This is a genomic window from Mesorhizobium sp. M0410 (assembly GCF_040321435.1).
GTDB lineage: Bacteria > Pseudomonadota > Alphaproteobacteria > Rhizobiales > Rhizobiaceae > Mesorhizobium.
The window spans coordinates 225,186-278,824 of the sequence record NZ_JAMYRN010000004.1; the positions used below are offsets into that span (position 1 = coordinate 225,186).

The 53,639-nt window shown below is 62.6% G+C and carries 63 protein-coding genes (2 of these 63 cut by a window edge); 31 read left to right on the forward strand and 32 right to left on the reverse strand.

Annotated features, from left to right (window positions below; translation table 11 throughout):
• Both NKI63_RS07125 and NKI63_RS07130 read left to right on the forward strand, forming a co-directional pair.
• Nucleotides 1-1,082 carry the 3' portion of a cysteine desulfurase gene (locus tag NKI63_RS07125; RefSeq protein WP_352506443.1) on the forward strand. 160 nt of this gene lie to the left of the window's left edge, so 1,082 of the gene's 1,242 nt are visible here — the last part of the coding sequence; its start codon lies off the left edge, out of view; the stop codon is at nt 1,080-1,082.
• Nucleotides 1,083-1,087: 5 nt separating this feature from the next.
• Nucleotides 1,088-1,483, forward strand: a complete 396-nt coding sequence (locus NKI63_RS07130) for an SUF system Fe-S cluster assembly protein (protein WP_352458424.1) — start codon at nt 1,088-1,090, stop codon at nt 1,481-1,483.
• Here the strand turns inward: NKI63_RS07130 and NKI63_RS07135 are convergent.
• Nucleotides 1,407-2,018 (reverse strand): STM3941 family protein, encoded by a 612-nt coding sequence (locus NKI63_RS07135; RefSeq protein WP_352506442.1) that lies wholly within the window; start codon nt 2,016-2,018, stop codon nt 1,407-1,409. The genes NKI63_RS07130 and NKI63_RS07135 overlap by 77 nt on opposite strands.
• 132 nt (nt 2,019-2,150) lie before the next feature.
• On the opposite strand from NKI63_RS07135, the gene sufA reads away from it, so the two are divergent.
• Nucleotides 2,151-2,531, forward strand: a complete 381-nt coding sequence (gene sufA, locus NKI63_RS07140) for a Fe-S cluster assembly scaffold SufA (protein WP_006206001.1) — start codon at nt 2,151-2,153, stop codon at nt 2,529-2,531.
• Nucleotides 2,532-2,566: 35 nt separating this feature from the next.
• Here the strand turns inward: sufA and NKI63_RS07145 are convergent, their stop codons facing one another.
• On the reverse strand, nt 2,567-3,064 hold the full coding sequence (locus NKI63_RS07145; protein WP_352506441.1) for a GFA family protein: 498 nt from the start codon (nt 3,062-3,064) through the stop codon (nt 2,567-2,569).
• A 91-nt stretch (nt 3,065-3,155) separates the two neighbouring features.
• Here NKI63_RS07145 and NKI63_RS07150 point away from each other — a divergent pair, with 91 nt between their 5' ends.
• Nucleotides 3,156-3,479 (forward strand): TfoX/Sxy family protein, encoded by a 324-nt coding sequence (locus tag NKI63_RS07150; protein ID WP_352506440.1) that lies wholly within the window; start codon nt 3,156-3,158, stop codon nt 3,477-3,479.
• A gap of 34 nt (nt 3,480-3,513) precedes the next feature.
• Here the strand turns inward: NKI63_RS07150 and NKI63_RS07155 are convergent, their stop codons facing one another.
• Nucleotides 3,514-4,446 carry a PfkB family carbohydrate kinase gene (locus NKI63_RS07155; protein ID WP_352506439.1) on the reverse strand — a complete coding sequence of 311 codons (933 nt, stop codon included), beginning with the start codon at nt 4,444-4,446 and terminating at the stop codon, nt 3,514-3,516.
• Nucleotides 4,447-4,723: 277 nt separating this feature from the next.
• On the opposite strand from NKI63_RS07155, the gene recA reads away from it, so the two are divergent.
• The 3 genes from recA (at nt 4,724) to NKI63_RS07170 (ending at nt 9,586) form a co-directional block, all read left to right on the forward strand.
• A complete protein-coding gene (recA, locus tag NKI63_RS07160; RefSeq protein WP_023674696.1) occupies nt 4,724-5,821 on the forward strand; it encodes a recombinase RecA in 1,098 nt (365 codons plus the stop codon).
• Between the two features lie 260 nt (nt 5,822-6,081).
• Nucleotides 6,082-8,748 carry an alanine--tRNA ligase gene (alaS, locus tag NKI63_RS07165; RefSeq protein ID WP_352506438.1) on the forward strand — a complete coding sequence of 889 codons (2,667 nt, stop codon included), beginning with the start codon at nt 6,082-6,084 and terminating at the stop codon, nt 8,746-8,748.
• A gap of 58 nt (nt 8,749-8,806) precedes the next feature.
• On the forward strand, nt 8,807-9,586 hold the full coding sequence (locus NKI63_RS07170; protein ID WP_352506568.1) for a PhzF family phenazine biosynthesis protein: 780 nt from the start codon (nt 8,807-8,809) through the stop codon (nt 9,584-9,586).
• A 128-nt stretch (nt 9,587-9,714) separates the two neighbouring features.
• Here the strand turns inward: NKI63_RS07170 and NKI63_RS07175 are convergent, their stop codons facing one another.
• From NKI63_RS07175 to NKI63_RS07185, 3 genes are read right to left on the reverse strand one after another with little or no spacing between them, the layout of a single operon-like run.
• The gene (locus NKI63_RS07175) at nt 9,715-10,296 is read right to left on the reverse strand and encodes a demethoxyubiquinone hydroxylase family protein (RefSeq protein ID WP_352506437.1); all 582 of its coding nucleotides are present in this window, start codon (nt 10,294-10,296) and stop codon (nt 9,715-9,717) included.
• Between the two features lie 15 nt (nt 10,297-10,311).
• Complete coding sequence (locus NKI63_RS07180) at nt 10,312-10,932, reverse strand: glutathione S-transferase family protein (protein WP_352506436.1); 621 nt, start codon at nt 10,930-10,932, stop codon at nt 10,312-10,314.
• 9 nt (nt 10,933-10,941) lie between these two features.
• Nucleotides 10,942-12,153, reverse strand: coding sequence for an NADP-dependent isocitrate dehydrogenase (locus NKI63_RS07185; RefSeq protein ID WP_352506435.1), 1,212 nt, complete (start codon nt 12,151-12,153; stop codon nt 10,942-10,944).
• Nucleotides 12,154-12,359: 206 nt separating this feature from the next.
• Here NKI63_RS07185 and NKI63_RS07190 point away from each other — a divergent pair, with 206 nt between their 5' ends.
• The 4 genes from NKI63_RS07190 (at nt 12,360) to NKI63_RS07205 (ending at nt 15,186) form a co-directional block, all read left to right on the forward strand.
• A complete protein-coding gene (locus tag NKI63_RS07190) occupies nt 12,360-13,226 on the forward strand; it encodes an RNA methyltransferase (RefSeq protein WP_352690855.1) in 867 nt (288 codons plus the stop codon).
• A gap of 78 nt (nt 13,227-13,304) precedes the next feature.
• Nucleotides 13,305-13,949 (forward strand): DUF805 domain-containing protein, encoded by a 645-nt coding sequence (locus NKI63_RS07195; protein ID WP_352506433.1) that lies wholly within the window; start codon nt 13,305-13,307, stop codon nt 13,947-13,949.
• Nucleotides 13,950-14,108: 159 nt separating this feature from the next.
• On the forward strand, nt 14,109-14,921 hold the full coding sequence (gene murI / locus NKI63_RS07200; RefSeq protein WP_352477507.1) for a glutamate racemase: 813 nt from the start codon (nt 14,109-14,111) through the stop codon (nt 14,919-14,921).
• A 76-nt stretch (nt 14,922-14,997) separates the two neighbouring features.
• Nucleotides 14,998-15,186 (forward strand): DUF3008 family protein, encoded by a 189-nt coding sequence (locus tag NKI63_RS07205; protein WP_023674705.1) that lies wholly within the window; start codon nt 14,998-15,000, stop codon nt 15,184-15,186.
• Nucleotides 15,187-15,276: 90 nt separating this feature from the next.
• Here NKI63_RS07205 and NKI63_RS07210 read toward each other — a convergent pair whose 3' ends face one another.
• A complete protein-coding gene (locus NKI63_RS07210) occupies nt 15,277-15,489 on the reverse strand; it encodes a hypothetical protein (RefSeq protein WP_023674706.1) in 213 nt (70 codons plus the stop codon).
• Nucleotides 15,490-15,869: 380 nt separating this feature from the next.
• Here NKI63_RS07210 and rpsD point away from each other — a divergent pair, with 380 nt between their 5' ends.
• From rpsD to NKI63_RS07230, 4 genes are all read left to right on the forward strand, one after another.
• Nucleotides 15,870-16,487, forward strand: coding sequence for a 30S ribosomal protein S4 (rpsD, locus tag NKI63_RS07215; protein ID WP_352506432.1), 618 nt, complete (start codon nt 15,870-15,872; stop codon nt 16,485-16,487).
• A gap of 158 nt (nt 16,488-16,645) precedes the next feature.
• Nucleotides 16,646-17,527, forward strand: coding sequence for a tRNA 2-thiocytidine(32) synthetase TtcA (gene ttcA / locus NKI63_RS07220; protein ID WP_352506567.1), 882 nt, complete (start codon nt 16,646-16,648; stop codon nt 17,525-17,527).
• A complete protein-coding gene (locus NKI63_RS07225) occupies nt 17,517-18,344 on the forward strand; it encodes an inositol monophosphatase family protein (RefSeq protein ID WP_352506431.1) in 828 nt (275 codons plus the stop codon). The genes ttcA and NKI63_RS07225 overlap by 11 nt, the downstream gene beginning before the upstream one ends.
• 49 nt (nt 18,345-18,393) lie before the next feature.
• The gene (locus NKI63_RS07230; protein WP_254817643.1) at nt 18,394-18,801 is read left to right on the forward strand and encodes a UCP034077 family protein; all 408 of its coding nucleotides are present in this window, start codon (nt 18,394-18,396) and stop codon (nt 18,799-18,801) included.
• 18 nt (nt 18,802-18,819) lie between these two features.
• On the opposite strand, the gene NKI63_RS07235 is transcribed toward NKI63_RS07230, so the two are convergent.
• On the reverse strand, nt 18,820-20,019 hold the full coding sequence (locus NKI63_RS07235) for a multidrug effflux MFS transporter (RefSeq protein ID WP_502900465.1): 1,200 nt from the start codon (nt 20,017-20,019) through the stop codon (nt 18,820-18,822).
• 207 nt (nt 20,020-20,226) lie between these two features.
• Nucleotides 20,227-20,562, reverse strand: a complete 336-nt coding sequence (gene grxD / locus NKI63_RS07240) for a Grx4 family monothiol glutaredoxin (protein WP_023674712.1) — start codon at nt 20,560-20,562, stop codon at nt 20,227-20,229.
• Between the two features lie 162 nt (nt 20,563-20,724).
• Here grxD and NKI63_RS07245 point away from each other — a divergent pair, with 162 nt between their 5' ends.
• The gene (locus NKI63_RS07245) at nt 20,725-21,531 is read left to right on the forward strand and encodes a phosphodiester glycosidase family protein (RefSeq protein WP_352820858.1); all 807 of its coding nucleotides are present in this window, start codon (nt 20,725-20,727) and stop codon (nt 21,529-21,531) included.
• 12 nt (nt 21,532-21,543) lie between these two features.
• Here the strand turns inward: NKI63_RS07245 and NKI63_RS07250 are convergent, their stop codons facing one another.
• The 3 genes from NKI63_RS07250 to NKI63_RS07260 form a co-directional block, all read right to left on the reverse strand.
• Nucleotides 21,544-21,777, reverse strand: coding sequence for a BolA/IbaG family iron-sulfur metabolism protein (locus NKI63_RS07250; RefSeq protein ID WP_023674714.1), 234 nt, complete (start codon nt 21,775-21,777; stop codon nt 21,544-21,546).
• Nucleotides 21,778-21,863: 86 nt separating this feature from the next.
• On the reverse strand, nt 21,864-24,101 hold the full coding sequence (gene purL / locus NKI63_RS07255; protein ID WP_352820861.1) for a phosphoribosylformylglycinamidine synthase subunit PurL: 2,238 nt from the start codon (nt 24,099-24,101) through the stop codon (nt 21,864-21,866).
• 148 nt (nt 24,102-24,249) lie between these two features.
• A complete protein-coding gene (locus NKI63_RS07260) occupies nt 24,250-25,662 on the reverse strand; it encodes an aminotransferase-like domain-containing protein (RefSeq protein ID WP_352820863.1) in 1,413 nt (470 codons plus the stop codon).
• A 92-nt stretch (nt 25,663-25,754) separates the two neighbouring features.
• Here NKI63_RS07260 and NKI63_RS07265 point away from each other — a divergent pair, with 92 nt between their 5' ends.
• Nucleotides 25,755-26,000, forward strand: coding sequence for a DUF1127 domain-containing protein (locus tag NKI63_RS07265; protein ID WP_352738039.1), 246 nt, complete (start codon nt 25,755-25,757; stop codon nt 25,998-26,000).
• 14 nt (nt 26,001-26,014) lie between these two features.
• On the opposite strand, the gene NKI63_RS07270 is transcribed toward NKI63_RS07265, so the two are convergent.
• From NKI63_RS07270 to purC, 6 genes are read right to left on the reverse strand one after another with little or no spacing between them, the layout of a single operon-like run.
• On the reverse strand, nt 26,015-26,656 hold the full coding sequence (locus tag NKI63_RS07270) for a Pr6Pr family membrane protein (RefSeq protein ID WP_352820866.1): 642 nt from the start codon (nt 26,654-26,656) through the stop codon (nt 26,015-26,017).
• Between the two features lie 4 nt (nt 26,657-26,660).
• Entirely contained in the window at nt 26,661-27,071 is a 411-nt protein-coding gene (locus tag NKI63_RS07275) for a hypothetical protein (protein ID WP_352820868.1), read from the reverse strand.
• 2 nt (nt 27,072-27,073) lie between these two features.
• Entirely contained in the window at nt 27,074-27,739 is a 666-nt protein-coding gene (locus tag NKI63_RS07280; protein WP_352477367.1) for a glutathione S-transferase family protein, read from the reverse strand.
• Between the two features lie 31 nt (nt 27,740-27,770).
• On the reverse strand, nt 27,771-28,439 hold the full coding sequence (gene purQ, locus NKI63_RS07285; RefSeq protein WP_352820871.1) for a phosphoribosylformylglycinamidine synthase subunit PurQ: 669 nt from the start codon (nt 28,437-28,439) through the stop codon (nt 27,771-27,773).
• 1 nt (nt 28,440) lies between these two features.
• Nucleotides 28,441-28,683, reverse strand: coding sequence for a phosphoribosylformylglycinamidine synthase subunit PurS (purS, locus tag NKI63_RS07290; RefSeq protein ID WP_254817733.1), 243 nt, complete (start codon nt 28,681-28,683; stop codon nt 28,441-28,443).
• Between the two features lie 40 nt (nt 28,684-28,723).
• Nucleotides 28,724-29,518 (reverse strand): phosphoribosylaminoimidazolesuccinocarboxamide synthase, encoded by a 795-nt coding sequence (gene purC / locus NKI63_RS07295; protein WP_023674725.1) that lies wholly within the window; start codon nt 29,516-29,518, stop codon nt 28,724-28,726.
• 270 nt (nt 29,519-29,788) lie between these two features.
• Here purC and NKI63_RS07300 point away from each other — a divergent pair, with 270 nt between their 5' ends.
• Together NKI63_RS07300 and NKI63_RS07305 are read left to right on the forward strand one after the other, a co-directional pair.
• Nucleotides 29,789-30,109 (forward strand): DUF1476 domain-containing protein, encoded by a 321-nt coding sequence (locus NKI63_RS07300; protein ID WP_254817651.1) that lies wholly within the window; start codon nt 29,789-29,791, stop codon nt 30,107-30,109.
• A gap of 118 nt (nt 30,110-30,227) precedes the next feature.
• On the forward strand, nt 30,228-31,001 hold the full coding sequence (locus NKI63_RS07305; protein WP_352506422.1) for an HpcH/HpaI aldolase family protein: 774 nt from the start codon (nt 30,228-30,230) through the stop codon (nt 30,999-31,001).
• On the opposite strand, the gene NKI63_RS07310 is transcribed toward NKI63_RS07305, so the two are convergent.
• Complete coding sequence (locus NKI63_RS07310) at nt 30,998-31,546, reverse strand: RBBP9/YdeN family alpha/beta hydrolase (protein ID WP_352820979.1); 549 nt, start codon at nt 31,544-31,546, stop codon at nt 30,998-31,000. The genes NKI63_RS07305 and NKI63_RS07310 overlap by 4 nt on opposite strands.
• 271 nt (nt 31,547-31,817) lie before the next feature.
• Between NKI63_RS07310 and NKI63_RS07315 the strand changes: the two genes are divergently transcribed.
• Entirely contained in the window at nt 31,818-32,630 is an 813-nt protein-coding gene (locus tag NKI63_RS07315; RefSeq protein ID WP_352820874.1) for a VOC family protein, read from the forward strand.
• Nucleotides 32,631-32,635: 5 nt separating this feature from the next.
• Here the strand turns inward: NKI63_RS07315 and NKI63_RS07320 are convergent, their stop codons facing one another.
• Genes NKI63_RS07320 through NKI63_RS07335 form a run of 4 tightly spaced genes read right to left on the reverse strand, consistent with a single transcriptional unit; the run spans nt 32,636 to nt 35,812 of the window.
• A complete protein-coding gene (locus tag NKI63_RS07320) occupies nt 32,636-33,208 on the reverse strand; it encodes an RBBP9/YdeN family alpha/beta hydrolase (RefSeq protein WP_352820877.1) in 573 nt (190 codons plus the stop codon).
• Nucleotides 33,208-34,515, reverse strand: coding sequence for an adenylosuccinate lyase (gene purB, locus NKI63_RS07325; protein ID WP_352820880.1), 1,308 nt, complete (start codon nt 34,513-34,515; stop codon nt 33,208-33,210). Before purB ends, NKI63_RS07320 begins: the two co-directional genes overlap by 1 nt.
• A gap of 59 nt (nt 34,516-34,574) precedes the next feature.
• Nucleotides 34,575-35,075, reverse strand: coding sequence for a hypothetical protein (locus NKI63_RS07330; protein WP_352820883.1), 501 nt, complete (start codon nt 35,073-35,075; stop codon nt 34,575-34,577).
• Between the two features lie 11 nt (nt 35,076-35,086).
• Complete coding sequence (locus NKI63_RS07335) at nt 35,087-35,812, reverse strand: DUF2259 domain-containing protein (protein WP_352820886.1); 726 nt, start codon at nt 35,810-35,812, stop codon at nt 35,087-35,089.
• A 244-nt stretch (nt 35,813-36,056) separates the two neighbouring features.
• Between NKI63_RS07335 and NKI63_RS07340 the strand changes: the two genes are divergently transcribed.
• Entirely contained in the window at nt 36,057-36,311 is a 255-nt protein-coding gene (locus tag NKI63_RS07340) for a DUF2171 domain-containing protein (RefSeq protein WP_254817658.1), read from the forward strand.
• Between the two features lie 45 nt (nt 36,312-36,356).
• Here NKI63_RS07340 and NKI63_RS07345 read toward each other — a convergent pair whose 3' ends face one another.
• Nucleotides 36,357-37,376 carry a P1 family peptidase gene (locus NKI63_RS07345; RefSeq protein ID WP_254817735.1) on the reverse strand — a complete coding sequence of 340 codons (1,020 nt, stop codon included), beginning with the start codon at nt 37,374-37,376 and terminating at the stop codon, nt 36,357-36,359.
• A 14-nt stretch (nt 37,377-37,390) separates the two neighbouring features.
• Nucleotides 37,391-38,464 (reverse strand): branched-chain amino acid ABC transporter substrate-binding protein, encoded by a 1,074-nt coding sequence (locus NKI63_RS07350; RefSeq protein WP_352477374.1) that lies wholly within the window; start codon nt 38,462-38,464, stop codon nt 37,391-37,393.
• Between the two features lie 180 nt (nt 38,465-38,644).
• On the opposite strand from NKI63_RS07350, the gene NKI63_RS07355 reads away from it, so the two are divergent.
• From NKI63_RS07355 to NKI63_RS07375, 5 genes are all read left to right on the forward strand, one after another.
• Nucleotides 38,645-39,139 (forward strand): flavin reductase, encoded by a 495-nt coding sequence (locus tag NKI63_RS07355; RefSeq protein WP_352506415.1) that lies wholly within the window; start codon nt 38,645-38,647, stop codon nt 39,137-39,139.
• A gap of 224 nt (nt 39,140-39,363) precedes the next feature.
• Nucleotides 39,364-39,702, forward strand: a complete 339-nt coding sequence (locus NKI63_RS07360) for an XdhC family protein (RefSeq protein WP_352506414.1) — start codon at nt 39,364-39,366, stop codon at nt 39,700-39,702.
• A gap of 6 nt (nt 39,703-39,708) precedes the next feature.
• Nucleotides 39,709-40,413: an XdhC family protein gene (locus tag NKI63_RS07365; RefSeq protein ID WP_352506413.1), complete on the forward strand. Its 705-nt coding sequence runs from the start codon at nt 39,709-39,711 to the stop codon at nt 40,411-40,413.
• Nucleotides 40,410-42,020, forward strand: a complete 1,611-nt coding sequence (locus tag NKI63_RS07370) for an NTP transferase domain-containing protein (protein WP_352506412.1) — start codon at nt 40,410-40,412, stop codon at nt 42,018-42,020. The genes NKI63_RS07365 and NKI63_RS07370 overlap by 4 nt, the downstream gene beginning before the upstream one ends.
• 92 nt (nt 42,021-42,112) lie before the next feature.
• A complete protein-coding gene (locus NKI63_RS07375; RefSeq protein WP_352506411.1) occupies nt 42,113-42,970 on the forward strand; it encodes an alpha/beta hydrolase family protein in 858 nt (285 codons plus the stop codon).
• Here NKI63_RS07375 and NKI63_RS07380 read toward each other — a convergent pair.
• Nucleotides 42,967-44,004 (reverse strand): DUF1176 domain-containing protein, encoded by a 1,038-nt coding sequence (locus NKI63_RS07380; protein WP_352506410.1) that lies wholly within the window; start codon nt 44,002-44,004, stop codon nt 42,967-42,969. The two genes, NKI63_RS07375 and NKI63_RS07380, sit on opposite strands and share 4 nt — an antisense overlap.
• Before the next feature lie 123 nt (nt 44,005-44,127).
• Between NKI63_RS07380 and NKI63_RS07385 the strand changes: the two genes are divergently transcribed.
• Nucleotides 44,128-44,634, forward strand: a complete 507-nt coding sequence (locus NKI63_RS07385) for a DUF1993 domain-containing protein (RefSeq protein WP_254817666.1) — start codon at nt 44,128-44,130, stop codon at nt 44,632-44,634.
• Nucleotides 44,635-44,684: 50 nt separating this feature from the next.
• Here NKI63_RS07385 and NKI63_RS07390 read toward each other — a convergent pair whose 3' ends face one another.
• Nucleotides 44,685-44,849, reverse strand: coding sequence for a hypothetical protein (locus NKI63_RS07390; protein WP_352506409.1), 165 nt, complete (start codon nt 44,847-44,849; stop codon nt 44,685-44,687).
• Nucleotides 44,850-45,178: 329 nt separating this feature from the next.
• Here NKI63_RS07390 and NKI63_RS07395 point away from each other — a divergent pair, with 329 nt between their 5' ends.
• Together NKI63_RS07395 and NKI63_RS07400 are read left to right on the forward strand one after the other, a co-directional pair.
• Complete coding sequence (locus NKI63_RS07395; protein ID WP_352820891.1) at nt 45,179-46,204, forward strand: aldo/keto reductase; 1,026 nt, start codon at nt 45,179-45,181, stop codon at nt 46,202-46,204.
• A 47-nt stretch (nt 46,205-46,251) separates the two neighbouring features.
• A complete protein-coding gene (locus NKI63_RS07400) occupies nt 46,252-47,517 on the forward strand; it encodes a cysteine desulfurase-like protein (RefSeq protein WP_352820893.1) in 1,266 nt (421 codons plus the stop codon).
• Between the two features lie 18 nt (nt 47,518-47,535).
• On the opposite strand, the gene NKI63_RS07405 is transcribed toward NKI63_RS07400, so the two are convergent.
• Genes NKI63_RS07405 through NKI63_RS07425 form a run of 5 tightly spaced genes read right to left on the reverse strand, consistent with a single transcriptional unit; the run spans nt 47,536 to nt 53,035 of the window.
• Complete coding sequence (locus NKI63_RS07405; RefSeq protein WP_352506406.1) at nt 47,536-48,567, reverse strand: histone deacetylase family protein; 1,032 nt, start codon at nt 48,565-48,567, stop codon at nt 47,536-47,538.
• Complete coding sequence (locus NKI63_RS07410) at nt 48,564-49,076, reverse strand: GNAT family N-acetyltransferase (protein WP_352506405.1); 513 nt, start codon at nt 49,074-49,076, stop codon at nt 48,564-48,566. Before NKI63_RS07410 ends, NKI63_RS07405 begins: the two co-directional genes overlap by 4 nt.
• Before the next feature lie 9 nt (nt 49,077-49,085).
• Nucleotides 49,086-50,015 (reverse strand): 3,5-dioxohexanoate:acetyl-CoA acetone transferase, encoded by a 930-nt coding sequence (gene kce, locus NKI63_RS07415; protein ID WP_352804862.1) that lies wholly within the window; start codon nt 50,013-50,015, stop codon nt 49,086-49,088.
• Between the two features lie 10 nt (nt 50,016-50,025).
• Entirely contained in the window at nt 50,026-51,393 is a 1,368-nt protein-coding gene (locus tag NKI63_RS07420) for an aminotransferase family protein (RefSeq protein ID WP_352820896.1), read from the reverse strand.
• Between the two features lies 1 nt (nt 51,394).
• A complete protein-coding gene (locus NKI63_RS07425) occupies nt 51,395-53,035 on the reverse strand; it encodes a N,N-dimethylformamidase beta subunit family domain-containing protein (protein ID WP_352777972.1) in 1,641 nt (546 codons plus the stop codon).
• 156 nt (nt 53,036-53,191) lie between these two features.
• Here NKI63_RS07425 and NKI63_RS07430 point away from each other — a divergent pair, with 156 nt between their 5' ends.
• Both NKI63_RS07430 and NKI63_RS07435 read left to right on the forward strand, forming a co-directional pair.
• Nucleotides 53,192-53,440, forward strand: a complete 249-nt coding sequence (locus NKI63_RS07430) for a ParB N-terminal domain-containing protein (protein WP_023674751.1) — start codon at nt 53,192-53,194, stop codon at nt 53,438-53,440.
• Nucleotides 53,441-53,560: 120 nt separating this feature from the next.
• Nucleotides 53,561-53,639, forward strand: the 5' end (the start) of a protein-coding gene (locus tag NKI63_RS07435; RefSeq protein WP_352477390.1) for an SRPBCC family protein. 407 nt of this gene lie beyond the right edge of the window; the window shows 79 of its 486 coding nt (coding positions 1-79); its start codon is at nt 53,561-53,563; its stop codon lies beyond the right edge, outside the window.

A 53,639-nucleotide genomic window follows, 5' to 3' on the forward strand; every position in this document is an offset into this window, starting at 1 on the left:
ATTCCCAGGAATATGCCAACGTCCACCGCGGCCTGCATTTCCTGTCCAATGCTGCGACCGACGCCTATGAGAAGGCGCGCGAGACGGTGCGCCGTTTCCTCAACGCACCGAGCACCGACAACATCGTCTTCACCTCGAACACCACGGCGGCGATCAACACGGTTGCCTATGGTTTCGGCATGCCCAATATCGGCGAAGGCGACGAGATCGTGCTCTCGATCATGGAGCACCATTCCAACATCGTGCCGTGGCATTTCATCCGCGAACGGCAGGGCGCGAAACTGGTCTGGGTGCCGGTCGACGATCTCGGCGTCTTCCACATCGAGGAATTCGAGAAGCGGCTGACCGACCGCACAAAACTGGTTGCTATCACACATATGTCGAACGCGCTGGGCACGGTGACGCCGATCAAGGAGATCGTGCGCATCGCCCATGCCCGCGGCATTCCGGTGCTGGTCGACGGCAGCCAAAGCGCCGTGCACATGCCGATCGACGTGCAGGACCTCGACTGCGACTTTTTCGTCTTCACCGGCCACAAGGTTTATGGCCCGTCGGGCATCGGCGTGCTCTACGGCAAGAAGGATATTCTGGAGCGCATGCGCCCGTTCATGGGCGGCGGCGAGATGATCGAGGAGGTGACGCAAGACATCGTCACCTACAACGACCCGCCGCACCGTTTCGAGGCCGGCACGCCGCCGATCGTGCAGGCGATCGGGCTTGGTGCTGCGCTGGAATACATGGAAAAGATCGGCCGTGAGCGCATCGCAGCGCACGAGGCCGATTTGAAGGACTATGCGCATCAGCGGCTGCGCGCCATCAACTCGCTGCGCATCTTCGGCGATGCGCCCGGCAAGGGCGCCATCATCTCGTTCGAGCTGCAGGGCATTCACGCCCATGACGTGTCGATGGTTATCGACCGGCAGGGCGTGGCGGTCCGCGCCGGCACGCATTGCGCCCAACCGCTGTTGAAACGCTTCGGCGTAACATCCACATGCAGGGCATCGTTCGGCATGTATAATACCAGGGCCGAAGTCGACGCTTTGGCCGATGCGCTGGAAAAGGCGCGAAAGTTCTTCGGGTGACGATCATGGATGATGCCAGCCACACCGCCGAAAGCACGGCACTGGATATGACCACCAATGCGGCGGTTTCCGGGTCAACGATTCCTGCCGACGAACTGGCGCGGCTGACCGACGACATCGTCTCGGCGCTGAAGACGGTCTATGACCCCGAAATCCCGGCCGACATCTACGAACTTGGCCTTGTCTACAAGATCGACATCGAGGACGACCGCTCGGTCAAGATCGACATGACGCTGACCGCACCCGGCTGCCCGGTGGCCGGCGAAATGCCGGGTTGGGTGGAAAATGCCGTCGGCGCCGTCGAAGGCGTTTCCGGTGTCGAGGTCAACATGACCTTCGACCCGCCCTGGTCGCCCGACCGCATGTCGGAAGAGGCACAGGTGGCGGTGGGCTGGTATTGAGATCAGTCGACCTTGCACCGTATGCTTTGGCATAAGCCGTGATCGCTGAGAACAGCTCGTCAAACTTGACGTCGTGGTCTCCCGTGCCAATACACATCGCGTCTAAACCCATCGCTCTATTGGGTCCCCGACTCCAGCGCGCCATTTTGGTCAAAGATGGGCTCTGCCAGACGCTCTCTAGGACTTCTACCAAAAGGAACTTTTGTCGCCGGTAACTCCGCTCAGAAATGTGCTTCACGACACTCCATGGAATGAACTCTGCTGACAGGCGGACGTCCCAAAAGCCCTTAGGCGACAAAACTAGCGTCGGCCGTTTCAAATCGAAAAGACGCACCACAGCGATCACAAAAGTGCCGGTGAACAATATAGCCGTTATCCAACCGAGAAATTGCTTGAAGCTACCTGGAGCGATATTCGGCACTAGGCGCCATCCAAGCGCAATGCCTAAAGTTGTCATCGCTACCGATATAACAGCCAGCAGGCCGAGCCGAGCAGGAGATGACCGAAATTCAACTGTTTGATTGGTGTCAAGCATTTAGCCTCTCGCCATACTTCGATTGTCGCCAACTGAAATTACATCCAAATTGGTTGCAGTAAGCAGAAAACTTCACCATCTTAGGTAAGAATGATCCGCAGGCCTTGAACCCGCGTGAAAGTGGAGAACGATATGGGACGCTTCGCCGTCATCACCATGACCGAAAAGGCCGCCGACCGGGTCCGCGAGATCGTCGCGACCCGCGAGAACGCGCATGGCATCCGCCTGGGCATCAAGAAGGGTGGCTGCGCCGGCATGGAATATACCGTCGATCTGGTGACCGAACCCAACACCAAGGACGACCACATCGAGCGCGACGGCGCCCACGTCTATGTCGCGCCGGAGGCAGCGCTTTTCCTGTTCGGCACCGAGATGGATTTCGAGCAGACGACGCTGCGCACCGGCTTCACCTTCCGCAACCCGAACCAGAGCTCGGCCTGCGGCTGCGGCGAATCGGTCGAACTGAAGCCGGCCGATTTGAAGGCCTTGGCTGAAGCGCGCGCTTCCGCCTGATCTTTCCTTCTCCTCCGTTCACGGGGAGAAGGGACCTAATCCACCCACATTCCTGTTCGTTTGTGCCAGTCGGCAATTGATTCTTCCGGGTAGACGTCGAAGACCTTGTCCCTTTTGCCGATCTCCGGCTCGACCCAGTTCGCCTTGTATTTCAGCATAAGATGCACCTTCTCCGGCGGCTTTGGCAGGTCTGTGTCGATCGCCGAGGCGAAGGGATGCACCAGCTCCGGCCAGGTTGGGTCGTAGAGCCAGAGCGCCGTCCCGCATTTCGTGCAGAAGTTCCGCTCGCCCGTCGAGGTTTCGCGGTGCGGGTGCTCGTCGTCCTCGATCTCGGCGCGATAGACACCGAGATGGCGCTTGCCATGGATTTTCAGCGTCTCGTAATCGGCGCCGAGATTGATGGCGAAACCGCCGCCGCCCTGCTGCTTGCGGCAGATCGAGCAATAGCACAGCATGAACGGCACGGGCGTGTGGCTTTCCACCTCGAAACGCACGGCATTGCACCGGCAAGATCCTTTGAGCAGAAGCGGCATGAAAAACTCCGACGAAATTTGATTCTGAACTTGTCAGGATGGTGCCGGTTACGTCGATGACAAGGGGAAATCCGGGTGACATGATCGCCGCATGGACAACGAGCGCATAGAAGAGCTTTTCGAAGGCCTCGGCCCGGTCAGCATCCGCAGGATGTTCGGCGGCAAGGGCATCTATTTCGACGGCGTCATCGTCGCCATCGTCGTCCGTGGCGAACTGATGCTGAAGGCGGACGCCGAAAGCGCGCCGGATTTCGAAGCGGCCGGGTGCCGGCAATGGACCTACACCGACTCGCGCCACGGCAAGCTCGTGTCTATGCCCTATTGGAGCGTTCCCGACAGCGCTTTCGACGATCCAGACGAGATGGCGATCTGGGCGCGGCGTGCCTACGAGGCAGGACGGCGCGCCGGCAAATAGGCTGCGTCATGCTTCGGCAATTCCGGGCCGCATTTCACGCCAGTTCCCGCGCCTCGGGCACGAGCGCCAGCGCCTCGGCAAAGCTGGCGCTGGTGAAGGCGGCGCGCTCGACGGCGAGCGCCGCGGCGGCAATGCCTTCGCGCAGTGCCGCGCGCAGCGTCAGGCCGCGCAGCAGGGCAGCGATCGTGGCGCCTGCCAATGCGTCGCCGGCGCCGGCAACGTCGGTCCGTTTTTGTAGCGGCCGTGGCGAGATCGAGAACGCGCCGGTTTGGTCGAAACCGAGCACCGGACCGTCGCCGTCGGTGACCACGCCGCTTTTCAGGCCGGCGCGTCTCAGGCCGTCGATGACGCCTTGATCGTCAGCATCGATGTCAACGCCGGCGATCACGCCGGCCTCGTGCCGGTTCATGAAGGCCAGCGCTAGAAGTCCGAGCACCGGCGTCAGCCGCGCCGCTCTGTTGGGCGAGACGGCAAGCGCAAACACCGCCTTGCCGGCGGCGAGTGCCGCCATCCGCTCCAGCGCGGTCGACGGCAGGTTGGCGTCGCACAGGATCGCATCGGCCGAACCGATAGCTTCGCGCACCTTGGCGCGGCGAATTTGCTTGGGAAGCGCCAGCTCGTAGAGCACCATGTCGGCAAGGCCGGCGATCAGTCCGCCATCGCTATCGATCAGCATCGTATGGCTTGGCGTTGCCCGGTCGAGGAACACCGCCGACAGGTCGGCAATGCCGGCCTCGGTGACGGCGCGCAAGACCGTGTCGCCAAGGGCATCGCCGCCGCGCACCGAAAGCAGCGAGGCCGAGGCGCCGCGTCGCACCGCCCAGCGCAAGGCGTTGAAGACGGCGCCGCCAACATGCTCGCGCATCGTGCCGGGGTTCAAGGCGGCTGGCACGAAGGCGCCGGCAACCCGGCCGCGCCGCTCGATATAGGCGCCGCCCACGGCCAGGATCGTCGGGGAGTTCATCATGCCGGCAAAATGCCCTTTGCTGTTGCGCGGGAGGAGACTAGGTCGCTGGGCGGAACCCTGCAATCGCGGGTGCGATTCGGTTGGTGACGGCAGCGGCGCCGCATGCGAGGCGGGAGGCATTGGGAAGCAAATTTACGAAACAAAAATAGAACAAATATGGATATCCGTTATTTTTCAAATCCTTGCCGCTCATTGACAAATGAGAACAAACGAGGTACATTCTTTTAAGGATTGCGGGATTGTCCGGCCTCCATTGACGACCACGGGGTGATGTATCATGGCTCAGAATTCTTTGCGGCTTGTAGAGGACAAAGCGGTGGACAAATCAAAGGCTCTGGATGCGGCGCTGTCGCAAATCGAGCGTGCCTTCGGCAAAGGCTCGATCATGCGGCTCGGCGCAAACGAGCAGGTCGTCGAGATCGAAACAGTGCCGACCGGCTCGCTTGGGCTGGACATCGCGCTTGGCGTCGGTGGCCTGCCGCGCGGCCGCATCGTCGAGATCTACGGGCCGGAAAGCTCGGGCAAGACGACGCTGGCGCTGCACACGGTGGCCGAAGCCCAGAAGAAGGGCGGCATCTGCGCCTTCGTCGATGCCGAGCACGCGCTCGACCCGGTCTATGCCCGCAAGCTCGGCGTCGATCTCGAAAACCTATTGATCTCGCAGCCCGATACCGGCGAGCAGGCGCTGGAGATCTGCGACACGCTGGTGCGCTCCGGCGCCATCGACGTGCTGGTGGTCGATTCGGTGGCGGCGCTGACGCCGCGGGCGGAAATCGAAGGCGAGATGGGCGATTCGCTGCCCGGCCTGCAGGCGCGCCTGATGAGCCAGGCACTGCGCAAGCTCACCGCCTCGATCTCGCGCTCCAACACCATGGTCATCTTCATCAACCAGATCCGCATGAAGATCGGCGTCATGTTCGGGTCGCCCGAGACGACGACCGGCGGCAATGCGCTGAAATTCTATGCTTCGGTCCGCCTCGACATCCGCCGCATCGGCTCGGTCAAGGATCGCGACGAGGTCGTCGGCAACCAGACCCGCGTCAAGGTGGTCAAGAACAAGCTGGCGCCGCCCTTCAAGGTGGTCGAGTTCGACATCATGTATGGCGAGGGCGTCTCCAAGACCGGCGAGCTGGTCGATCTCGGCGTCAAGGCCGGCGTGGTCGAAAAGTCGGGCGCCTGGTTCTCCTACAATTCGCAGCGTCTTGGCCAGGGCCGCGAAAACGCAAAACTGTTCCTGCGCGATAATCCCGACACGGCGCGCGAGATCGAGCTGGCGCTGCGACAGAATGCCGGGCTGATCGCCGAGAAATTCCTTGAAAACGGCGGCTCCGAAAGCAGCGACGACGGTTTCGAGGACGACGCTGGGGTGATGTAGGGCAGGCGACGCCTCGCGGAGCCTCAGCCGGGTTTCGATTTGATGTTTTGATTTTGAGTTTGCGTAATCGATGCGTTTCGAACCGCCGGCCCCGTGCCGGCGGTTTGCGTTTGACGGCGGGGCAGAAGCCATTTCAAAGCGCTGGTGAAAGCGGGGATTTGAGCCCGTTTGGTGTTTCTGGACAGGCTGCGGTGCGACCGCTAAAAGGCCATGTCTATTTTCCGCCGGCAGCCGGCGGTTCTCTCGAAAAGGCAGTATTCATGAGTGGCGTCAACGAGATCCGGTCGGCATTTCTCGACTATTTTCGCAAGGAAGGTCACGAGGTCGTCGCGTCAAGCCCGCTGGTGCCGCGCAACGACCCGACGCTTATGTTCACCAATGCCGGCATGGTGCAGTTCAAGAACGTTTTCACCGGTCTGGAGAAGCGGCCCTATTCGCGCGCCACGACTGCCCAGAAGAGTGTTCGCGCCGGCGGCAAGCACAACGACCTCGACAATGTCGGCTACACTGCGCGCCACCTGACCTTCTTCGAGATGCTCGGCAATTTCTCCTTCGGCGACTATTTCAAGGAGCGCGCCATAGAGCTTGCCTGGAACCTGATCACCAGGGAGTTCGGGCTGAAGAAGGACAAGCTGCTGGTCACCGTCTACCACACCGACGACGAGGCGGCCTCGTACTGGAAGAAGATCGCCGGCCTTTCGGACGATCGCATCATCCGCATCGCGACTTCGGACAACTTCTGGGCAATGGGTGACACCGGGCCTTGCGGGCCGTGTTCGGAGATATTCATCGACCGTGGCGAGCATATCTGGGGCGGTCCCCCCGGCAGCCCCGAGGAGGATGGCGACCGGTTCCTCGAATTCTGGAACCTGGTGTTCATGCAGTATGAACAGGTGACGAAGGAAGAGCGCGTCGACCTGCCGCGTCCGTCGATCGACACGGGCATGGGCCTCGAGCGCATGGCCTCCATCCTGCAAGGGGTTGAAAGCGTCTTCGAAACCGACCTGTTCCGCCACCTGATCGACGCTGCATCGTCGGCGCTCGGCAAAGGTCCGGATGCGGACACCGTCGCATCGTTCCGGGTCATCGCCGACCATTTGCGTTCGTCCTGCTTCCTGGTCGCCGACGGCGTGCTGCCGTCCAACGAAGGACGCGGCTACGTGCTTCGTCGCATCATGCGCCGCGCCATGCGCCACGCGCAGTTGCTCGGCGCCCGCGATCCGCTGATGTGGCGCCTGGTGCCGGCGCTGGTCCGCGAGATGGGGCAAGCCTACCCGGAACTGGTGCGCGGCGAACAGATGATCACCGAGACGCTGAAGCTTGAGGAAACTCGTTTCCGCAAGACGCTGGTGCGCGGCTTGGGCTTGCTTTCGGAGGCGACGGAAAAGCTGGCCTCCGGCGACATGCTGGATGGCGAGACAGCGTTCAAGCTCTACGATACCTATGGCTTTCCGCTCGATCTGACGCAGGACGCGCTGCGCCGGCGCAACATCTCGGTCAACCTTGCCGGCTTCACCGAGGCAATGGAGCGGCAGAAGGCGGAGGCACGCAAAAGCTGGGCTGGTTCCGGCGAGGCCGCAACCGAGACGGTATGGTTCGCGGTGCGTGAGGAGACCGGCGCCACCGAATTCCTGGGTTATGAGACCGAGCAGGCGGAAGGCCTTATCGAGGCGCTGGTCAAGGACGGCAAGACCGTCGACAGTGCCGGCAAAGGCGACGCCGTTGCCGTGGTTGTCAACCAGACGCCGTTCTATGGCGAGTCCGGTGGCCAGATGGGCGATGCCGGCGTCATTTCGGGCGACGGGTTCTCGATCGAGATATCCGATACCCAGAAGAAGGCCGATGGGCTTTTCGTCCATCTCGGCAGGGTGGCCAATGGCACTGTCAAGACTGGCGCGACCGTCGAGCTGAAGGTGGACCACGCGCGGCGCTCCAGGCTGCGCGCGAACCATTCCGCCACACATCTGATCCATGAGGCGCTGCGCGAGGTGCTGGGTACCCATGTGGCGCAGAAGGGCTCGCTGGTCGCGCCCGAGCGTCTGCGCTTCGACATTTCGCACAACAAGCCGATCTCGCCGGACGAGATCGAAGAGGTCGAGCGCATGGCCAACGAGATCGTCGTTCAGAACGGCCCGGTGATCACACGACTGATGTCTGTCGACGACGCCATCGCCGAGGGCGCCATGGCGCTGTTTGGCGAGAAGTATGGCGATGAAGTGCGCGTCGTTTCGATGGGCACGGGCTTGCATGGCGCCAAGGCCAACCGGCCTTATTCGGTCGAGCTATGCGGCGGCACGCATGTCAGGGCGACCGGCGATATCGGCCTGGTGCGCATCGTGTCCGACAGCGCGGTCGCTGCCGGCGTGCGCCGCATCGAGGCGTTGACCGGCGAGGCCGCCAGAAAGCATCTCGACGAACAGGACAAACGGCTGAAGGCGGCCGCCGCCGCGCTGAGGATTTCGGCGGCCGATGTGCCGGCCCGCGTCGAGGCGCTGCTCGACGAGCGCAAGAAGCTCGAAAAGGAGCTGACAGAGGCGCGCAAGAAGCTGGCGCTGGGCGATCGCTCGCCAGCTGGTGTGCCTGCGGAAAACGAAACCATTGCCGGTGTCGGTTTTCTCGGCAAGGCGGTATCGGGCGTCTCGCCAAAGGATCTGAAACCACTGGCCGATGCCGGCAAGAAGTCCCTCGGCTCCGGCGTGGTCGTCTTTGTCGGCGCCGGCGAGGACAACAAGGCGAGCGTCGTCGTCGCCGTTACCGATGATCTGACCGGCCGCTTCAGCGCCATCGATCTGGTGCGCGTCGCGTCCGCGGCATTGGGCGGGCAGGGCGGCGGCGGGCGACCCGATATGGCCCAGGCCGGCGGCCCGGACGCCTCGAAGGCCGAAGACGCGATCGCTGCGGTGAAGGCGGCGCTGGAAGCTGCGTGAATCTGCACCAGTAAGGCCAGGCCGAAGTGGCAGCGGGGATGATGTGGCAACGTTGACCATGTATCAAGTCGACGCTTTTGCCGAACGGGCTTTCCAAGGCAACCCCGCTGCCGTTCTCATTTTGGAGGACTGGCTATCGGACGACGTGATGCAGGCCATCGCAAACGAGAACAATCTTGCTGAAACCGCGTTTGCGCGGCCGAGTGGCGAGGGTTGGGATTTGCGCTGGTTCACGCCGGTTCATGAAGTCGACTTCTGTGGCCATGCTACACTTGCGGCCGCCCATGTGCTGACTACGGAATACGATGGTCAGGGCGAAATGGCCTTCGCCACCCGGGTGGGCGAGCTGCGGGTTTCCCGGCGGGAAGGCGCCTATCAGCTCGATCTGCCGTGTTTTCCGCCGCGGCCCGTCGAGGACGAACTGACCTCGGCGCTGCAAGCGATATTGCCTCAGCGGCCGGTTGCGAGCTTCCGCAATTTCGAGAACCTGTTTGTCGAGCTTGCCGACGAGACAACCGTGCGATCTTTCGTTCCCGATCTGCTCAGGATCGGACGTTTTCATCCTCTCGGCCTGGTCATTACCGCGCCTGGGCAAGCCCATGATTTCGTCTCGCGTTATTTCGTACCCGGAGCTGGCATTCCCGAGGACCCGGTGACTGGCTCCATTCATGCGACATTGGTGCCGTACTGGGCTGAAAAGCTCGGCAAGACGCATGTATCGGCATTCCAATGCTCGCAGCGCGGCGGGCATTTGCTATGCGAACTGGCCGGAGATCGCGTGCTGATCACAGGCCGTGCGAAGACCTTCATGAAGGCGGAAATCTACCTTCCCGATTGAGCGGCTCGCCAATTCGGTGGCTGCTTCGCCTCAGCCAAGATCACGGTATGGCGCTTGGGCCGTGGCGGTGGCCAGATGGCGCAGGCCAGTGGCCTGGAAGAAGCGCCGCTGGAACGGCATAGCGCTCATCAGGGATGCCTTGATGCCTTCAGGGCACGCGTCATTCGCGTCGAGTCGCCCCAGGTCGACAGCCAAATCAGGCAGTCGGTGGTAACGGAGATCGCTGCGCGCAGGCAGTTCAGCAACGGTCCAGGCGACCTCAACTGCTCTTCGGCGTGACGGAGATGGGCAAGCTCTTCTTCGCGGATGGACAGGATGATGCCGTGCAACTCGTGATCGCGTCCGGTTAGAAAGAACAGCTGATCATCGAGATGTCGGTGCACCGCCGCTTCGACCGCTGCGGTGCAGGCCCAGACGCCTTGCGGGCCGAGCAGGGCAGTGAGGAAGCCTAGCAGCCAGCCGCCCCAACTCCAGAATTGCATCACGCGGCACGGTCGGGAATGTCGCAGCGGCATGGCTGCATGGAAAGCCGCGCAATGGCTGCGCTCGTGCCCAAGCATCTGCGACAAAGACGGCACGCAGTCCGGCCAGAAACGCTTCGCGACAAGAATCTGTGCAGAGTAGATTCTGATCGCGCCGTATTCGCCGGCGTGGTTGACTCTGACTATTCTGGCCACCGTCAGTACGTCCTGGTGGGAGAGTTCAGTCATGAATGCGCCCGAGAGTTAAGTCAGCCTGCCGGCAACGCTCGCACGCGCAGCAATGCGGGTCCACCAATCCCGAAGCTCGGCAGACTCGGCCAGCAGGGCTTGCCCCTCGGCGACCTTGACGAAATAGCTGATGATTGGCGCAGCGTGCAGGTCGGCCAGCGTCAGGTCCGTCCCCAACAGCCAAGGCCCTCCGGCTTTCAGCGACGACAGCGCCTGCAATGCCGTTCTCGCCTGCCGCAACCCGTTGGCGATCACGGCTTCGTCGGGTGGCGTTTTCTCCAGCCGCTCGACCGCGACATCCCAGACCATGGCCCTGTAGGCGTAGGCGTCGAGCAGGCCGGTGATCTGGTTCATGCGTGCTCGAGGCCGGGCTCCGACCGGCTGCAGCGCCGGGCCGTCAAAGGCTTCGTCGACATAACGCGCAATCGCGCCGGTCTCGTAGAGGCAAAAGCCGTCATGTTCGAAGGCCGGGATGCGGCCAAACGGCTGGTGCTCGAAGTACCAGCCGGGAATGCCGTCCGCGGCAAAGACGTCGACGGGCACCAGCTCGTAGCCGACGCCCTTTTCCTCGAGCACCAGCCGCACGATGCGCACATAGACGCTGTAGTCCGCGCCGTAGACGACGGGCTTGCCCATGTCGCGGGCTCAGGCCATCGCCTTCTGCAAATTCTCGTCGATCTTGTCGAGGAAGCCGGTGGTCGAAAGCCATGGCTGGTCGGGGCCGATCAGCAGCGACAGATCCTTTGTCATGAAGCCGGACTCGACCGTCTGGATGCAGACCTTTTCCAGGGTCTCGGCAAAGCGCTTCAGTTCGGCATTGTCGTCGAGCTTGGCGCGGTGCGTGAGGCCGCGCGTCCAGGCGAAGATCGAGGCGATCGAATTGGTCGAGGTCTCCTCGCCCTTCTGGTGCTGGCGATAGTGGCGGGTAACGGTGCCGTGCGCGGCTTCCGCCTCGACGGTCTTGCCGTCCGGCGTCATCAGCACCGAGGTCATCAGGCCGAGCGAGCCGAAGCCTTGCGCCACCGTGTCGGACTGAACGTCGCCGTCATAGTTCTTGCAGGCCCAGACATAGCCGCCCGACCATTTCAGGCTGGAGGCCACCATGTCGTCGATCAGCCGGTGCTCGTACCAGAGCTTCTTCGCCTTGAATTCGGCTTCGAACTCCGCCTCGTAGACCTCCTGGAAGATGTCCTTGAAGCGGCCGTCATAAGCCTTGAGGATTGTGTTCTTGGTCGAGAGGTAGACGGGGTAATTACGCAGCAGGCCATAGTTCAGCGAGGCGCGGGCGAATTCGCGGATAGATTCGTCGAGATTGTACATGGCCATGGCGACGCCGGGGCCGGGTGCGTCGAACACATCGTGCTCGATCACCTGGCCGTCCTCGCCGACGAATTTGATCGTCAGCTTGCCCTTGCCGGGAAAGCGGAAGTCGGTGGCGCGGTACTGGTCGCCAAAGGCGTGGCGGCCGACGATGATCGGCTTGGTCCAGCCGGGCACCAGCCGCGGCACGTTCTTCATGATGATCGGCTCGCGGAAGATGGTGCCGCCGAGGATGTTGCGGATGGTGCCGTTCGGCGACTTCCACATCTTCTTCAGCTTGAATTCCTCGACGCGCTGCTCGTCGGGCGTGATCGTCGCGCATTTCACGCCGACGCCGTATTTCTTGATGGCGTTGGCCGAATCGATGGTCACCTGGTCGTTGGTGGCGTCGCGGTGCTCGATGCCGAGGTCGTAATATTCGAGCTTGAGGTCGAGATAAGGGTGGATCAGCTTGTCCTTGATGAACTGCCAGATGATGCGGGTCATCTCGTCGCCGTCGAGTTCGACGACCGGGTTCGCCACCTTGATCTTCGCCATGAAAAGAATGCCTCGCTTTTGGGGAACGGAACGGCCTTGCCCGCACGGCTGCCGGCCCTGGGATGCGGCCCGTATATCAAAGGCTTTTTGGCCGCGCAAACGGCGAACCGCGCCGTAGTGCCGGCATTCTTTGCCAAAGCTTCATTTTCGCCGCCAAATGTGGCAGGGGACTGCGAAATGCCGCAAACAGCAGTTCACTGACAACCATGGCCGCTACCCAGGATCCCGACACCCCTCTTGCCTCCGGAACGCCTGCGTCCGGACCGGCGATCATCCTGGTCGAGCCGCAGCTCGGCGAGAATATCGGCATGGTTGCGCGCGCCATGGCCAATTTCGGGCTTGCCGAGCTGCGGCTCGTCAATCCGCGCGACGGCTGGCCGAGCGACAAGGCGCGTGCCGCCGCAAGTCGCGCCGACCACCTCATCGATGCCGTCACGGTGTTCGACGACCTGGCCTCGGCGGTCGGCGATTTGAACTTCGTCTTCGCCACCACGGCGCGCGCGCGCGACAATTTCAAGCCGGTGCGCGGTCCGGTCGAGGCGGGCAGGGCGCTGCGGGCGCGGCAGCGGGCCGGCCAGCGCACCGGCATCCTGTTCGGCCGCGAGCGCTTCGGCCTCTATAATGACGAGGTCGGCCTTGCCGACGAGATCGTCACCTTCCCCGTCGATCCAGCCTTCTCCTCGCTCAACATCGCCCAGGCGGCCCTGCTGATGTCCTATGAATGGATGAAGTCCGGCCTGGAAAACGAGACCATGACCAACTTTTCCGGCCCTGAAATGCCGCCGGCTGCCAAGGAAGAATTGCACGGCCTGTTTGCGTATCTGGAAGGTGCACTGGAGGCGCGCGGCTATTTCCGCCCGGCAGCGAAGAAGCCGAAGATGGTCGACAATTTGCGCGCAGTGCTGACCCGCCCCGGCTTTGCCGAGCCGGAGCTCAAGGTGCTGCGCGGAATAATATCATCGCTGGACAGGTTCTCGCCGGCCATGCCGCGCGGCGACGGATCGCCCGGCGACGATCCAAGGCGGCTCCCGGCGGCCGCGGCACGCGCTGCGAGGGCGAAAGACAAAGACTAGGCGCGCAAATGCAGCTGTCTTACCAGTAACCGAATTTTATTTGGTTTGATCCATGGTTTTCGAAACGATGGATCTCGAATGTTTAGCTCAAATATCGGTCGTCTTCGCTTTTTCTTCTATTCCGTGACTCTGCTGGTTGCGGAAATCGCGACCTTTGTGCTGTGTGTCGTGCTGACCATCGGCATCGAGGGCTTGGCCAATTCGAAACCAGGTCCTTCCAGGGAAGGGCTGGCCGCGGCCGTTCTCGTCGCCTCGCTGGTGATCGTTCTGTTCCGCGCGAATTTCGCCTGGCGTCGAAGCCGCGACGCGCAAGGGTCCGGTTGGATCCTTTGGTCGTATATCGTGTTCTCGACGCTGTTCGCGATCCTGCAGGCCGGCACTGTTCTTGTCGTAAAATTCGACGGCGAAGATTCGCATTCCGGTCTTAACCTGCTGGGATTAGCTCTTGTCGGGCTGTGGGCCGTCATCTTGGCGGCCAGGCCGGCGGGCGGTCGCTCTTCCGATATAGCGTCATCCCTGAGTTTCGACGATTTCGACCCGCCCGGGCCGCTACGCGGCACCGCGGCGCTCCATTCAGCGTCAGCCGCCGGCGTGACGGCCCAGGCTCCGCCCTACGCCATGCGCGCCGCACCGGTGCCGTCGAACCATCGCGCATCTCAACCTGCATCTCCGGCAATCGGCCGGCCGCGGGCCGGCGGCTTCGGCAAGCGGGGCCTTGTGTGACCCGTCTCGCCGCATCAAGGCCATGATGGTTCCACATAGAAGCGGCCGGGACAAAGCATCATTGGCCGAAGCAAAATGCATAGGCCGGCCTTCTCTCGTGATCTCGTTTTGTAATTCCCCAGCCCTTAGTGATTCCCAGCCCTTAGTGACTCAATGACCATGACCGATCCGTCGAGCGCCCGTCCGATCCTGATGTTCGATTCCGGCATTGGCGGCCTCACCGTGCTGCGTGAGGCGCGCGTCCTGATGCCTGACCGCCGCTTCATCTATGTCGCCGACGACGCGGCGTTCCCCTTCGGCGCCTGGGAGGAAACGGCGCTGAGAACACATATTCTGGAGTTGTTCGCTAGGCTGCTCGAACGGTTTTCGCCGGCCATTTCGGTCATCGCCTGCAACACCGCCTCGACACTGGTCATCGATGCGTTGCGCGAGCGGTTTCCCGGCCACCCTTTCGTCGGCACCGTGCCGGCCATCAAGCCGGCGGCGGAACGCACGCGCTCAGGCCTGGTTTCGGTGCTGGCGACGCCCGGCACCGTCAAGCGCCAGTACACGCGCGACCTGATCAGCAAGTGGGCGCAGAAATGCCACGTCCGCCTGGTCGGCAGCGACAGGCTGGCTGGATTGGCCGAAGCCTATATGCGCGATGGTTTTGTCGACGAGGACGCCGTGCGCGCCGAGATCGCGCCGTGCTTCGTTGAGCATGACGGGCTGCGCACCGACATCGTCGTGCTTGCCTGCACCCATTATCCTTTTTTGGCCAACCGCATGCGCAAGACAGCACCTTGGCCGGTCGACTGGCTCGACCCGGCCGAGGCGATCGCACGCCGCGCGCTGTCGCTGCTTGCCGATACCGAGGCCGCTTATCGCAGAGAGGCACTGCCGGAAGGGGCCGACCTTGCGTTCTTCACCTCGAACAGCGCCGATTTTCCGACGCGCCGGCTGATGCAGGGATTTGGCCTGGCGATATCCTGACCGCAAGCAATTTTCGCTTTGGGAACATCACACCAGACAATGCGTTTTCCTCTCATCGGAAACGGGAGAAACCATCATGCCAGCCACCTCAAAAGCCCAGCAGAAAGCGGCCGGCGCGGCATTGTCAGCCAAGCGCGGCGAGACCAAGAAGGGCGCGCTCAAAGGTGCGTCGAAGGGAATGTATAAATCCATGAGCGAAAAACAGCTCGAGGAATTCGCCGAGACCAAGCGCAAAGGCCTGCCGGAAAAGAAGTCGAAACACTGATCGACTGACCATTCTGGCGGCGGATGCCGGTCAATAAAAGGCCCGCGGCTGAGCCGCGGGCCATGAAGTCTCAACGGGCGAGGGCGAAAATTACCAGTTCCAGCCCCACCCGCAGCGCCGCACTTTGTAGCGGATGACCTTGCGATGACCGTGACGCCACACCACCTTTTTCTTGACCACGATGCGGCAGACCTGGTGATGCCTGTGCCCATGCCAATGCCGGGCCTGCGCTGGCTCGGGCGCGACCGCCATCGTGCCGGCCATCACCGCGGCTCCTACCAACGTAAGGAAGAACTTCTTCATGCGAATTCCTGCTCCTCTGACTTCAGTCCCTTCCTGATGCCGCTGGCGCAACCTCCCGCCACATCCGGCACGTTCTACAACCGTAACACTATCCGGTTCGGCGACTCGCGCCAGCCAGAAGCTTGACAGCGGTTAAATCTCCGTTTAACCAGCCCACCAACACCGGGCCGCAATGCCCGGTGGTTTTCTTTATGTGTGCAAGACGTTTGGGCAGCCGGTTTTACTTTCCCTATGTCTTGTTTGAAATGACGTGTCCCGTGGGTTTTCCGTCGCGTTGCGTGGAAAACCCTGTCAGGTCTCGAAAACGGAGGCCAGAGGAGGGCGCGTTTCCTTCACCCGGACCATAAGGTTCCGGGTGTGTTGTTTTGAAAGGGAATGCGATGAGCAAGCGCGAATCCGCGAAGTACAAGATCGACCGCCGTCTTGGCGAAAACATCTGGGGCCGCCCGAAGTCCCCGGTCAACAAGCGTGAATACGGCCCCGGCCAGCATGGCCAGCGCCGCAAGGGCAAGCTTTCCGATTTCGGCCTGCAGCTGCGCGCCAAGCAGAAGCTGAAGGGCCACTATGGCGACGTTTCGGAGAAGCAGTTCCGCAAGGTCTATGAAGAGGCGGACCGCCGCAAGGGCGACACCTCGGAGAACCTGATCGGCTTGCTCGAATCGCGCCTCGACGCCGTCGTCTACCGCTCCAAATTCGTGCCGACCATCTTTGCGGCGCGCCAGTTCGTCAATCACGGCCACATCAACGTCAATGGCAAGCGCGTCAACATCGGCTCGTACCGTTGCAAGCCGGGCGATGTCATCGAAGTGCGCGAGAAGTCGAAGCAGCTGGTCATCGTGCTGGAATCGGTGGGCCTGGCCGAGCGCGACGTGCCCGATTACATCGAGGCCGACCACAACAAGATGACCGCGACTTTCACGCGCATCCCCGGCTTGGCGGACGTTCCGTTTGCCGTGCAGATGGAACCGAATCTGGTCGTCGAATTCTATTCGCGCTGATCGGCGCGTTCGTCACGACAAAACCGAAGGCCGCCCCTCCAGGCGGCCTTTTCTTTCTTCGTCCTTTTCAGGGACGTGAGTCGGAAATCGATTTCGATTTTCGATCCGATGCGCTACTGCGGGCGGCAACAGGACTTTAGGGCCGACGCGCCGTGAACATGCAGCCAGACGCCAAAACGCTTGACCCGATCGCCGAGGCCGAAGGCGGCTTTCATCCGCTGTTTGCCGATGTGCCGTCCTCCGTCGAGTTCAACAAGCTGCGCAAGCGGCTGTTGCGGCTTGCCCGCCAGGCGATCGACGATTTCGCCATGGTGAGACCCGGCGACCGTTGGCTGATCGCTCTGTCGGGCGGCAAGGATTCCTACGGCTTGCTTGCCGTGCTGCTTGATCTCAAATGGCGCGGGCTGCTGCCGGTCGAGCTGTTGGCCTGCAATCTCGACCAGGGCCAGCCGAACTTTCCCAAGCACATATTGCCCGATTATCTCGACAGCTATGCCATTCCGCATCGCATCGAATATCAGGACACCTATTCGGTGGTCACCGACAAGCTGGCCGAGGGCAGCACTTATTGCTCGCTGTGCTCGCGGCTGCGGCGCGGCCATCTCTATCGCATTGCCCGCGAGGAGGGCTGCTCGGCGCTGGTGCTCGGCCACCACCGCGAGGACATACTGGAAACCTTCTTCATGAACCTGTTCCATGGCGGGCGCCTGGCCGCCATGCCGCCGAAGCTGCTCAATGACGAAGGCGATGTCATGGTGCTGCGGCCGCTCGCCTATTGTGCGGAAGCCGATCTCGAGAAATTCGCCGGCGCCATGAAATTCCCGATCATTCCGTGCGATCTGTGCGGTAGCCAGGAAGGTCTGCAGCGCAACGCCATGAAGGCGATGCTCGACGACATCGAGAAGCGCATGCCCGGCCGCAAGGACACGATGATCCGCGCCATGACCAATGTGCGGCGTTCGCATCTGCTCGACAGGAAACTGTTCGATTTCGCCGCCCTCAACGAAACCCTCACCACTAGGCGTCCCGATGACATTTGAAGATAGCGCGATCGACTGGCTTGCCGACCTTCTGTCGGAAGCCGCCGTCGCCGAGATCATGCCGCGCTTTCGCCGTTTGAGCGAGGGCGACGTCCGTCGCAAGACCTCGGCCGCCGATCTCGTCACCGAGGCCGACGTCAATGCCGAACGGCTCATCACCGCCAGCCTGCGCCAGCGTTATCCCCACGCAATGATCGTCGGCGAGGAGGCCTGCTCCGACGACCCGACGCTGCTCGACGGTCTCGGCGATGCCGAACTCGCCTTCGTCATCGACCCGGTCGACGGCACTTTCAACTTCGCCTCCGGCGTGCCGCTGTTCGGCGTCATGCTTGGCGTCGTGGTCAAGGGCAAGACGGTCGCCGGCATCATTCACGACCCCGTCGGCAAGGATTGGCTGATCGGCGTTAGTGGCGCCGGCAGCCATATCCGCCATGCCCATGGCAATCTGGAAAAGGTCCATGTCGCCAAACCGGCGCCGATGTCGGAAATGACCGGTGCGGTCTCATGGCACTATGTGCCCGAGCCGGACCGCTCACGTTTGGCGCGCAACCAGACTAAGTCGCTATCGCAGTTCAATTATCGCTGCGCCGCCCACGAATACCGCCTGCTGGCCAGCGGCCACGGCCATTTCGTCGTCTACAACAAGCTGATGCCTTGGGACCACTTGGCCGGCGTGCTGATCCATGCGGAGGCCGGCGGCCATGCCGCGCGCTTCGACGGCAGCGCCTATCTGCCGTCGCATGTCGGGGGTGGCTTGCTGGTCGCGCCGGACCGTGAGAGCTGGCGGGAGCTGCGCCGCGAGCTCTGGGCGGAATAGCTCTTCGCTGCCAAAGGTGTCCAATCTTGTGCGAAACCGGAGATCTCGAATGAAACCTCGGTCCGCAATTGTTGCAACGGCCTTTGCCCTTGCCTTGGTTGCCGGTGTCAATGAAGCAAGAGCTGGGGAACGCGCATGTCGCAGTCCCGACTCCGTCGACACCATAGACGAGATGTTCTCCGCAATCTTCGCCTGTTGGAAGCCGCCGCCCGGAACCGCGGGCATGACCCTGACGCTGCAGTTCTCAATTCGCCGAAACGGCACGCTTATTGGCAAGCCGCGCGCCACTTTCTCCCATCTAGGGGACGATGGTCCGCTCAACCGGGCCTTTGTGGCTTCCGTCCTCGAGGCGCTCGACAAGGCTCTTCCACTGCCCGTTTCCGACAGTATGGGTGGAGCAATCGCAGGACGTACGCTGTTCCCTCGCTTCACCGCGGTCAGTGAGGGTGCATCATAGGCGCACGCGCAATGTGTATTAAACCGGCGGGTTATGCGGCTGGAATAGTCTGCCGCGCTCGGCCAGCAGGATCATCAGCAGCGCCGCCACCGACACGCTGCAGAACCCGGCGGCCAGCGGCGTCACCGTGCCGTTGAAGGCTTGGCCGATTAGCGTGCCGAGAATGCCGCCAAGAAATGTCTGCATGAACCCAAGGATCGACGACGCAGTGCCGGCCAGGTGCCCCAGCGGCTCCATAGCGAGCGCGTTGAAGTTCGCGCCGAGCGCGCCGAACGGGACCATGGCGCAGGCAAAGAAGGCAATGAAGAGCCATAGCGGCATCTTCATTTCCATGGAAACGACCAGCCAGGCAAGGCTGATTGCCAGAAACAGCAGCAGCGCGCTTTGCGACAGGCGGCGCATGCCGATACGGCCGACGAGGCGCGAATTGAGGTAGTTCGAAAACGCAAGCACGCCGGCAACCCCCGCGAAGATGACCGGGAACATCTCACCGACATTGAACACGCTGACATAGATCTGCTGGGCCGAGGCGATGAAGCCGAACATGGCGCCGAAGATGAAGGTGCTGGCGAAGGCGTAGCAGAGCGCGATGCGGTTGGTGAGAACGATGCGGAAGCCGCCGATGATGGAGGACAGCGTCAGCGGCCGGCGATATTCGGGATGTAATGTCTCGGGCAGGCGCAGCAGCGACCAGGCGGACACGATCAGCGCGCCGGCTGCCATGGTGACGAAGATCACATGCCAGGTCGCAAACAGCATGATGAACTGGCCGATACCGGGCGCGACCACCGGAATGGCCATGAACACCATGAAGATCAAGGACATGACTTCGGCCATGCGCCTTCCGTCGAACGTATCGCGCACGATCGAGACGGCAATGACGCGCGTCGCCGCCGCGCCGATGCCTTGCACGGCCCGGCATAGCAGAAGCGTGGCGAATGACGGGGCGATTGCCGCAGCGCCGGCCGCGACGACGTAGATCACCAGCCCTGCGACAAGAGGCGCGCGGCGCCCGAAACGGTCCGAGATCGGCCCGAAGAACAGCTGTCCGCCCCCAAAGCCAAGGATATAGGCGGTGACCACATATTGCCGGTGGTTTTCATTTTCGACGCCAAGCGAAGCGCCGATCTGCTGCAGCGCCGGCAAAATAATGTCGATGGCCAGCGAATTGAGCGCCATCAGCGCCGCGCACAGCGCAATGAATTCCCAGCGCGGAATGGGCAAGGTGCTTGCCTTTTGCTGCGCTTGTGCTTGCTGATCCACGGCCAGTCCGATCCTCAACGAAAATGCGCCGGCTGGCCGACGCATCCATTCGTTGATTGCCCCGATGTCGGGCAGAACTTTTTGCCAAGGTGGGGGCTGCCCCGGCGCTTATCGCTTGACCCCCGAAAATCGCAGTCGGAAGGTCATACGCAGAAACAGAAGTCAGGCGGCGCCTTTGACGCTGACGCCTTTTTCGACGAGGAAGGTCTGCAATTCGCCCGCCTGGAACATCTCGCGGATGATGTCGCAGCCGCCGACGAACTCGCCCTTGACGTAGAGCTGCGGGATGGTTGGCCAGTTGGAGTAGTCCTTGATGCCTTGCCGCAGTTCGGCCGACGTCAGCACGTCGACGCCCTTATAGTCGGCGCCGATATAGTCGAGGATCTGCACGACCTGGCCGGAAAATCCGCATTGCGGAAAGCCGGGGGTGCCCTTCATGAAGAGAACGACGTCGTTGCCCTTCACCTCATTGTCAATGTAATCGTTGATGCCGCTCATGGAATACCCTTTCATGCCTGTGGGAGTCAGGCTCGAACATTACCCTTCAAATAAACCCATGGGTTGCGCGAAACAAGATGTTTGCCGCCTTGCCATGCAAATGGCGCAAAGGAAGGTCTGATCTTGGGCCAAGCCGTTGGCCACCATTTGTCCCGAGGCGTGATGAAAAGACGGTATCTCGCCGGGGTCGTCCTCGCCGTTCTGTTCGCCGCACTGTCCTTGATCTGGTGGGCCAAGTCGCCGAGGCAGCCACCTCTCGTCGTCGGCGGTGGATTACCGGCGCCGTGCCGCGACGCGAGCTTCGAGGCGGTCGCCTATGTCGTCTGCGAAATCGATCTGCGCCGCTATGACATCGGTGTGTTCCACGCAGGCATTGACGGCAAGGCTTTCGGTTCACTGGACAAATTCGACAAGGCGATGGCGGATCAGGGCCGGCCGGTGCTGCTCGCCATGAACGCCGGCATGTATCACCAAGACCTGACTCCGGTCGGCCTTCTCGTCGAGGACGGCCGGGAGAAGGCGCCGATCAACCTCGCCGACAGCGAAGGCAATTTCTTCCTGAAACCGAACGGCGTCTTCCTGGTCCGGAAGGATGGCAAGGCGGCGGTCATCGAGACAAGCGCCTATGTTGCGACCAGACTGGACGTGATGTTTGCCACGCAATCCGGCCCGATGCTGGTGATCGACGGCCGGCTTCATCCCCGCTTCGAGCAAAACGGCACATCGCGCTATATCCGCAATGGCGTCGGCGTGCGTGACGAAAACACTGTCGTGCTGGCGATCTCGCGCTCTGAGGTCAGCCTCGGCAGCTTCGCGCGACTGTTTCGAGACGCGCTCGATTGTCCCAACGCGCTTTTCTTCGACGGGGCCGTTTCGGCGCTGTCGAACGGCGAGCGGATGATAGTGGGTGGAAACTATCCGGTCGGGCCGATCATTGCGGTGACCGGTAAGAAGCTTGCGAGCCGGTAACTGCAAGAGAGCTCAGTCCGGCACGCTGGTCTGCAGGGCAAGCGCGTGCAGCACGCCGCCCATGTTGCCCTTCAGCGCGTCATAGACCATCTGGTGCTGCTGGACGCGGCTTTTCCCGCGAAAGCTTTCGGCCACAACCTCAGCCGCATAATGGTCGCCGTCGCCGGCCAGGTCGCGAATGGTCACCTTGGCGTCCGGAATGCCTTCCTTGATCAGCCGTTCGATGTCGTGGGCGTCCATTGCCATATGAGGATTCCTTGTTCAGGTCGTGATCTCATAGATATGGTCGAAAAGGCGGATGAACCACACCGAAACGGCCCCGCTTGATCACATCACGGGTCCACGACCTCATTTGCCATGAAGCGAGGGAACCAGGATTCGTGGGCGGCGGTCAATTCGCTGACCGGTATCGCACGCGCCTCGCCCAGCTTCAATTCGCTGCCGCCGGTCGAGCCGATCCAGGGTGCAAAAATGCCGAGTTTGCTTTGTTGTTCGCGAATGGCGTCCCATTCCTCGCTCTGCGGATCGATCGACAGCGTCAGCAGGTAGCGGCCCTGATCCTCGCCGAACCAGACGGGGATCGGATCCGTACCGATCAGGCCGGTAATGGTCGCGCCGATGCCGGAGGCCATCGCCATCTCGGCCAGCGCCACCGCGATGCCGCCGTCGGAAACGTCATGCGCCGCGGTAACGACACCGGAGCCGATCAGCGCCCGCACATGGTCGCCGACCCGCTTCTCGTGGTCGAGATCGACCGGCGGCGGCGGGCCGTCGGCGCGGTCATGGATGTCGCGCATGTAGGCGGACTGGCCAAGATGCGTGCCCCACATGGTCGGCGCGCCGACCAGCACGATCATCTGGCCTTCGGCGGCAAAGCCGATCCGCACCATTTTCGACCAGTCGGCAATCAGCCCGACGCCGCCGATGGTTGGTGTCGGCAGGATGCCTTGGCCGTTGGTCTCATTGTAGAGGGAGACGTTGCCGGAGACGATCGGAAAGCCAAGCGCCCGGCAGGCATCGCCGATGCCTTTCACGGCACCAACCAGCTGGCCCATGATCTCCGGCCGTTCCGGATTGCCGAAATTGAGGTTGTCGGTGGCCGCGAGCGGTAGAGCGCCGGTGGCGGTAAGATTGCGCCAGCATTCGGCAACGGCCTGCTTGCCGCCCTCGTAAGGGTCGGCCTCGCAATAGCGCGGCGTCACGTCGGAGGAGAAGGCGAGCGCCTTGGTCGGGTGGCCATCGACGCGCACGACACCGGCGTCGCCGCCGGGAAGCTGCAGGGAATTGCCCTGGATCAGCGTGTCGTACTGCTCCCACACCCAGCGGCGCGAGGAAAGGTCCGGTCCCCCCAACAGCTTGAGCAGTGCGTCGGCCACATCGGCTTGAGGTGCATCGCCGGTCAGCGGCGCCGGCTTCTTCGGTTCGACCCAGGGACGGTCATATTCCGGCGCCTGGTCGCCGAGATCCTTGATCGGCAGATTGGCAACCTCGTCGCCCTGGTGCAGCACGCGGAAGCGCAGATCGTCCGTGGTCCTGCCGACGATGGCAAAGTCGAGGCCCCATTTGTGGAAGATCGCCTCGGCCTGTTTTTCCTTTTCGGGGCGCAGCACCATCAGCATGCGCTCCTGGCTCTCCGAAAGCATCATCTCATAGGCGCTCATGCGCTCTTCACGCACCGGCACCTTGTCGAGATCGAGCTCGATGCCTAGGTCGCCCTTGGCGCCCATCTCGACCGCCGAGCAGGTGAGGCCGGCCGCACCCATATCCTGGATGGCGATAACGGCGCCGGACGCCATCAGTTCGAGGCAGGCTTCGAGCAGGCATTTTTCGGTGAACGGATCGCCAACCTGCACGGTGGGGCGCTTCTCGTCGATCTTGTCGTCGAACTCAGCCGAAGCCATGGTGGCGCCACCGACGCCGTCGCGCCCGGTCTTGGCGCCGAGATAGACGACCGGCAGGCCGACGCCCTTGGCCTCGGACAGGAAGATTGCGTCTGTCTTTGCGAGGCCTGCGGCAAACGCATTGACCAGGATGTTGCCATTGTAGCGGGCGTCGAAATTGACCTCGCCGCCGACCGTCGGCACGCCGAAGGAATTGCCATAGCCGCCGACGCCGGAAACGACGCCGGCAACGAGGTGCCTGGTTTTGGGATGATCCGGCGCGCCGAAGCGCAGCGCGTTCATCGCCGCGATCGGCCGCGCGCCCATGGTGAAGACATCGCGCAGGATGCCGCCGACGCCGGTCGCAGCTCCCTGATAAGGCTCGATATAGGAGGGGTGGTTATGGCTCTCCATCTTGAAGACGACGCAGTCGCCGTCGCCGATGTCGACCACACCGGCATTCTCGCCCGGGCCCTGGATGACTTGCGGCCCGGTGGTCGGCAGCGTGCGCAGCCACTTCTTCGAGGATTTGTAGGAACAATGCTCGTTCCACATAGCCGAAAAAATACCAAGTTCGGTAAAGCTCGGTTCGCGCCCGACCAGGTCGAGGATGCGCTGGTACTCGTCGGGCTTCAGCCCGTGCGCGGCAATGAGTTCAGGAGTGATCGGCACGGAATTGGAAATGGTCATGGTCGGCAATTGTGTCCTTGGGATCGAGTCCCGTCTTATCGCAAGCTTTGCAGCCGATACACCCCGTCGGATGACTAAAACGATGGAAAGCAACAGCTGACGGCAAGTAGCGAAAGATCGCCACTCGACCCGCCGGTTTCAAGCCGGTTCAGGAAAAGCTGTCGTAGCCGGCGCGGCCCTCGTCCAGAAGCCGCCGGATCACCGCGACGCCGTGCGCGATATCGGCCCGCTGTCGCGGTTGCGAGATGCCAAACCGCACGCCGTGAAAGGCCTGTTCGGAACGCCCTGCCTTGAACTCATCCTCGTCATCGATGAGCACGCCATGTTCGAGGCAAGCCTGTTTGAAAGTGCCGGAAAGCCACGGGTCGGGCAAAGTGAGCCAGACGAACGGCACGTTGTCCAGCGCCTTGAAGTCGAAACCGTCGAGTGTCTCGCGCACGATCGCGATGCGCGCACCGATCTCGGCAATGCTGCGCTTGCGCATCTCGGCGGCCTGACCGGACAGCACCAGCCGGCTGCCCACCTCCGCCAGCAGAAAGGGCAGGCCGCCCGTCATCATCTTATGGGCGACCCGGATGCGGTGACGGTAGGCCGGCGGGCAAGCGAGCCAACCGCCGCGAACACCCGCCGCGACCGATTTCGACAGGCCGCCGGCAACGATGGTCCGTTCGGGAGCATATTCGGCCATTAAAGGCGTTGGGTCATCGGTCAGTCCGCCATAGAGATCGTCCTCGATCAGGACGACGTTATATTGACGGGCGACATGCGCGATTGCTTCGCGGCGCGATGCCGACAGCGTTGTCAGCGTCGGGTTCTTCGCCGTGGGCATCAAAAAAATCATCTTCGGATGCTTTTGTGCGCAGACGCGCTCGAAATCCTGGGGATCTATGCCCTCGTCGTCAGCCGCCACCAGTGCGGTCCGGCGACCGATCAGGCCGGCACTGCGGGAGATCTGCGAATAGGTGAGGTGCTCGAAGACGACATAGTCGCCGGGGGCGGTGAGTCCCGCAATGGTTGCCATCACCGCGGCGTGGGTGCCGAGCGTGGGAACGATTGCATCCGCCGCCGGGCGATAGGAATTGCGCGACAGCCAGCGTCTGCCCGCTTCCAACCAGCGGTCCGGGAAATCACGAGTATAGCTTGAAATCTCATGCGGATGGTCTTGCGCCGTGCGTGTCAATACGTCGGCGACGATGGCACCCTGGCCGACATCCGGTGCGGCCGTGCTATCGAAGCGCAGCTTGTCGCCGGGCGCATCCATATAGCGCGTGCCTTGTTCGACCGGCCCCAGGAAATCCGGCTTTGCGCTCTCCGACTGTTGAGCGATAACATAGGTTCCGCGGCCGACCTCGCCGCTGACCAATCCCCGCTCGCGCAGCAATTGATAGGCCCTGCCGACCGTGCCGACGGTCGTGCCGATGTCGTATGCCAGGTCGCGCTGCGGCGGCAGCTTTGCCCCTGCACCGATCAGGCCGCGGTAGATGTCCGTCTCGATGGAATCGGCAAGCCGCTGATAGAGCGGGCCGGTGCGGGCGGTCAGGTCTGGAAGCCAAGTTGTCATGGTGACAATTTTTTACATTGCACCGAAATGAGAGTCAATACATATGAAGCGGGCCGCACGAAAGGCACAATTGCAATCTTGGCAGAAAGACAATGGGTACAATAGAGACAATCCGTTACGCGGCAGTTGAATTGACCGGAAGCCGCTCGTCGGGCCGGAGATCCTATGTTCGCCGGATCGTGCAAGTGGTCACGTCATTCGTCCGATGGATCGACGGTCTGCTGGAGCGCCGGCGCAGTCGGCTGGTCCTGCTCGAGATGACCGACGATCAGCTCAAGGACATCGGTATCTCGCGCTGCGATGCCCATCGTGAAGGTCTGAGGCCGTTCTGGGACTGATGCGTTCGAGCGCGTCAGCGGACGCTCGCCGTCCTGAGCCGCGCGACGCCGCGGTCCACAAGCACCGCCACAGTACATAGCACGAGAAAAAGCCCCGTGATGGCCACGGCCGAGGCGGCGACGCTGGTCGCGCCGTTCTTGGCGACGTTGAGGAACGGGTAGGGCACTTCGCCCGATATTGGCGCCCGCGCCAGTACATAGGCCAGATACGCGATCGGATAGATCATCCACCAGGAGATGTCACGCCACCGCGTCGAGCCGTCGGCGCCCGCCACAAGCCACCACAGCACGAACAACACCGGCGTCACATAGTGCAAGAGCACATCGCAGAGCAGGAACAGCCCTCGCGGCTGCCAAAGCTGCGCCAAGACCGTTGCATAAACGATGAGAACCAGCGTTATGGCGACGGCTACGCCCGCCCGCATCCGTGGGGCGGCAAAAGCCGGAAACCAGGCATAACCCGTTGACGACAGCAACGAGGCATGGACGAGCACCGCGCCGATATTGGTCAGGATGGTGAAGAAGCTGAAATAGAAGACCAGCGAGCCGACAAAGCCGCGGCCGGCTTCCATTGATGCCGGGACGGTGATGCAGAGCTGCAGGACGAGCCCGGCCAGGCCGACGACCAGACCGGTGATCTGCAGCAGGCGACCCATTGGGCTAGGCAGCAGCGCCACAGGCCGGATTGCCCGCCCGCCAGCGGGCAATGTCCGAGCCGATGCGGGCGCCGAGCGGTTCCGCCATCAATGGGCCGAACACGTCGACGCGGCTCGAATTGCCTTGCGCCTGCACGACCAGCAGCGGCTTTCCGCCGTAATGTTTGGCCGGCACCAGCAAGAAGCGCGGCGTGCCGCTGAATGAATTCAGTTCGTTGGCCATCTGATAGGATTTGAAGGCGGGGTCCTTGCTGGCGATCCAGCATTTGTGGGCAGCGATTGCCACCTGCTCCATGGCAAGCAGTGACGCGCTCTTGCCCGCCGGCGCTGGCGTGCTCTTCGGGCCTGACTGGCAGGAGGCGAGTACAAGACCGGCGGAAGCGGCGAGGGCGAGGCGGGCTAGTGTCGATCGCATGGTCAAGCGGCGCCCATCTCGAGTTCGGACAGAAAGATCTTCAGACCGTCTGTCATCTCACCCCAGACGCGCGACAGCGCCGGATGCTGCAAGGCGATTTGCTCATAGGCATCGAATTTCGGATAGGCGTCAAGCAGGTCGGGGCGGCCGATGGTCGCCCTGAAATTGTTGAAGACGAAGCGGGTCGGCGTCAGCCACGCATCGGCGAAGGAGATGTCGTCGCCGAGCGCGAACGGGCCATGCGCCATGCGGGCCTCGATTGCTGCAAGCCCGTGATGCAATCGGGCGAACTGTGCCTTGATTTCGGCCTCGTTGCGCTGCGGTACGAAATAGAGCTCGAACAGCTTCATCGTGGGGGCGAGCACGTCAAGGTCGGTGATGCGGGCGAACATGCGCACCAGTGCGCGGTCCTTCGAATCCTTGGGCAGCAGCGCTGGCTCGGGAAAGCGCTCCTCCAGATATTCGGCAATCACCACCGATTCGACGATCGTTTCGCCCGAGCCGGTGATCAGCACCGGAATCCGGTTCAGCGGCGAGATGGCACGAAATGCCTCGGGGATGGGAAACCCAGGCGGCGGTGCAATGACCTTGAGCGGCACGTTCTTGATGTAGGCCAGCGCCCGCACGATCGACGAATAGGGCGACAACGGCCGCGAATAGAGTTTCATGACCGTCGCTCCAGGAGGAAAATTGAAGGCATCAAGCGGCGATGCCCAAGGCGCCTTCGAACAGCGCCCGGCCGTCGCTGCCGCCATGCGCCGCTTCGATCAGGTTTTCGGGATGCGGCATCAGGCCGAGCACGTTGCCGCGGCCGTTGACGATGCCGGCAATGTCGTTGATCGAGCCGTTTGGATTGGTGCCTTCGGCATAGCGGAACACCACCTGGCCTTCGCCTTCGAGGCGGGCCAAAGTTTCGGCGTCGGCAAAATAATTGCCGTCATGGTGCGCTACCGGTGCGCGGATGATCTGGCCCGGCTGGTAGCGGCGGGTGAACATCGTGTTGGCATTGGCGATCTGCAGCTTCACCTGGCGGCAGACGAATTTCAGCGAGGTGTTGCGCATCAATGCGCCCGGCAGCAGGCCGGCCTCGACCAGGATCTGGAAGCCATTGCAGACGCCGATGACCGTGACGCCCTTGGCCGCCTTTTCGGCGACAGCCCGCATTACCGGCATCCGCGCGGCAATGGCGCCGCAGCGCAGATAATCGCCAAAGGAAAAGCCGCCGGGAATGGCGATCAGGTCGACATCGGGAATTTCGGTGTCCGTCTGCCAGACGGTGACCGGCGGCGTGCCGGAAATCTTGGTCAGCGCCGCGATCATGTCGCGGTCGCGATTGAGGCCGGGGAGCAGGACGACGGCTGATTTCACCTCAGGCGATCTCCACCGCGTAATTCTCAATCACCGTATTCGCCAGAAGCTTGTCGCACATGGCTTTCAGATCGGCCTCAGCCTTGGCCCTGTCGCCCTCGGCAAGCTCGACATCGAAAACCTTGCCTTGCCGCACCTGGCCGATGCCGCCGAAACCCATTGCGGACAGCGCATGCTCGATTGCCTTGCCTTGTGGGTCTAGCACTCCGTTCTTGAGGGTTACGGTAATGCGGGCCTTGATCACGCTGGACATGCTCCTGTTCACCTGTTGAGCGGGCAAGCCATCAGTGCGGCTTGCCTTTGACGCCGTCGGTCGATGCGACCAGCACCGGCCCGGCCGGACGCGGCGGTTCGTTCTCGTTCATGATGCCGAGGCGGCGGGCAACTTCCTGATAGGCTTCGACCAGCCCGCCCATGTCGCGGCGGAAGCGGTCCTTGTCGAGCTTGTCCTGGGTCGCCACATCCCACAGCCGGCAGGAATCCGGCGAGATCTCGTCGGCGACGACGATGCGCATCATATCGCCTTCGAACAGGCGGCCGCATTCGATTTTGAAATCGACGAGCTGGATGCCGACGCCCATGAACAGTCCGGAAAGGAAGTCGTTGACGCGAATGGCCAGCGCCATGACGTCGTCGATCTCCTGTGGGCTCGCCCAGCCGAAGGCGGTGATGTGCTCTTCCGAGACCATCGGATCGTCGAGCGCATCGGCCTTGTAATAGAATTCGATGATCGAGCGCGGCAGCACGGTGCCTTCCTCGATGCCGAGACGCTTGGCCAGCGAGCCGGCGGCAACGTTGCGCACCACCACTTCGAGTGGGATGATCTCGACTTCCTTGATCAGCTGCTCACGCATGTTGAGCCGGCGGATGAAGTGGGTCGGAATGCCCATCCGGTTGAGATGATTGAAGATGTGCTCGGAAATGCGGTTGTTGAGCACGCCTTTGCCATCGACGATTTCATGCTTCTTCTTGTTGAAAGCGGTAGCGTCGTCCTTGAAGAACTGGATCAGCGTGCCAGGCTCCGGTCCCTCATAAAGGATCTTGGCCTTGCCTTCATAAATGCGGCGGCGATTTTTCATCTGATTTTTCTCTGGATTTGCGGGCAGGCGGCAAGCGACCAGTTCCTGTCCGTCTGCCTAAAATAAGATGGCGACGGTGGGGTTCAATGCCGGTGTCTATCCCAATCGCACTGTTTGCTCAATCGGCAAATCCTTTCAATCAACCGCTTTCGGGGACCGAAATGCCGCAGCGCAGCAAGCAATGTAGCATATTGACCGGCCGGCGCCCTTTTGGTTTGTGCTCCGGCAACACATATTGGCACGACGAATCGGATTTCACGGAGGGATGCCATGAGCAGCATGAAAGACCGCGAAGAGGGCTTTGAGCGCAAATTCGCATTCGATGAGGAACTTCGGTTCAAGGCTGCGGCACGCCGCAACAGAGCGCTCGGCCTGTGGGCTGCCGAAAAGCTCGGCAAGTCAGGCACCGATGCCGACGCTTATGCCAGGGAAGTGGTCGTCAGCGACATTGAGGAAGCCGGCGATCACGACGTTTTCCGCAAGATACGCAAGGATTTCGATGCGGCCGGCATTGACCAGTCGGACCATCAGATCCGCCGCACCATGGATGAATTGATGGCGCAGGCGATCGAGCAGATCAAGAACACCTGATCCTTCTCTATACCGATCGAATGCTGGACCAATCGACCGCTCGGCCCAACCGGGCGGTTTTTCTTTGCCTTTGCGGTCATTTCCGGCTGAATTGTTGCAACCAAAGAGGAAATCGCCAATGTCCCTGAAGTCACGCCTTGCGGCCGACGAGACACTGTTCACCGCATGGTCAGGCGTGCCGGATGCTTTGACGGTCGAGATACTGGCCAGACAAGGATTCGACGCGGTTACGCTCGACATGCAGCATGGTGGCCATCACGAGGACAGCGTGCTGCGCGGGCTTGTGCCGGTGCTGGCCGCCAACAAGCCGGCTTTGGTGCGCATCCCGGTCGGCCGCTTCGACATGGCCAGCCGCGCGCTCGACTTCGGCGCCGAGGCTGTGATTGCGCCGATGGTGAATTCAGTGGCGGACGCAAGGCTGTTTGCCGCCGCCATGAAATACCCGCCGCTCGGCGAGCGCTCCTGGGGCCCCACCTATGCCTTTCCGCGTCATGGCAAAGGCGATCATGCCGACTGGCTGCGCGACAGCAACCAGCGCACCATGGCGTTCGCCATGGTCGAAACGCGCGCCGCGCTTGCTGCACTCGACGGCATCCTCGACACGCCGGGTATCGACGGGATCTTCCTCGGCCCGTCGGATTTCTCGATCGCCTGGTCGAAGGGGACCACCGTCAGCTCGACGCTGGAGAGCATGATGGAGACCGTCGCCTCGATCGCCGAGCGCACCCGCAAGGCCGGCAAGCATGCGGCGATCTACGTGATGGAACCGGCCATTGCCGGTCGTGTGGTGTCGATGGGTTACCGGCTGCTGGCGATGGGTTCGGAGCATTCGCTGATTTCGCTTGGGGCAAAGACCCTGCTGAGCAGCGTCAGGGATTCGATCGCTTCCTAGAGATCCGTCAGGAATTTCGCGAACGTCATCGAACCTTCGGGCCAGGGGCCGAAGCCGGAATCCGCGTTGAGATGACCGGCATCGCCGGCGTCGATGAACAGCGAGCCCCAGGCCGCGGCAATGTCCTCGGCGACGCCAAAGGCGCAGAACGGGTCGTTGCGGCTGGCGATCACCACCGACGGAAATGGCAGAGGATCGCGCGGATAGGGACCGAAGGTCATCAGGTGCCTCGGCTTTATCTTTGGATTGGCGACATCGGGCGGCGCCACGAAGAAAGCGCCGGCGACCGGTCGCTCGAACCGAGACAATGCCTGGATGACCGCGGCGACGCCAAGCGAGTGAGCGACAATGACGACCGGCCGCTCGGCCTGGTTAACCGCCTTGGCGACACCGGCCGTCCAATCCTCGCGCACCGGCTTCGACCATTCCGTCTGTTCGACGCGGCGCGCTGTCGATAGTTTCGCCTGCCAGCGGCTCTGCCAATGATCGGGGCCGGAATTGGTGTAGCCCGGCACGATGAGAATATCTGCTTCCCTGACTTTCATGGCGCGCATGTAGCGAGAGGCGCTGTCGGGTGCAACCGGGTATGAACTCAACACTGACATGCAAACGCACCTCTCATGAGTCCGGTCTGCTCGCTATTGTGAACACCTTGTTCGCTTCTTGCGCTCTTGTGTGAACGATAGCGATCGACGATCTGTCGCCAGGAAAGAATGGCTGTTCCGAGATTTTGGCACGGACACGGCGTAGAATGATTGATGGCGCCAGGTTCCTCCGTTGGAAGCTTGTCGAGCGCCGGCTGAACGGAGCACTTCGATGAGCGAACTGCCTTTTGCCGCAACGACCCCGGTCAGCGTTGCCCGCGTCGGCTTGCGGGCGCGCGATGCAGAAAATCTCGCTGCCTACTATAGCAAAGTCGTCGGTTTGCAGGAACTGAGCCGCGCCGGCGGCACGATTACGCTCGGCGCAGTCAATCGCCCTTTGCTCGACATCGAAGCGGATCCGGCTGCGAAACCCGATGACCCGCGCAGCGCCGGTCTTTTCCACACCGCCTTCCTGCTCCCTAGCCGGGTCGATCTCGGCCGCTGGATCAACCACGCTATCGCGGGCAAGATTGGCATCGAGGGCGCGTCCGATCATCTGGTCAGCGAGGCGCTTTATCTTACCGACCCGGAAGGCAACGGCATCGAGATCTATGCCGACCGCCGCCCCCAGGATTGGAAATGGAATGGCGACAAGATCGCGATGGCGACGGAGCGGCTGAACATTCCGTCGGTCATTGCCGAAGTGCCGGCCGGTGACGTCGGCTGGCAGGGCGCGCCGGAAAACAGCATTATCGGCCACGTCCATCTGCGGGTCGGCCGGCCGGAAGAAGCCGAAGCATGGTGGCATCAGGAGTTCGGTTTCGACACCGTGGCAAAATACGGTGGCGCGGCGGTATTCTTGTCGTCCGGCGGCTACCATCACCACATTGGCGCAAATGCGTGGCAGAGCGCGGGTGCCGGCCGCCGCGATCCCGCCCGCTCCGGCTTGGCCTGGGTCGAGATGCGTTCGGACAATGTGGCTGATGCAACGACCCGCGAGGATCCGTGGGGCACGGTGATCAGGACCGTTCCCGGCAAGGCGTAGTTCGGTTAGAGCTTCGCCTTTTCAAGCAAGCGGCCAAGCATCAGCAGGCCCGCCGGCCACAGGCCGAGGCCGGCCTCGTTTCCCATATGGCCGAGATCGCCGGCATCGGCGATATCCGCGCCCCAGGCTGCGGCAAAAGCGGTCGCCTTGTCGAAAGTGACGCGCGGGTCGCTGCGGCTCGCCACCACCAATGCCGGGAAGGGCAGGCGCTTCAGCGGCATCGGCGCGAACGGGCGCACCGCGTCGAATGAGGAATCGGTATCCTCGACATTGGTCGCGGCAACCAGGAATGCCGCCGCGACCTTGTCGAGTTGGCTTTGACTGGCACTAGCAGCCCACTTCACCGCCGTCGCCACCGCCAGCGAATGCGCAAGTAGCACGACGCGGCGCGGTGCGGCGGCCACCGCCGCATCCACCTGGCCGATCCAGTCCCCAAGCTTAGGCCGGTCCCACTCGGCCTGCAGCACGCGGCTCGAATTGGGGAACACCCGGCACCAATGCGACATCCAATGATCTGGCCCGGAGTTGCCGCGCCCGGGCAGGGCAAGGAAATCGAAATCTCCGGCTGACGAAATCATCAGGCCTCTCCAAACACTCGGCTAAAGATCGTATCGACGTGCTTGGTATGATAGCCCAAGTCGAATTTCTCGCGGATCTCGGCCTCGGGCAAGGCTGCGACAACGTCCTTGTCGGCCAAAAGTTCCTCAAGAAAATCAGCGCCTTGCTCCCACACCTTCATCGCGTTGCGCTGCACCAGCCGGTAGGCGTCCTCGCGCGAAACGCCAGCTTGCGTCAGCGCCAGCAGCACGCGCTGCGAATGCACAAGGCCACGGAATTTGTTCATGTTCTTCAGCATGTTGTCGGGGTAAACGAGCAGTTTGTCGACAACGCTGGTCAGCCGTGAGAGCGCGAAATCGAGCGTCACCGTCGCGTCGGGCCCGATCATGCGCTCGACCGAGGAATGCGAGATGTCGCGCTCGTGCCACAGCGCCACATTCTCCATTGCCGGCAATGCGAACGAGCGCACCATGCGGGCAAGGCCGGTTAGGTTCTCGGTCAGCACCGGGTTGCGCTTGTGGGGCATCGCCGACGAACCCTTCTGGCCGGGTGAAAAGTACTCTTCTGCTTCGAGTACCTCCGTGCGCTGCAGATGGCGCACCTCGATCGCCAGCCGCTCGATCGACGAGGCGATCACGCCGAGCGTGGCGAAGAACATCGCGTGGCGGTCGCGCGGGATCACCTGCGTCGACACCGGCTCCGGCTTCAGTCCGAGTTTCTTGGCCACGTATTCTTCGACATATGGGTCGATATTGGCAAAGGTGCCGACCGCCCCGGAGATGGCGCAGGTGGCGATGTCCTCGCGTGCGTGCACCAGCCTCTCGCGGCAACGCGAGAATTCGGCATGGGCCTGCGCCAGCTTGACGCCGAAGGTGGTCGGCTCGGCATGGATGCCATGGCTGCGGCCGATTGTGATCGTGTCCTTGTGCTCGAAGGCGCGGCGCTTGAGCGCCGCAAGCAGCCCGTCAATGTCGGCCAGCAGGATGTCGCTGGCACGGGTGAGCTGCACGGCAAAACAGGTGTCGAGAACGTCCGAGGATGTCATGCCCTGGTGGATGAAGCGGGCATCCGGCCCGACGAATTCGGCAAGATGGGTGAGAAAGGCGATGACGTCATGCTTGGTGACGCGCTCGATCTCGTCGATGGCTTCGACATCGAATTTCGCCGCCCCGCCTTTCTCCCAGATGGTCTTGGCGGCCTCCTTCGGGATGACGCCGAGCTCGGCCAATGCGTCGCAGGCGTAGGCCTCGATCTCGAACCAGATGCGGAACCGGGTTTCGGGCGACCAGATGGCCACCATTTCCGGCCGGGAGTAGCGAGGGATCATCAGTCGGTCCTGACTTGCGAGAGCATTTGCCCGCGTCCTAACAGAGGCAGGCAAAATGCTCAACGTTGCTGGCGCGCAAACCAGACACTGGCGACAGCGAGCGCAATGAAACCGAGCGGAAAATACAGCCGGATGCCAAGGACGACGAACTGGTAGAGTGCCGTCAACATCGTGAACACGAACTGGAAAACCCAGGTGATGGTGAACGCGGGCGCATGCCATTGGACATAGTAGGAGCGGTATTGCAGCCCAAAGAGGCCGCCGGTGAAGACAATCGTCGCTGCGAGAAGGCAGACGAAGGCGGCGGCGAGGGCGATCTCCCAGTGGCGTCCGAGCGAGACGAGCCGCGCCAGGAACAGCCCAATCGGGAAAGCGAGCGCACCGCCGGCTGCATAAAGCAGCGAGACGAAGCGGATCTTTGCCGGGGTCTCCCAATTGTACTGCAGCAGATTGAGGAGCGCGCTGGCGCCCATCGCCATGGCCCACAGCAAGGCACCGGCAAATGCCGTGCGCAGCGACGGCAGAGCGCGGCGGAGACGATGCAGGGTGCGATAGCGCATGGCGGGGAACGTCACAGGCGACGGGTTACCGCGATCCAGCGATAGTCTGGCCCCTCGAACCCGTATTGGCGCACCGCGATCAGCACGGCATAGGCGCTGAGGCTATCCAGTGAAAATGTCTGAACCGCGCCGATCTGGTAGCCGGTCGGACAGCCTCTGCTTTGCGGGATCGATTTGTCCTCGTGAATAATGCTCGTCTGACCGCCGTCCTTCGCCTCGATGCGCAGCAGGCGAAAGCCATTGATCTCGCCCTGGCTCTGGCAGCGCTCGGTGTCATTCATGCCGATCTGGTCGAGCCGGAACTCGAGCGGCTCGTCGACCGGCCAAAAGATCGGGCGCGGATTGACCACCATGCGGAAGGGATCGGCAGAAAGCTCGGTCACCGGGTTGAAGCCGGCGGTGATGCCGCGATTTGCCTTCAGTTCCGCCTGACTGACGATCGCTTCGCCCTTTTGCCGGGCCTGCAACCGCGCCGCGTCCACCGCGGCATTCGCGTCGTCGAGCCGGACACGGATCGGCGAGCCCTTCAGGAAACTGTCGTCGGCCGTGTCGATATAATAGCGGTTTGCATAGGGAAATCCCGATCCGTCCTGGACGCCGTATTCCTCGAAGGCAAAGACCCCGCCATCGCGGCTGAAGCCGAGGATCTCAAGCTCGGCGACATCGCCTGCGTGGCCGGCGGCCAAAGTTGCCAGCTGGGCAAGCAGGCAGGCGGCAAACAGAGCAAGATTTCGCATGGGGAATTCCATTCAGGCGGTCGACGCCGTTAAATTCCTATCACGATGCCGTCAAAAGATCGTGCTGACTGGAACACAAAGTCGATGCATCCAATCCGGCTGTCGTTTGTTATTGTCGGCAGCTTCACCGCATCGTGCCTTCCGAAAATCAGGATCGATTTCGGAAGGCACGGCACATTGAGTCAAAATGTTTAGAGCGTCCTTTGCGCGTTCAAAAGGGCGCGGCGCTATAAGGGAGACCCCCATGACAGATGCAGCCAAGATTCGCGAACGTATGGAAGTGATCGGCGCCGACGGGGTCCATGTCGGTACTGTCGACAAGGTTGACGGAGATCGCATCAAGCTGACCAAGCGCGACAGCGGTGAGGGCGCTCACAGGGGTCATCACCACTTCATTCCTCTCAGCCTTGTCGCCGAGGTCGAGGGCCAAAAGGTGCGGCTGTCGGCAAACTCCGACGTTGCGGTCACGTTCGAGGAAGAAAAATCCGACCCCACTTGATCATAAGTCCAGTCCGGTTACGGCAAATCCGAATAAGCGGCGCGGTCAGCGCGACGACCAGACCGGGAACAGATCGCCCTCGGCCGGCGTCGCGGCAAAGACGCCGCGGCTGATGGCGCGCGCCATCGTGGCGCCGGCCGCGGCGTAGAGATCGATCGCATCGTTGGGCCTGAGCTCGATGCCGCTCTTGCCTGTTGCCAGCGCGAAGACCAGATCGCCGTCTGCGGGCGTGTGCGTCGGCCAAATGGCCCGGACAAAGCCGTCATGCGCTGATATCGCCAGGCGTTTGGCGGCGGCCTTGGTGAGTACCGCATCGGTGGCGATCACGGCGATGGTCGTGTTGGCGCCGGTTTCCGCCTGCTCTGCGGCATGCTTGTCACGGAACTTCAGCAGGATCTTTCTGGCATCGTCAGGCATCGGGTGGGGAAAGCCTAAGCCGCCGAACTCGTCGCCGATCTCGAACGGCGCCGCCCAGAAATGGCGGGTCCCGGCGACAGTCACCGAGCCCGTCGGGTTGACAGCGGCGAGCGCGCCGATGGTGACGCCGCTGTCCAGCACTGTCGAGGCCGAGCCGAGCCCGCCCTTCAAGCCGGAGCTCAAAGCCCCGCTACCTGCGCCGGCAGTGCCGAGGGCAAAGTCGATCGCGGCGGCTTGCGCGGCTTCGTAGCCAAGGTCGCGGTAAGGCGGATACCGGCCCCAATCCTTGTCGCCGCCATTGCGCAGGTCGAACAGGATCGCCGCCGGCACGATCGGCACCCGAAAGCCGCCGACCTCGACGCCGATGCCTCTTTCGCGCAAGGCCGCCTGCACCCCTGACGCGGCGTCGAGGCCAAAAGCCGAGCCGCCGGAAAGCACCACGGCATGGATGGCGTGGATCGAATTGTGCGGCTCGAGCAGGTCGGTTTCGCGGGTGCCTGGCGCACCGCCCAGGATTTGCACGCCGGCCACGGCCGGTTCGTCGCAGATGACGGTGGTCACGCCGGATTTCAGCTTCGCATTCGCCGCATTGCCGACACGCAGGCCGGCGACGTCGGTGATGAGATTGCGCGGACCCGTACGGAACATCCCCGTGCTGGACATCATTGGCTCTCCGCCGGCACGAAACGGCCGCCGTCGAAACGGTAGGCTCGATAAGGATTTTGCGTCAGGTCACCTTTTTCGTCAAAGCGGATCGGTCCGATCGCCGTGGCGAAGTCATGCGCGGTCAGCACGTTGGCCAGTCTCTCGCCGGAGCTTTGCGTCAATGCCGAAGCCGACTTGGCGATCTCGACCGCGGCATAGGCGGGCAGGGTGTAACCTTCCGGCACGATGTTTTGCCCGGCAAAGCTCTGCAGCACCTTGGGGTCGGCGACATCGGCCCATTCGGGCGGCGCGATCATCAGCGTGCCGATGGCATAAGGCACATCGCCGAGCGGCGCGCGCAACGCTTCGCCGCCCGCAAACACCATGCCGGTATTTAGCTGGCCAGCATCCCGGCCCATAATGGCGACATCATCGCCGTCGCCGCCGGCAAAGACATGCGTTGCGCCGGCTTTCTTAAGTCGGCCGATCAGGCCGATCTGGTTGTCGAGCTGCGGCCGGAACGTGTCGACGAACACCGGCTTCAGGGCCGCTTGCTCGGCGGCTGCCCGAAACGTCTCGGCCATTTCGCGGCCATAGATCGTGCCGTCGTCGACGATGGCGAACAGCTCGGTCTGCCATAGGCGGGTGAGGATGGCAGCGACGGCATTGCGCTCGTCGTCGCCGCGCGGCCCGAGACGATAGATCGGCCATCCCGTCTTGGCGCGCCGGTCGGTCAGGCTTTCCGTGCGAACGCCGACTGTGATCACCGGTATGCCGGCATCCTTGAGGATCGGCAGAGCCGCCTCGATTGCGTCGGTGCACAAAAACCCGATGACGACGTTGACCTTGGCCGCGGCGAACTCCCGCGCGGCGGCGGCGCCACCATCGGCCGTGCAGGCGTCATCGATCGTCGTGATTTCGGCGTCGTTCGCTTCAGCCGCCATTGTCGCGCCTGCCTCGATCTGTTTGCCGAGGATCGCCGACGGCCCCGACAGCGGTGCCGCGACGCCGACCAGCAGCCTCTCGGCGCTCGCACCCCCGGCGACCGAGAGCCAGGCCAGCACCGCTATTGTGGTTGTCCAAGGTCGCATGCGAGCGAAGAATTCCTCCGCGCCGATCGCGTGTTCTGCCGGCGCCAATGCCGTCAAGACCTAAAGGCTGGCCAGCTTTGGCGCAACACGGGAATCCAGGATATACGTCAAGCACTTCGCTTGTGGGCTGCAATATCCCCCCATATATAACGGTTGGTTCTGACTAGTGGAAAATCATCGGTGCTGAAGAAGAATGACATCGGGCCGCAGGCCTACCGCGACGCGATGGCCCATTTTGCCGGTCATGTGCATGTAGTCACCACCGATGGCCCCGCCGGCAGGCGCGGCGCGACGGTGATCGCGGCCTGCTCGGTGTCGGACACGCCGCCAACGATCCTGGTCTGCCTCAATCGCGAAAATCCCAAGAATGAGCCGTTCGTGGAAAACGGCAAATTTGCCCTGAACACGCTGGCTTCGGATCAGGAGCCGCTGTCGATCGGCTTTTCCGGCATGACCGGCCTGCCGGTCGAGGAGCGTTTCGCGTTGGCCGAATGGGACGTGATCTCGACTGGTGCGCCGACGCTGAAGGGCGCGCTCGCCGTCTTCGACTGCGAACTGATCGACTCCAAGGATCTGGCCACGCACCGTGTGCTTTTTGGCAAGGTTACAGGTTTGCGCATCGGCGATAACTTGCGGCCGCTGATCTATCACAACCGCGGCTACCACGCTCTGTAGAGGCTTTCAGATGGCTGCGCCCGCGGAGACAGAATGACCGAGTGGAAAACCGCGTCCGGCGCCGCGGATGATCGACGAGACGCTCGATCTGTTGCCCCGTGCGGATTATGTGGCGGAACCGGTCGCTGGCAACCGTGCTGTTTATGGGTTCGGTCGACCCGCGCGGGTGGATCGAGGCTGGCGTGAAGCGCGTCGCATAACCACATGTCTCTCAGGGAGAAATCATGGAACGCAGTATCTATCTCGATGAGGCTCGCGACCCGCTGATCATCGCGGAGGGCTGGATGAAGGACGGCAAGGATGTCGCCATTGCCACCGTGGTCGAGACCTGGGGCTCGGCGCCGCGGCCGGTCGGCAGCCACCTGGTCATCGACGCCGAAGGCAATTTCCACGGCTCCGTCTCGGGCGGCTGCGTCGAAGGCGCCGTAGTCACCGAGGCGCTCGAGGTTATCGATAGCGGCAAGGCCAAAATGCTCGAATTCGGCGTCGCAGACGAGACCGCCTGGCAAGTCGGCCTGTCATGCGGCGGCCGCATCAAGGTCTATGTAGAAAGATTGGGTTGATCTCGAATGGATCCCTATGCGCTGAAGACACTCAACGCCGAACGCCGCGCCCGCCGCGCGGCAATCCTGGTCACCGATCTCGGCGACGGCCGCGACCGTGTCGTGCGCGAGGGAGACCGGGTAGCCGGTGAACTCGGGGCGGCCGTCGCCAAGGCATTTCGCACGGGCAATTCCGGTTCGGTCGAAGCTGAGGGGCGCACGTTCTTCCTCAACGCACATCTGCCGCAGCCGCGCCTGGTGGTGATCGGCGCCGTCCACATCAGCCAGGCGCTGGCACCGATGGCCAGGATCGCCGGCTATCCTGTCGAGATCATCGATCCGCGCACGGCCTTTGCCACGCCCGATCGTTTTCCCGATATCGCGCTGCATGCCGAATGGCCACAGGATGTGCTGACGCGTCAGCCGCTCGATAACTATACGGCGCTGGCTGCTCTCACCCACGATCCGAAGATCGACGATTTCGCGTTGAAGGCGGCGCTCGACGCCGGCTGCTTTTATGTCGGCGCGCTCGGCAGCCGCAAGACCCACGCCAAACGTGTGGAACGCCTGCTGGCTTCGGGGGCGACAGCCGACCAGATCGCCCGCATTCATGCCCCGATCGGCCTCGACATTGGAGCTGCCAGCCCGGCCGAGATTGCCGTCGCGGTGTTGGCGCAAGCGATCCATGCCTTTCGCTCCCGCGGCCTCGAATCCAAAGGCGCGGTCGCGTGAAATTTGGTCCCGTTGCGATCGATGCGGCCGAAGGGGCAGTGCTTGCGCACGCCACTACAGCCGGAGAGCGCCGCTACCGCAAGGCGCACCGGTTAAGCGCCGGGGATGTGTCCCTGTTGAAGGCCGCTGGCATTTCCGAGGTCGTCGCGGCGGTGTTGGCGCCCGATGATCTCAGCGAGGACGTCGCCGCTGAAAAGATCGCCGCATGTATGATCCATCGCAACATCGAGGCGAAGCCTGCCGCGACAGGTAGGGTCAACCTCCACGCGCAGGCTGCCGGCATGTTCACCGTCGACGCGGCGATGATCGACGCCATCAACGCCGTCGATCCGACGATCACCATCGCCACGCTCGCGCAGCATGCGCCGGTCGAAAAAGGTCAGATGGTAGCAACGGTGAAGATCATTCCGTTTGCGGTCGCCTCCGCTTTGGTCGATGCGGTGGCAAGGATCTGCGCGGGCGGCGAGATCTTTGCGGTCAACGCCTATCAGCCGGTGCGCGTCGGCGTCATCCAGACGGTGCTGCCCGGCATCAAACCCAGCGTGCTCGACAAGACGCTGCGCGTCACCGAAGCACGCCTGGCGCGTTCGGGCGGCAGGCTGACGGCGGAGCGTCGAACGCCGCATGAAATTATCCCCGTCGCCGAGGCTGCGGCCTCGCTGATCCGCGACAACGATATGGTGGTGATCTTCGGCGCTTCGGCGATGGCCGATTTCGGCGACGTCGTTCCTGCTGCGATCGAAAGGGCCGGCGGCACTGTCATCCGCGCCGGTATGCCGGTCGATCCCGGCAATCTGCTGGTGCTCGGCACACTCGGCGGCAAGCGCATCATCGGTGCGCCGGGCTGCGCCCGCAGTCCCAAGGAGAACGGCTTCGACTGGGTGCTCGACCGGCTGATCGCCGGTCTCGACGTGACCGCCAGGGATATTGCCGGCATGGGTGTCGGCGGGCTGTTGATGGAAATTCCGACGCGGCCGCAACCGCGCGAGCCGTTGCCGGCCAAAGCCGAACCAAAGGTCGAGATCGTGCTTCTGGCCGCCGGCCGCTCCAGCCGCATGGGCGGGCCGAACAAGCTCTTGGCACTGTTCGATGGCAAGCCTCTGGTCCGCCGCACCGCCGAACGCGCAGTCGGTTCGAAAGCCGCGGCCACCATCGTCGTCACCGGCCACCAGAGCGAGCGCGTGCGCAGTGCACTGTCTGGCCTCGATGTGACCTTCGCCGACAATCCGGATTTCGCCGAGGGTCTGTCTTCGTCGCTAAAGGCCGGCATCGCCAAGATTTCCGGCGACGCCGCCGGCGCCATGATTGTCCTCGGCGATATGCCCGGCGTCGCCTCGGCCGACCTCGACAGGCTGATCGAGGCGTTCCGCAGGTCCGAAGGCCGATCGGTGGTGCGGGCCTCGCACGCTGGGCGGCGCGGCAATCCGGTGCTGCTGCCGCGTTCGCTGTTTGCCGCGATCGCTCACCTCCAAGGCGATACCGGCGCCCGCCATCTGGTCGAGGCCGAAGGGCTCGACGTCATCGATGTCGAGATCGGCGAAGGGGCAGCGATCGATGTCGACACGCGCGAGGCGCTGGAAGGCGCCGGCGGCGTGCTGCAGGATTGACAAACCGAAGCCGAAAAACGCATGGCTGAGGGATGGCCTTTCGTTCCTGCTTCCGGTTCCGCTTGCCCCCCTCTGGCCTCCCGGCCCTGCCGATGGCGATTCTTTTGCAGCTCTTTTGTGTCGCCTACGCCAACGCTCTCGAACTCAAACCCTTCAAGGACGATCTGTTCGCCTATCCGGTCACACTCTCGTCCGAGAGCAACGGCGCCTATACGGTGGTCGATTATCGTGAGCTGCGCGACATCAACGCTCGTGACGAAGTGCCTGAGCGTCGTGTGCACGCGCAATACACCGAAACCGGCGTGCGCAAGGTGCAGCAGGATCTCTTGCTGAAGACCGACGCCGGCGATGTCCGCCACATTGCCGTCGGCAAGACCGGGGGCGCCAGCATCATCGTGCTTTATCTGCACGGGCAGGGCGGCAGCCGTAAGCAGGGCACCGACGACTTTACCTTCGGCGGTAATTTCAATCGCATCAAGAACCTGATGGCGGGCAACGGCGGTCTCTATCTATCGCCGGACTTTTCCGATTTCGGCGACACAGGTGCCGCCCAGATCGCCGCGCTGATCGACCACTATGCCGAACAATCGCCGAGCGCAAAAATCTTCGTCGCCTGCGGCTCGATGGGCGGCTCATTATGCTGGAAGCTGGCCGCCCGCAATGATACCGGCCGGCGCATCGACGGGCTGCTGCTGCTCGGCTCGCTATGGGACGAGAGTTTCTTCTCAAGCCCCGCCTTCAAGCGTCGTGTGCCGGTCTTCTTCGGCCAAGGCAGCAAGGACCCGGTGTTTCCAATCGAGAAACAGGAAGCCTTCTTCCGCTCCATCCTGGCCAAATCGAAGAGCTATCCCACGCGCTTCGTCCGCTTCGAGACCGGCACGCACGGCACGCCCATCCGCATGACCGACTGGCGCGGCACGCTCAACTGGATGTTGTCGAAGGCCCCTTAAGGCGCGGTATTGTAGTCGACGACCGTCTGCGGATTTTCCTCGCCGTCATAAGACGCGTCGACGTCGTACTGGACCAGGGAAAAATCGCCGTTGCGAAACAGATAGGTCCCCGACGAAGAGGCATCGCCGATGCCACGCCATTTGTTGAAGGTGGTGATCGTCTTGGTCTCTTCGTCGTAATCGGAATTGGTTGCCCAGCCGGAGGTCTGGAAGCCAACTATGGTCATGCCCAGCAATTTGCCGTCGCTGTCATTGTTCTCGTAGCGGATGTCCATTTCAGGTTCGGCGAACTGCAATTGTCTTACGCCAAGCACGTCGTCGCTCATGTAATAGATCGAGTTTTCGTTGTAGGCCGCGGCCGAGCAGGCGAAATGGAAAAGCCGCGTTTCGCTTTCGGGATCGCTGGCAGCCGCATCCTTGTCCTTGTAGTGGATCGAGAAAATGTCCGGCTTCTGCGCCAAAAGATCCTTGTCGCACTGGTCGCCATAAGTCGCGGCAAACGCCTTGTTGGCCTGCTCAAGCGCTGCGTCCTTCTTCGGCGGCGGCGGTCCTTCGCCGCAGCTTGCCGGCACGGCATCCTCAAAATCGGCCTTTGAGGGTTTCAGCGCACCCTTGTCGATGAAGATCGAGCGAAATGGCGGTTCCTGGATCGAGGCGTTGATCTGGCGCAGCGTATAGCAGCCGGCAAAGACATTCTCGCTGCCGTCCTTGGCCGTCGCCCGGATGGCGACCGGAACGCTGTAGTAGATGCTGCCGGCAGCCCCGTCTTCGGATACGCCACCGGTTTTCACTTCGACCGTGTCCGTGCCGTCATAGCCTTTGACGAAGGAATTGAAATCCTTGGCCGGCTTGGTGTCGCCGAAATAGTCCCAGGCGCGCGCGAATTCGTGCCGGCTGATGGCACTATAAAGCGACCGGATCACCGCCTCGGCATTCGACCTGTCGTCGATATAAGGCGCGTCTGCGGCGAGCGCCGATTGGCCGGCAACGGCAAGAGAGATAAAGGCGGTCGCTGCAAAAAGGGCGCGTCTCATCGGGAACCTCCACTCGATAAAAAATCCTATCATATCGATCGCGGCGACGTGGTGGCGCTTGAACAATCGCCTGCGAAAGCGCTACCTCTCGCCATAGGCAGTAGGGCCCCGTGGAGATTTCTTGTGACCATATCAATGTATGAAGCATCCGTGCCGGTATTTTCGGCGAGGCTGAAGTCACTAGCCAATGTGCTGAACATTGCCGAGCAAAATGCGGCTGATCGCAAGATTGATCCGCAGGTGTATCTGACGGCGAGGCTGGCGCCGGACATGTTTGCGCTGACCAGGCAGGTACAGATTGCCACCGATCACGCCAAGGGCGCGCCGTCGCGGCTTGCCGGGCGTGAGGTGCCAAAATACGAGGATAATGAGACGAGCTTCGTTGATCTGCAGGCCCGCCTTACCAAGACGCTCGACTATCTCGCGACATTTTCGGCGGCCGAATTCGATGGTTCAGATGACAGGATGGTCGAACTGCGGCTTGCCGGGCGCGAGGTTTCGATGCCGGGAATGCAGTATCTGCTGCATGCCGCCATGCCCAATTTCTACTTCCACCTGACCACCGCCTACGACATCCTGCGCCACAACGGCGTGCCATTGGGCAAGTCGATCTTCCTCGGATTGCGTTGAGATTAGCTCGTGAGATATCCCGCTGCGGCGGGATTCTCACGGCGCGCTGTTTAGCGTACGGACATTTCCCGAGCGATGCGCGGGAAATCGGCCGGCTTGACGCCGATATCGGCGCGATCGGCATTGCTCATCGAATGGAGCAGCGCCAGTGCCGCACGATAACGCAGTTGTTCCCGCGGACGCGGACGGGCGAACATTTCAGTGAAGAATCCCATGATTCAAGCCCCTTATTGAACCTCCACGGCCGTCAATATAGGCAGATCATGACAATTGTGCAGTGCAGCATTCGCATGGCAGCCATGCTGCCCTGATCTTTTTTGACATAATTCGGCTGTTCCGGCGAAACTTCGGCGGTGCTTCGAGCGTAGGCCTCAGTCCCGGCACTTGGCCGGTTTTTTGTTAGACGCAGCGAAAAACTCCGTTCGCCGGCATCCTGGAAAGTCGCCTGGCCTGCCGTCGGTGGGCTTGGAAGCGGGCGGCGCTTTCCTGTATGCTATTGCTTCCTCCTCGCGCAGCCGCGCAAAATTCCCGCCGGAGAAACTCCATGCACAAACGCCGTCTCGGCCAGACCGATCTTTTCGTGTCGCAAATCTGCCTCGGATCGATGACTTGGGGCCAGCAGAACACCGAGGCGGACGGTCACGACACCGCCGAACTCTATCCGATCCCACCCAAGGCGGAGACACAAGGCCGTACCGAGACAATCATCGGCAATTGGATGAAGGAGAAGCGCAATCGGGACCAAGTGATCGTCGCCTCGAAGGTAGTTGGTCGCACCGCCAACACTTGGTTTCGCGGCGACCGCTCGTCTAAGCTGGTGCGCGCCGATATCTTCGACGCTATTGATAAGTCACTCGCCAGGCTCAACACCGATTACATCGACCTATATCAGATCCATTGGCCGGAACGCGACGTGCCGTGGGGCGCCAATCCGAACCGCATCGGCACCTTGCCGCGACGCTCCGATGCCGCCGGTGTGCCGGAAGGCGAGACGCCGATCGCCGAGACGCTTGCCGTATTTGATGAACTGGTGAAGGCCGGCAAGATCCGCCATTTCGGCCTGTCGAACGAGAATTCCTGGGGCGTCATGCGTTTCATTGCCGAAGCCGACAAGGGCCTCGGCCCGCGCGTCGCCTCGCTGCAGAACGCCTATAATTTCGTCAATCGCACCTTCGAGGTGAACCTTGCCGAAGTCTGCGAGCGCGAGCAGGTGTCGCTGCTTGCCTATTCACCGCTGGCGCAAGGCTATTTGACCGGCAAATACGATCATGGCGCGCGGCCGCAGGGCTCGCGCTCGCAGTTGTTCAACCGCGGCCAGCGCTACGAGACGCCGAATGCTGCCGAGGTGCAGCTCGAATACAACCGGTTGGCGCGCACCTTCGGCATGGAGCCGGCGCTGTTTGCCAATGCCTATGTCTCGAACCGGCCCTTGGTCACCTCGAACATCATCGGCGCCACCACCATTTCGCAACTCGAAATGGCGCTCTCTTCCGCCGACGTGGTCTGGACCGAGGACATGCAGAAAGCCGTTGATGCGATCCACCAGCGCGTCGGCAATCCGTGCCCTTGATGCGTCGGGCGTGGTTGTCCGATCGTCATAAGGAGAGGGGAACAGCCATGGGCTTCCGGATCGACGCGGTGCGCGCGAAATTTCCGGCTTTGTCGCTGACCGACAAGGGCCGCCGGCGCATTTATCTCGACAATCCTGCCGGCACGCAGGTGCCGCAGTCGGTGGCGGACGCGGTGTCACGCTGCCTGCTGACCACCAATGCCAACCTCGGCGGCTTCTTCGAGACCACCATTGCGGCACAGGACATTGTCGACGAGGCCCATCTGGCGATGGCCGATTTCCTGGGTGCGGCAAGTCCGCCGGAAATTATCGTCGGTGCCAACATGACGACATTGACCTACCACATGTCGCGAACGCTCGGCCGCACGATGAAGCCCGGGGACGAGATCATCCTCACCCGCATGGACCATGAGGGCAACGTCTCACCCTGGCTGCAACTGGCTGAAGACCTTGGCCTTGTCGTGCGCTGGCTGCCTTTCGACCAGCAGAGCTGGCAGATCGAGGAGGCGGCGCTCGCCGCGTTGCTTTCCGAGAGGACGCGGCTCGTCGCGCTCAACTACGCCAGCAATCTCACCGGGTCGATCAACCGGGTGAAGGCGTTGACCGGCATCGCTAGGCGGGCTGGTGCGTTGGTCTACGTCGATGCCGTCCAGTTCGCGCCGCATGGTCTGATCGACGTCCAAAACCTCGGCTGCGATTTCCTGATCTGCTCGGCGTACAAGTTCTTCGGCCCGCATATGGGAATTTTGTGGGGCAGGCTGGGCGTTATCGATGCGCTTAAGCCGTATAAATGCCGTTGCTCGTCCAATGCCTTGCCGGAGCGCTTCGAGCTCGGCACGGTGCAAATTGAATTGATGGCCGGCCTGTCGGCGGCTATCGATTATTTTGCCGAGTTGGGAGCGGCAGCTGGCGCGCAAGGGTCGCGTCGGCGGAAAATCGCCAAGGCCTTCGAAGTCTCAATCGCTTACGAGAACCCGCTGACGCAACAGTTGATCGACGGTCTGTCGGATATTGCCGGCCTGACCATCCACGGCATCACCGATCCGAAGCGGATCGATGAGCGTGTGCCGACGGTGTCGTTCACTGTCGAAGGCATAGTGCCGGAGACGGTCGTGCGGCAGATGAATGCGGAAAACATCTTCCTGTGGTCCGGCCACAACTACGCCTGGGAGATCGTCCACCAGCTCGGCATTCCGGCCGAGCAGGGCGTGGTGCGCATCGGCATCGCTCATTACAACACTGCAGCCGAGATCGACGAGACGCTGGAGAGCGTGCACCGCGTTGTCGCCATGCTGAGGCAGGAGCGATCCTGAGCGGGCCACGCCGACGGATCATCGCTTGTGGGCGCCGCCAAAACCGGTGAGGAAGGCGGTGAGATTGTCGCCGAGCTCATCGCAGAGATAACCGCCTTCCTGGACGATGACCGTTGGCAGGCCGAGCCGGGCGATCGCCTCGCCAATGCGCGAAAAACCAGGCGTGCTCACCGACAGCCCGCCGAACGGATCACCTTCGAAGGCGTCTAGGCCCAGCGCGACCACAAGCGCATCGGGCGAGAAGGCGTCGATGCGCTGGAACGCTGCCGCCAGTGCTTCGAGGAAAGCCGCATCGCCGGATTTGCGCGGCAGCGGCAGGTTGAGATTGTAGCCGAGGCCGGCGCCTTCGCCGCGCTCGTCCGCATAGCCCCAGAAAAACGGATAGAACCGCGCCGGGTCGGCATGCAGCGACACGGTGAGCACGTCCGGCCGGGCATAGAAGATGCCTTGCGTCCCGTTGCCGTGATGCAGGTCGACATCGAGGATCGCCACCCGCGCTGCCTGCTTGCGTAGAGCCTGTGCGGCGACCGCCGAATTGTTGATGAAGCAGAAGCCGCCGGCGACGTCGGCAAAGGCGTGATGGCCGGGCGGCCGGCACAGCGCGTAGGCGGCCGGCGCTCCCAACATCACCGCCTCGGCGGTTTCAACCGCGCTCCAGGCGCTCCAAAGCGCGCTCTGCCACGTCTCGCCGGAGATCGGGCAGGCTGTGTCGGCCATGTGGTAGCCGGCTTGGCCGACCGCCGAGGCCGGATAGGAGCCGTTCCGCGCGATCGGGTGGATGTTGGGGATGACCTCGGCCGAGGCGCCCTCGATGCGCTGCCAGCGCGCGAAGATATGGTGAAGGAAATCGAGATATTCCGGCGTATGTACCGCGGCAATAGGGCCGAGTCCGTGATCCCGCGGCCGTTCGATCGTGCAGCCGGCAGCCTTTGCGCCGGCCAACAATCGCTCGACCCGTTCCGGCTTTTCCGGATTGGGCTGCGGCGCGCCGCTGGAGAGGAACGCCTTCGGGTCGTGGCGCTTCTGTTCTTCGGCATAGAAGGCTTTCATGTTGGCTCCTCCGGTGCATCGGCGAAGGCGAAAAAGGCGTCGCCGACGATCTTCTGCACCTGCTCGTAGCTGGACCAGGCAATGCCCAACCGTTCGTAAAAAGCCTTGGCGGTCTCGTTGTCGGTATCGACAGACAGCTTGAGATAGACGCCGCCGTCCTTCCGGCATTGCGCCGCGACCCGGCGCAGCAGGTGCTCGCCGATCCTGCGGCCGCGAAAACGGTCCTCGACATAGAGGTCCTGCACATAGACGCCGGGCCGTCCCATCCATGTCGAGAAGATTGGAAAATGCAGGCAAAGCCCGGCAAACTCGCCGCCGACCTCGGCGATCAGGGTCGAGAAGGCAGGCTTCTCGCCAAAGCCATAGGTGCGGAGATCCCGAGCTGTCGAGGTGATCTCCTGATGTGCGCCGACATGCGCGCCGAGCCGTAGGAGCGCGGCGTGGATGGTTTCGACGTCCTCCACCCAGCCGGGGCGGATGACGATGTCTCTTGACGGTGGGTTGGTCACGGCCGCATCTCAGAACGCCACGCGATCGCCGCCCTTGAGCGCCAGCATCTGCCGCGCCTCGGCCGGCGTCGCGACGTCCAGCGACAATCCGTCGAGCACGCTGCGGATGCGGCGCACCTGGTCGGCATTGGACTTGGCGAGCTGGCGCCCGTCGTAGAGGCTGTCCTCCAGCCCGACGCGGACATTGCCGCCCATCGCCGCCGCAATCGAGATCATCGGCATCTGGTGGCGTCCTGCGGCCAGCACCGAAAATTGGTAGCTGTCGCCGAACAGTTTGTCGGCGATGCGCTTCATGTGGATCAGGTTTTCTGGATCGGCGCCGATGCCGCCAAGGATGCCCAAAACAAACTGGATGAACAAAGGTCCAGACACCAGCCGACGATCGCGAAAATGCGCCAGCGAATAGAGATGGCCGACATCGTAGCACTCGAATTCGAAGCGGGTGCCGCAACCGCGCCCGAGCTTCTCGAGCACCGTCTCCATGTCGGCAAAGGTGTTTTTGAAGATCGTGTCGCGGGTGGCCTCGAGCAGTTTCGGCTCCCATTCATGCTGCCATTCCCGCGGCCGCTCGAGCATCGGGAACAGCGCAAAGTTCATCGAACCCATATTGAGCGAACACATTTCCGGCTCGGCCCTGAGCGGCGCGGCCAGCCGCTGGTCGAGCGTCATCAGCGACGATCCGCCGGTGGTGATGTTGATCACCGCATCAGTCGCCTGCTTGATGCGCGGCAGGAACTGCATGAACACCTCGGGGTCGGCGGTCGGCCGCCCATCATTAGGGTCGCGGGCATGAAGATGCAGGATCGAAGCGCCGGCCTCGGCGGCGGCGATTGCGTGTGCGGCGATCTGGTCCGGCGTCACTGGCAGATGCGGCGACATCGACGGGGTGTGCACCGACCCGGTGACGGCGCAGGTGATGATGACTTTGCGCGGTGCCATGGTTCGTTCCTCAGCCTTCGACCGGCAGGTCGAGCTCGCCGGCCAGCACCTCGAGCGCGTCACCGATGATGGATATGATCTCGCCGATCTGCGCGGCGGTGACGATCATCGGCGGCGCAACCATGAAATTGTCGCCGTCGACACCGCCCTTGACCTTGCGTCCGTAGATGATCAAGCCGCGCTCATAGGCGAGGTCGAGCAGGCGCTGAGTGGCCTTTTTCGCCGGCTCGATCGGCCTCAGCGTGTCCGGATCGGCGACCATTTCGGCACCAGTGAGCAGGCCCTTGCCGCGGACGTCGGCGATGAACGGAAACCGCTTCGCCAATCCCTTCAGCTCGGCCATCAATAGCTCGCCCATGACAGCCGCGTTCGCGATCAGGCCGAGACGGTCCATCTCGCCGAGCACGGCGAGCCCGGCGGCGCAGGCGAGCGGATTGCCGGCATAGGTATGGCCGTGCTGGAAGCCGCCCGACGCGAGCAATGGCTGCACCAGCCGCATCGGTACCGCCAGCGCACCGAGCGGGGCATAGCCCGAGCCCAGCCCCTTCGACAGCGCGACGATGTCAGGCTTGCAGTTCCAGTGGTCGCCGCCAAGGAATTTTCCGGTGCGGCCGGCACCGCTCATCACTTCGTCATGGATGAGCAGGATGCCGTAGCGATCGCAGATCTCGCGGATGCGCGGATAATAGCTGTCGGGCGCCACCAATGCAGCCGTGGCAGCGCCGCCGACCGGCTCCATGATGAAGGCGAGCACGCTCTGCGGTCCCTCGGCGAGGATCTTTTCCTCCAGCATGTCGGCGTAGCGGGTGCCGCGCTGTTCCATCGAAAGATTGTCGCGGTCGCGCCAGGCGGCAGGCGCCGGCACCGTCGGCATGACCTGCATCATCGGCGCAAAAGTTTCGGCCAGCGCATCGTCGCCGGTGACGGCGAGCGCGCCGAGCGTGCCGCCATGATAGGACGGAAAGCGCGTGATCACCTTCCAGCGGCTGGGCTGGCCGATGGCGACTGCCCATTGCCGCGCCAGCTTGACGCAGGATTCCGTTGCCTCCGAGCCACCGGAGACGAAAAAGATGCGGTCCAGGCCCTCGGGGAGTTTGGCCGCCAGTTGCCGCGCGAGCTCCTCTGCCGGTTCGTTCTCGAAATGCAGGCGGTAGGCGAAGGTGGCGCGGTCCATCTGCCGTTTCATCGCATCAAGCACGTTGCGATTGGAGTGGCCGATATTGGCGACCATCGGGCCGCTCGATCCGTCGATGAAGCGGCGGCCATCCTGCGTCCACATGTAGATGCCTTCGGCGCGGTCGATCAGCGGCCGGCGCAGGCTGGACAGGTAGAACAGATGCGAGGCTTCGCGGGCTTCCGGGGCAGGGGACTTCAGCATGTCATGACTTTCCGAGATAGCGGTCGAGGACATTTCTGGTAACACGCTCGACCATCGCATCCTGCCTTAGCAGGCCGGCAACCCATTCGCAGCTTCCGGCGTGAAACACCTCGCCTTTGCCGCGCCGGAAATTGACGATCATGCCGTTGCCGCGTTTGACCTTGTCGAGATTGGCGTCGCTTGCCTCGCCGAACAGCGTTTCGGCGGTGAAGCGGCCGTCCTCGTCGCCGAGGAACTGGTCCTCGAACGGAATGTCGGCGCTTTCCTCGACCTGGGCAGCCATGCCGACCGCGAGCACCTGCAGGCCGTCCGGTGCGCCGCTGTCGGGCGTGGGGTAGGGCAGGCCGCCGCGGATCTCGAAATCGAGCCCATCGACCTCATAGCCATAGACATGGCTGTCGGCGCCGAGCAGGTCGCCATAGTAGATGCCGGTACCGCCGAAGGCCCAGTGCTCCGGCCGGTAGACCGGAAAGCCGCGCACGCCGCGCGGCGCGCAGCCGCCCCAGCCGGCATAGACGCCTCTTGTCGCGTTGAGGCCGAAGGTCGCCGCACCCGGCCGGCCGATTTCCGGCGCTTCCCAGGAATTGGTGGCGCGCCTTATATCGCCGCCGCGATAGGCCGGGTCCTCGGCGCGGGCGCGGTATTTGTAGCAGACCTGCCGGCGGCCTTCGTCCTCCAGCCTGGTCTGCCACATGAAATTGCCGGCAAAGCGCGCCGCATGGCCGCCGCGCTCGACATAGGTGTCGACCGCATCGCGCATTTCCCAGGTCCAATATTCGTCGTGGCCGACGAAGACGACGCAGTCATAGCCGTCGAGGATGTCGGGCGAAAAATGCAGGTCGTGCTGGCTGGCGAGATCGACGGCGTAGCCGGAACGCTCGGCGAAGCGGAAGAAATGGCTGTCGTAGCTTGCCCAGCCGGCTGAGGCGTATTTCTTCGAATGGCCGGTGGCAAAGGCCCATTCCATATGCGGATAGCGCGGCACGGTTTTCGGCGGCACCGCGACTTCGAGCGGCACGCGCGGCGCATCCTTGGGCAGCACGACGAAGCCGCGGCACCAAGGCCGCTGCGTCGACACCATTCGTGCATACTGGTCGCGGGCCGGCCCGGTGATGCCTTCGTAATGGTTGGAACCGCCCCATGTGTTGTAGGCGAGCCAAGTGCCGGTGGCCGCGACCTGCAGCACGCGGCCGGGTTTCTTGCCGGGCTGCGGCGAGACGATGAAAAGGTGATGACAGCGGATCGGCTTGCCGTCGCGACCGTCCGCTTCAAGCGTGACGCGATAGGCGCCGGATGGCCAGTCGTCGCCGATGCGAAACTCGAACGACGCCTGCCAGCCGCAGCCTTCGACCGAACATTGATCCGGCGTATCTTGCCAGCGCGCCGCAATCCCGGTCCTTTCGAACATTGTCGTTTCCGCGCCGCCGTCGCGGATGATCGCGATGCCGAAACCGGCGGCCGTCGAACTGACATGCAGCGCCACCATCTCGCCGGGGCGATAGGAAAAACGGTCGCTGTAGCACCAGATTTCGCCGCGCCCGCCATCCATACCGGGCCATTCCCAGTAATGGCTGCGCACCGCCTGGCGTCGCTGCTCCGGCGTCAGTCCGAAATCGGGAAACTCGGTCGGCAGATGGTTCATGGACACCGCTAAGGTCGAAGGCCGCCATTTCGGCTATCCGCCGGCCAAGCGTCAATTGGAAACGATCGGGCCAGCCATTGCCGGGCTGCTCACTTGGCCTTGCCTGACAAACAGACTATCTCACAAAGGGCGGCATTGTCCGCCACGGGAGCCGATATGCTGAGAGTGCAAAAGGTCAGGGTCAACGATATCTACGTGCCGACCGCGCGCAAGAAGACGCTGCATCCCGAGACCGTCCGCCATCTGGCCGAGGACATTCTGGAAAACGGCATGAAGATGCCGATCCAGGTGCGCCATGACGGCAAGCGCCATATCCTGGTCGAAGGGTTGCATCGGCTGGAAGCGGCCAAGTGGCTCGGCGAGACCGAGATCGACGCCTATCTGGTGCAAGCCAAGCGCCACTGAAGCCACTCAGTTCCGTCGCTCGAATCTCCGGTCCCGCGGATTTTTTCGCGGACCGTGTCGGCTTGCGTCTTGTTGGTTCGTCCTAGACACGGAAGCCAAAACCGACGTGTGAGGAACGCCATGACCACCAAGCTCGACATCGCCCCCAACTCCGACCGCGAGCTGGTTCTCGCCCGCATCATCGATGCGCCGCGCGAGA

Excerpts from the sequence above, each read along its gene's own strand:
- NKI63_RS07130 (WP_352458424.1), top strand. The coding sequence starts at position 1,088 with ATGGATGATGCCAGCCACACCGCCGAAAGCACGGCACTGGATATGACC.
- NKI63_RS07135 (WP_352506442.1), bottom strand. The coding sequence starts at position 2,018 with ATGCTTGACACCAATCAAACAGTTGAATTTCGGTCATCTCCTGCTCGG.
- sufA (WP_006206001.1), top strand. The coding sequence starts at position 2,151 with ATGGGACGCTTCGCCGTCATCACCATGACCGAAAAGGCCGCCGACCGG.
- NKI63_RS07145 (WP_352506441.1), bottom strand. The coding sequence starts at position 3,064 with ATGCCGCTTCTGCTCAAAGGATCTTGCCGGTGCAATGCCGTGCGTTTC.
- NKI63_RS07150 (WP_352506440.1), top strand. The coding sequence starts at position 3,156 with ATGGACAACGAGCGCATAGAAGAGCTTTTCGAAGGCCTCGGCCCGGTC.
- NKI63_RS07155 (WP_352506439.1), bottom strand. The coding sequence starts at position 4,446 with ATGATGAACTCCCCGACGATCCTGGCCGTGGGCGGCGCCTATATCGAG.
- recA (WP_023674696.1), top strand. The coding sequence starts at position 4,724 with ATGGCTCAGAATTCTTTGCGGCTTGTAGAGGACAAAGCGGTGGACAAA.
- alaS (WP_352506438.1), top strand. The coding sequence starts at position 6,082 with ATGAGTGGCGTCAACGAGATCCGGTCGGCATTTCTCGACTATTTTCGC.
- NKI63_RS07170 (WP_352506568.1), top strand. The coding sequence starts at position 8,807 with ATGTATCAAGTCGACGCTTTTGCCGAACGGGCTTTCCAAGGCAACCCC.
- NKI63_RS07175 (WP_352506437.1), bottom strand. The coding sequence starts at position 10,296 with ATGACTGAACTCTCCCACCAGGACGTACTGACGGTGGCCAGAATAGTC.
- NKI63_RS07180 (WP_352506436.1), bottom strand. The coding sequence starts at position 10,932 with ATGGGCAAGCCCGTCGTCTACGGCGCGGACTACAGCGTCTATGTGCGC.
- NKI63_RS07185 (WP_352506435.1), bottom strand. The coding sequence starts at position 12,153 with ATGGCGAAGATCAAGGTGGCGAACCCGGTCGTCGAACTCGACGGCGAC.
- NKI63_RS07190 (WP_352690855.1), top strand. The coding sequence starts at position 12,360 with ATGGCCGCTACCCAGGATCCCGACACCCCTCTTGCCTCCGGAACGCCT.
- NKI63_RS07195 (WP_352506433.1), top strand. The coding sequence starts at position 13,305 with ATGTTTAGCTCAAATATCGGTCGTCTTCGCTTTTTCTTCTATTCCGTG.
- murI (WP_352477507.1), top strand. The coding sequence starts at position 14,109 with ATGACCGATCCGTCGAGCGCCCGTCCGATCCTGATGTTCGATTCCGGC.
- NKI63_RS07205 (WP_023674705.1), top strand. The coding sequence starts at position 14,998 with ATGCCAGCCACCTCAAAAGCCCAGCAGAAAGCGGCCGGCGCGGCATTG.
- NKI63_RS07210 (WP_023674706.1), bottom strand. The coding sequence starts at position 15,489 with ATGAAGAAGTTCTTCCTTACGTTGGTAGGAGCCGCGGTGATGGCCGGC.
- rpsD (WP_352506432.1), top strand. The coding sequence starts at position 15,870 with ATGAGCAAGCGCGAATCCGCGAAGTACAAGATCGACCGCCGTCTTGGC.
- ttcA (WP_352506567.1), top strand. The coding sequence starts at position 16,646 with ATGCAGCCAGACGCCAAAACGCTTGACCCGATCGCCGAGGCCGAAGGC.
- NKI63_RS07225 (WP_352506431.1), top strand. The coding sequence starts at position 17,517 with ATGACATTTGAAGATAGCGCGATCGACTGGCTTGCCGACCTTCTGTCG.
- NKI63_RS07230 (WP_254817643.1), top strand. The coding sequence starts at position 18,394 with ATGAAACCTCGGTCCGCAATTGTTGCAACGGCCTTTGCCCTTGCCTTG.
- grxD (WP_023674712.1), bottom strand. The coding sequence starts at position 20,562 with ATGAGCGGCATCAACGATTACATTGACAATGAGGTGAAGGGCAACGAC.
- NKI63_RS07245 (WP_352820858.1), top strand. The coding sequence starts at position 20,725 with ATGAAAAGACGGTATCTCGCCGGGGTCGTCCTCGCCGTTCTGTTCGCC.
- NKI63_RS07250 (WP_023674714.1), bottom strand. The coding sequence starts at position 21,777 with ATGGCAATGGACGCCCACGACATCGAACGGCTGATCAAGGAAGGCATT.
- purL (WP_352820861.1), bottom strand. The coding sequence starts at position 24,101 with ATGACCATTTCCAATTCCGTGCCGATCACTCCTGAACTCATTGCCGCG.
- NKI63_RS07260 (WP_352820863.1), bottom strand. The coding sequence starts at position 25,662 with ATGACAACTTGGCTTCCAGACCTGACCGCCCGCACCGGCCCGCTCTAT.
- NKI63_RS07265 (WP_352738039.1), top strand. The coding sequence starts at position 25,755 with ATGGGTACAATAGAGACAATCCGTTACGCGGCAGTTGAATTGACCGGA.
- NKI63_RS07270 (WP_352820866.1), bottom strand. The coding sequence starts at position 26,656 with ATGGGTCGCCTGCTGCAGATCACCGGTCTGGTCGTCGGCCTGGCCGGG.
- NKI63_RS07275 (WP_352820868.1), bottom strand. The coding sequence starts at position 27,071 with ATGCGATCGACACTAGCCCGCCTCGCCCTCGCCGCTTCCGCCGGTCTT.
- NKI63_RS07280 (WP_352477367.1), bottom strand. The coding sequence starts at position 27,739 with ATGAAACTCTATTCGCGGCCGTTGTCGCCCTATTCGTCGATCGTGCGG.
- purC (WP_023674725.1), bottom strand. The coding sequence starts at position 29,518 with ATGAAAAATCGCCGCCGCATTTATGAAGGCAAGGCCAAGATCCTTTAT.
- NKI63_RS07300 (WP_254817651.1), top strand. The coding sequence starts at position 29,789 with ATGAGCAGCATGAAAGACCGCGAAGAGGGCTTTGAGCGCAAATTCGCA.
- NKI63_RS07305 (WP_352506422.1), top strand. The coding sequence starts at position 30,228 with ATGTCCCTGAAGTCACGCCTTGCGGCCGACGAGACACTGTTCACCGCA.
- NKI63_RS07310 (WP_352820979.1), bottom strand. The coding sequence starts at position 31,546 with ATGAAAGTCAGGGAAGCAGATATTCTCATCGTGCCGGGCTACACCAAT.
- NKI63_RS07315 (WP_352820874.1), top strand. The coding sequence starts at position 31,818 with ATGAGCGAACTGCCTTTTGCCGCAACGACCCCGGTCAGCGTTGCCCGC.
- NKI63_RS07320 (WP_352820877.1), bottom strand. The coding sequence starts at position 33,208 with ATGATTTCGTCAGCCGGAGATTTCGATTTCCTTGCCCTGCCCGGGCGC.
- purB (WP_352820880.1), bottom strand. The coding sequence starts at position 34,515 with ATGATCCCTCGCTACTCCCGGCCGGAAATGGTGGCCATCTGGTCGCCC.
- NKI63_RS07330 (WP_352820883.1), bottom strand. The coding sequence starts at position 35,075 with ATGCGCTATCGCACCCTGCATCGTCTCCGCCGCGCTCTGCCGTCGCTG.
- NKI63_RS07335 (WP_352820886.1), bottom strand. The coding sequence starts at position 35,812 with ATGCGAAATCTTGCTCTGTTTGCCGCCTGCCTGCTTGCCCAGCTGGCA.
- NKI63_RS07340 (WP_254817658.1), top strand. The coding sequence starts at position 36,057 with ATGACAGATGCAGCCAAGATTCGCGAACGTATGGAAGTGATCGGCGCC.
- NKI63_RS07345 (WP_254817735.1), bottom strand. The coding sequence starts at position 37,376 with ATGTTCCGTACGGGTCCGCGCAATCTCATCACCGACGTCGCCGGCCTG.
- NKI63_RS07350 (WP_352477374.1), bottom strand. The coding sequence starts at position 38,464 with ATGCGACCTTGGACAACCACAATAGCGGTGCTGGCCTGGCTCTCGGTC.
- NKI63_RS07360 (WP_352506414.1), top strand. The coding sequence starts at position 39,364 with ATGGAACGCAGTATCTATCTCGATGAGGCTCGCGACCCGCTGATCATC.
- NKI63_RS07365 (WP_352506413.1), top strand. The coding sequence starts at position 39,709 with ATGGATCCCTATGCGCTGAAGACACTCAACGCCGAACGCCGCGCCCGC.
- NKI63_RS07375 (WP_352506411.1), top strand. The coding sequence starts at position 42,113 with ATGGCGATTCTTTTGCAGCTCTTTTGTGTCGCCTACGCCAACGCTCTC.
- NKI63_RS07380 (WP_352506410.1), bottom strand. The coding sequence starts at position 44,004 with ATGAGACGCGCCCTTTTTGCAGCGACCGCCTTTATCTCTCTTGCCGTT.
- NKI63_RS07390 (WP_352506409.1), bottom strand. The coding sequence starts at position 44,849 with ATGGGATTCTTCACTGAAATGTTCGCCCGTCCGCGTCCGCGGGAACAA.
- NKI63_RS07395 (WP_352820891.1), top strand. The coding sequence starts at position 45,179 with ATGCACAAACGCCGTCTCGGCCAGACCGATCTTTTCGTGTCGCAAATC.
- NKI63_RS07400 (WP_352820893.1), top strand. The coding sequence starts at position 46,252 with ATGGGCTTCCGGATCGACGCGGTGCGCGCGAAATTTCCGGCTTTGTCG.
- NKI63_RS07405 (WP_352506406.1), bottom strand. The coding sequence starts at position 48,567 with ATGAAAGCCTTCTATGCCGAAGAACAGAAGCGCCACGACCCGAAGGCG.
- kce (WP_352804862.1), bottom strand. The coding sequence starts at position 50,015 with ATGGCACCGCGCAAAGTCATCATCACCTGCGCCGTCACCGGGTCGGTG.
- NKI63_RS07420 (WP_352820896.1), bottom strand. The coding sequence starts at position 51,393 with ATGCTGAAGTCCCCTGCCCCGGAAGCCCGCGAAGCCTCGCATCTGTTC.
- NKI63_RS07425 (WP_352777972.1), bottom strand. The coding sequence starts at position 53,035 with ATGAACCATCTGCCGACCGAGTTTCCCGATTTCGGACTGACGCCGGAG.
- NKI63_RS07430 (WP_023674751.1), top strand. The coding sequence starts at position 53,192 with ATGCTGAGAGTGCAAAAGGTCAGGGTCAACGATATCTACGTGCCGACC.